The 55485-nt window shown below is 62.0% G+C and carries 59 protein-coding genes (1 of these 59 running past the window's edge); 38 read left to right on the top strand and 21 right to left on the bottom strand.

Annotation, left to right across the window (positions count from 1 at the left end; all coding sequences use genetic code 11):
- The 6 genes in view from can to asnS are tightly spaced (at most 51 nt apart) and all read right to left on the bottom strand, a layout consistent with a single transcriptional unit that may run on beyond the window.
- Positions 1-571, bottom strand: the 5' portion of a protein-coding gene (gene can, locus GSQ73_RS15735; RefSeq protein WP_158885659.1) for a carbonate dehydratase. Its footprint begins 98 nt before the window's first position; the window shows 571 of its 669 coding nt (coding positions 1-571); it begins with the start codon at positions 569-571; its stop codon lies off the left edge, out of view.
- Between the two features lie 39 nt (positions 572-610).
- A complete protein-coding gene (locus GSQ73_RS15730; protein WP_158885657.1) occupies positions 611-2077 on the bottom strand; it encodes an aldehyde dehydrogenase in 1467 nt (488 codons plus the stop codon).
- Positions 2078-2128: 51 nt separating this feature from the next.
- Positions 2129-2917 (bottom strand): SDR family oxidoreductase, encoded by a 789-nt coding sequence (locus GSQ73_RS15725; RefSeq protein WP_158885655.1) that lies wholly within the window; start codon positions 2915-2917, stop codon positions 2129-2131.
- Between the two features lie 16 nt (positions 2918-2933).
- A complete protein-coding gene (locus tag GSQ73_RS15720; RefSeq protein ID WP_158885653.1) occupies positions 2934-3248 on the bottom strand; it encodes a hypothetical protein in 315 nt (104 codons plus the stop codon).
- Entirely contained in the window at positions 3245-4072 is an 828-nt protein-coding gene (locus tag GSQ73_RS15715; protein WP_158885651.1) for a MalM family protein, read from the bottom strand. Before GSQ73_RS15715 ends, GSQ73_RS15720 begins: the two co-directional genes overlap by 4 nt.
- A 16-nt stretch (positions 4073-4088) precedes the next feature.
- Positions 4089-5504 (bottom strand): asparagine--tRNA ligase, encoded by a 1416-nt coding sequence (gene asnS / locus GSQ73_RS15710; protein ID WP_158885649.1) that lies wholly within the window; start codon positions 5502-5504, stop codon positions 4089-4091.
- Between the two features lie 184 nt (positions 5505-5688).
- Here asnS and GSQ73_RS15705 point away from each other — a divergent pair, with 184 nt between their 5' ends.
- From GSQ73_RS15705 to radA, 7 genes are all read left to right on the top strand, one after another.
- Positions 5689-6015, top strand: coding sequence for an iron-sulfur cluster assembly accessory protein (locus GSQ73_RS15705; RefSeq protein ID WP_158885647.1), 327 nt, complete (start codon positions 5689-5691; stop codon positions 6013-6015).
- Between the two features lie 201 nt (positions 6016-6216).
- Entirely contained in the window at positions 6217-6645 is a 429-nt protein-coding gene (rpsF, locus tag GSQ73_RS15700) for a 30S ribosomal protein S6 (RefSeq protein WP_158885645.1), read from the top strand.
- A gap of 14 nt (positions 6646-6659) precedes the next feature.
- The gene (rpsR, locus tag GSQ73_RS15695) at positions 6660-6890 is read left to right on the top strand and encodes a 30S ribosomal protein S18 (RefSeq protein ID WP_007081973.1); all 231 of its coding nucleotides are present in this window, start codon (positions 6660-6662) and stop codon (positions 6888-6890) included.
- A gap of 131 nt (positions 6891-7021) precedes the next feature.
- Positions 7022-7471 (top strand): 50S ribosomal protein L9, encoded by a 450-nt coding sequence (rplI, locus tag GSQ73_RS15690; RefSeq protein WP_158885643.1) that lies wholly within the window; start codon positions 7022-7024, stop codon positions 7469-7471.
- A 225-nt stretch (positions 7472-7696) separates the two neighbouring features.
- Positions 7697-9091: a replicative DNA helicase gene (locus GSQ73_RS15685; protein WP_158885642.1), complete on the top strand. Its 1395-nt coding sequence runs from the start codon at positions 7697-7699 to the stop codon at positions 9089-9091.
- 19 nt (positions 9092-9110) lie between these two features.
- Positions 9111-10199 carry an alanine racemase gene (gene alr / locus GSQ73_RS15680; RefSeq protein WP_158885640.1) on the top strand — a complete coding sequence of 363 codons (1089 nt, stop codon included), beginning with the start codon at positions 9111-9113 and terminating at the stop codon, positions 10197-10199.
- 106 nt (positions 10200-10305) lie between these two features.
- Positions 10306-11691, top strand: coding sequence for a DNA repair protein RadA (radA, locus tag GSQ73_RS15675; RefSeq protein ID WP_158885638.1), 1386 nt, complete (start codon positions 10306-10308; stop codon positions 11689-11691).
- On the opposite strand, the gene ccsA is transcribed toward radA, so the two are convergent.
- A complete protein-coding gene (gene ccsA / locus GSQ73_RS15670) occupies positions 11692-12495 on the bottom strand; it encodes a cytochrome c biogenesis protein CcsA (protein WP_158885636.1) in 804 nt (267 codons plus the stop codon).
- 95 nt (positions 12496-12590) lie between these two features.
- Between ccsA and ffh the strand changes: the two genes are divergently transcribed.
- The 5 genes from ffh to rplS all read left to right on the top strand — a co-directional run bounded on the left by ffh (position 12591) and on the right by rplS (position 16124).
- The gene (gene ffh, locus GSQ73_RS15665) at positions 12591-13970 is read left to right on the top strand and encodes a signal recognition particle protein (protein ID WP_158885634.1); all 1380 of its coding nucleotides are present in this window, start codon (positions 12591-12593) and stop codon (positions 13968-13970) included.
- Positions 13971-14099: 129 nt separating this feature from the next.
- Positions 14100-14354 carry a 30S ribosomal protein S16 gene (gene rpsP / locus GSQ73_RS15660; protein ID WP_158885632.1) on the top strand — a complete coding sequence of 85 codons (255 nt, stop codon included), beginning with the start codon at positions 14100-14102 and terminating at the stop codon, positions 14352-14354.
- A gap of 2 nt (positions 14355-14356) precedes the next feature.
- Positions 14357-14872 carry a ribosome maturation factor RimM gene (rimM, locus tag GSQ73_RS15655; RefSeq protein WP_158885630.1) on the top strand — a complete coding sequence of 172 codons (516 nt, stop codon included), beginning with the start codon at positions 14357-14359 and terminating at the stop codon, positions 14870-14872.
- Positions 14873-14904: 32 nt separating this feature from the next.
- Positions 14905-15681, top strand: a complete 777-nt coding sequence (gene trmD / locus GSQ73_RS15650) for a tRNA (guanosine(37)-N1)-methyltransferase TrmD (RefSeq protein ID WP_158885627.1) — start codon at positions 14905-14907, stop codon at positions 15679-15681.
- Between the two features lie 29 nt (positions 15682-15710).
- Positions 15711-16124 (top strand): 50S ribosomal protein L19, encoded by a 414-nt coding sequence (gene rplS / locus GSQ73_RS15645; RefSeq protein WP_158885625.1) that lies wholly within the window; start codon positions 15711-15713, stop codon positions 16122-16124.
- A gap of 93 nt (positions 16125-16217) precedes the next feature.
- On the opposite strand, the gene GSQ73_RS15640 is transcribed toward rplS, so the two are convergent.
- A complete protein-coding gene (locus GSQ73_RS15640) occupies positions 16218-18260 on the bottom strand; it encodes an EAL domain-containing protein (protein ID WP_158885623.1) in 2043 nt (680 codons plus the stop codon).
- A gap of 130 nt (positions 18261-18390) precedes the next feature.
- A complete protein-coding gene (gene epmB, locus GSQ73_RS15635; RefSeq protein ID WP_158885621.1) occupies positions 18391-19401 on the bottom strand; it encodes an EF-P beta-lysylation protein EpmB in 1011 nt (336 codons plus the stop codon).
- A gap of 88 nt (positions 19402-19489) precedes the next feature.
- On the opposite strand from epmB, the gene efp reads away from it, so the two are divergent.
- The 7 genes from efp (at position 19490) to folE2 (ending at position 25219) form a co-directional block, all read left to right on the top strand.
- On the top strand, positions 19490-20068 hold the full coding sequence (efp, locus tag GSQ73_RS15630; protein WP_158885618.1) for an elongation factor P: 579 nt from the start codon (positions 19490-19492) through the stop codon (positions 20066-20068).
- A gap of 224 nt (positions 20069-20292) precedes the next feature.
- Positions 20293-21624 (top strand): TRZ/ATZ family hydrolase, encoded by a 1332-nt coding sequence (locus GSQ73_RS15625; RefSeq protein WP_158885616.1) that lies wholly within the window; start codon positions 20293-20295, stop codon positions 21622-21624.
- Between the two features lie 21 nt (positions 21625-21645).
- The gene (locus GSQ73_RS15620) at positions 21646-21900 is read left to right on the top strand and encodes a YciI family protein (RefSeq protein ID WP_158885614.1); all 255 of its coding nucleotides are present in this window, start codon (positions 21646-21648) and stop codon (positions 21898-21900) included.
- A 30-nt stretch (positions 21901-21930) separates the two neighbouring features.
- Positions 21931-22638, top strand: coding sequence for a bifunctional 2-polyprenyl-6-hydroxyphenol methylase/3-demethylubiquinol 3-O-methyltransferase UbiG (ubiG, locus tag GSQ73_RS15615; protein ID WP_158885612.1), 708 nt, complete (start codon positions 21931-21933; stop codon positions 22636-22638).
- Positions 22635-23315 (top strand): phosphoglycolate phosphatase, encoded by a 681-nt coding sequence (gph, locus tag GSQ73_RS15610; RefSeq protein WP_158885610.1) that lies wholly within the window; start codon positions 22635-22637, stop codon positions 23313-23315. Before ubiG ends, gph begins: the two co-directional genes overlap by 4 nt.
- Positions 23312-24163: a squalene/phytoene synthase family protein gene (locus tag GSQ73_RS15605; protein WP_158885608.1), complete on the top strand. Its 852-nt coding sequence runs from the start codon at positions 23312-23314 to the stop codon at positions 24161-24163. Before gph ends, GSQ73_RS15605 begins: the two co-directional genes overlap by 4 nt.
- A gap of 108 nt (positions 24164-24271) precedes the next feature.
- Positions 24272-25219, top strand: coding sequence for a GTP cyclohydrolase FolE2 (folE2, locus tag GSQ73_RS15600; protein WP_158885606.1), 948 nt, complete (start codon positions 24272-24274; stop codon positions 25217-25219).
- 86 nt (positions 25220-25305) lie between these two features.
- Here the strand turns inward: folE2 and yidD are convergent, their stop codons facing one another.
- The gene (yidD, locus tag GSQ73_RS15595; RefSeq protein ID WP_216844792.1) at positions 25306-25557 is read right to left on the bottom strand and encodes a membrane protein insertion efficiency factor YidD; all 252 of its coding nucleotides are present in this window, start codon (positions 25555-25557) and stop codon (positions 25306-25308) included.
- A 175-nt stretch (positions 25558-25732) separates the two neighbouring features.
- Positions 25733-26182, bottom strand: a complete 450-nt coding sequence (locus tag GSQ73_RS17930; RefSeq protein WP_216844791.1) for a hypothetical protein — start codon at positions 26180-26182, stop codon at positions 25733-25735.
- A 28-nt stretch (positions 26183-26210) separates the two neighbouring features.
- Here GSQ73_RS17930 and dksA point away from each other — a divergent pair, with 28 nt between their 5' ends.
- A complete protein-coding gene (gene dksA / locus GSQ73_RS15585; protein WP_254063425.1) occupies positions 26211-26900 on the top strand; it encodes an RNA polymerase-binding protein DksA in 690 nt (229 codons plus the stop codon).
- A gap of 173 nt (positions 26901-27073) precedes the next feature.
- Here the strand turns inward: dksA and GSQ73_RS15580 are convergent, their stop codons facing one another.
- On the bottom strand, positions 27074-27517 hold the full coding sequence (locus GSQ73_RS15580) for a SufE family protein (RefSeq protein WP_158885600.1): 444 nt from the start codon (positions 27515-27517) through the stop codon (positions 27074-27076).
- A gap of 1 nt (position 27518) precedes the next feature.
- Positions 27519-28889 (bottom strand): cysteine--tRNA ligase, encoded by a 1371-nt coding sequence (gene cysS, locus GSQ73_RS15575; protein WP_158886535.1) that lies wholly within the window; start codon positions 28887-28889, stop codon positions 27519-27521.
- A 178-nt stretch (positions 28890-29067) separates the two neighbouring features.
- Between cysS and GSQ73_RS15570 the strand changes: the two genes are divergently transcribed.
- The 14 genes from GSQ73_RS15570 (at position 29068) to GSQ73_RS15500 (ending at position 42626) form a co-directional block, all read left to right on the top strand.
- The gene (locus tag GSQ73_RS15570; protein ID WP_158885598.1) at positions 29068-29610 is read left to right on the top strand and encodes a glycine zipper 2TM domain-containing protein; all 543 of its coding nucleotides are present in this window, start codon (positions 29068-29070) and stop codon (positions 29608-29610) included.
- A 314-nt stretch (positions 29611-29924) separates the two neighbouring features.
- Positions 29925-30932: an N-acetylornithine carbamoyltransferase gene (locus tag GSQ73_RS15560; RefSeq protein WP_158885594.1), complete on the top strand. Its 1008-nt coding sequence runs from the start codon at positions 29925-29927 to the stop codon at positions 30930-30932.
- A 9-nt stretch (positions 30933-30941) separates the two neighbouring features.
- Positions 30942-31565, top strand: a complete 624-nt coding sequence (locus GSQ73_RS15555) for an FMN-binding negative transcriptional regulator (protein ID WP_158885591.1) — start codon at positions 30942-30944, stop codon at positions 31563-31565.
- Positions 31562-32041, top strand: a complete 480-nt coding sequence (locus GSQ73_RS15550; RefSeq protein ID WP_216844790.1) for an OsmC family protein — start codon at positions 31562-31564, stop codon at positions 32039-32041. The genes GSQ73_RS15555 and GSQ73_RS15550 overlap by 4 nt, the downstream gene beginning before the upstream one ends.
- Before the next feature lie 28 nt (positions 32042-32069).
- Positions 32070-33275 carry an argininosuccinate synthase gene (locus GSQ73_RS15545; RefSeq protein WP_158885589.1) on the top strand — a complete coding sequence of 402 codons (1206 nt, stop codon included), beginning with the start codon at positions 32070-32072 and terminating at the stop codon, positions 33273-33275.
- A 6-nt stretch (positions 33276-33281) separates the two neighbouring features.
- Positions 33282-33722 (top strand): GNAT family N-acetyltransferase, encoded by a 441-nt coding sequence (locus GSQ73_RS15540; RefSeq protein WP_158885587.1) that lies wholly within the window; start codon positions 33282-33284, stop codon positions 33720-33722.
- Positions 33719-34819, top strand: coding sequence for an acetylornithine deacetylase (locus GSQ73_RS15535; protein ID WP_158885585.1), 1101 nt, complete (start codon positions 33719-33721; stop codon positions 34817-34819). Before GSQ73_RS15540 ends, GSQ73_RS15535 begins: the two co-directional genes overlap by 4 nt.
- Positions 34816-36132: an acetylglutamate kinase gene (locus tag GSQ73_RS15530; protein WP_158885583.1), complete on the top strand. Its 1317-nt coding sequence runs from the start codon at positions 34816-34818 to the stop codon at positions 36130-36132. Before GSQ73_RS15535 ends, GSQ73_RS15530 begins: the two co-directional genes overlap by 4 nt.
- 26 nt (positions 36133-36158) lie before the next feature.
- Entirely contained in the window at positions 36159-37130 is a 972-nt protein-coding gene (gene argC, locus GSQ73_RS15525) for an N-acetyl-gamma-glutamyl-phosphate reductase (protein ID WP_158885581.1), read from the top strand.
- A 49-nt stretch (positions 37131-37179) separates the two neighbouring features.
- On the top strand, positions 37180-38532 hold the full coding sequence (gene proS / locus GSQ73_RS15520) for a proline--tRNA ligase (protein WP_158885579.1): 1353 nt from the start codon (positions 37180-37182) through the stop codon (positions 38530-38532).
- Complete coding sequence (locus tag GSQ73_RS15515; protein ID WP_158885577.1) at positions 38525-39820, top strand: argininosuccinate lyase; 1296 nt, start codon at positions 38525-38527, stop codon at positions 39818-39820. The genes proS and GSQ73_RS15515 overlap by 8 nt, the downstream gene beginning before the upstream one ends.
- Before the next feature lie 3 nt (positions 39821-39823).
- On the top strand, positions 39824-40201 hold the full coding sequence (locus GSQ73_RS15510) for a cupin domain-containing protein (RefSeq protein WP_158885575.1): 378 nt from the start codon (positions 39824-39826) through the stop codon (positions 40199-40201).
- On the top strand, positions 40198-41367 hold the full coding sequence (gene proB / locus GSQ73_RS15505; protein ID WP_158885573.1) for a glutamate 5-kinase: 1170 nt from the start codon (positions 40198-40200) through the stop codon (positions 41365-41367). The genes GSQ73_RS15510 and proB overlap by 4 nt, the downstream gene beginning before the upstream one ends.
- Positions 41364-42626 (top strand): glutamate-5-semialdehyde dehydrogenase, encoded by a 1263-nt coding sequence (locus tag GSQ73_RS15500; protein WP_158885572.1) that lies wholly within the window; start codon positions 41364-41366, stop codon positions 42624-42626. The genes proB and GSQ73_RS15500 overlap by 4 nt, the downstream gene beginning before the upstream one ends.
- A gap of 163 nt (positions 42627-42789) precedes the next feature.
- Here the strand turns inward: GSQ73_RS15500 and GSQ73_RS15495 are convergent, their stop codons facing one another.
- Together GSQ73_RS15495 and GSQ73_RS15490 are read right to left on the bottom strand one after the other, a co-directional pair.
- Positions 42790-43176, bottom strand: coding sequence for a hypothetical protein (locus tag GSQ73_RS15495; RefSeq protein ID WP_216844789.1), 387 nt, complete (start codon positions 43174-43176; stop codon positions 42790-42792).
- Between the two features lie 5 nt (positions 43177-43181).
- Positions 43182-43781: an NUDIX domain-containing protein gene (locus tag GSQ73_RS15490; RefSeq protein ID WP_158885568.1), complete on the bottom strand. Its 600-nt coding sequence runs from the start codon at positions 43779-43781 to the stop codon at positions 43182-43184.
- A gap of 81 nt (positions 43782-43862) precedes the next feature.
- Between GSQ73_RS15490 and GSQ73_RS15485 the strand changes: the two genes are divergently transcribed.
- Both GSQ73_RS15485 and GSQ73_RS15480 read left to right on the top strand, forming a co-directional pair.
- Entirely contained in the window at positions 43863-44618 is a 756-nt protein-coding gene (locus tag GSQ73_RS15485; RefSeq protein ID WP_158885566.1) for a DeoR/GlpR family DNA-binding transcription regulator, read from the top strand.
- Between the two features lie 241 nt (positions 44619-44859).
- Entirely contained in the window at positions 44860-45237 is a 378-nt protein-coding gene (locus GSQ73_RS15480) for an HU family DNA-binding protein (RefSeq protein ID WP_158885564.1), read from the top strand.
- A 145-nt stretch (positions 45238-45382) separates the two neighbouring features.
- Here the strand turns inward: GSQ73_RS15480 and kynU are convergent, their stop codons facing one another.
- The 4 genes from kynU to GSQ73_RS15460 form a co-directional block, all read right to left on the bottom strand.
- Positions 45383-46663 (bottom strand): kynureninase, encoded by a 1281-nt coding sequence (gene kynU / locus GSQ73_RS15475; RefSeq protein WP_158885562.1) that lies wholly within the window; start codon positions 46661-46663, stop codon positions 45383-45385.
- Positions 46664-46768: 105 nt separating this feature from the next.
- Complete coding sequence (locus tag GSQ73_RS15470) at positions 46769-47290, bottom strand: hypothetical protein (RefSeq protein ID WP_158885560.1); 522 nt, start codon at positions 47288-47290, stop codon at positions 46769-46771.
- Positions 47287-48321, bottom strand: coding sequence for an amidohydrolase family protein (locus GSQ73_RS15465; RefSeq protein ID WP_158885558.1), 1035 nt, complete (start codon positions 48319-48321; stop codon positions 47287-47289). The genes GSQ73_RS15470 and GSQ73_RS15465 overlap by 4 nt, the downstream gene beginning before the upstream one ends.
- Before the next feature lie 64 nt (positions 48322-48385).
- Positions 48386-50491, bottom strand: a complete 2106-nt coding sequence (locus tag GSQ73_RS15460; RefSeq protein WP_158885556.1) for an FUSC family protein — start codon at positions 50489-50491, stop codon at positions 48386-48388.
- Between the two features lie 182 nt (positions 50492-50673).
- Between GSQ73_RS15460 and GSQ73_RS15455 the strand changes: the two genes are divergently transcribed.
- Positions 50674-53424 carry an alpha-L-rhamnosidase gene (locus GSQ73_RS15455; protein ID WP_254063463.1) on the top strand — a complete coding sequence of 917 codons (2751 nt, stop codon included), beginning with the start codon at positions 50674-50676 and terminating at the stop codon, positions 53422-53424.
- Position 53425: 1 nt separating this feature from the next.
- On the opposite strand, the gene yeiP is transcribed toward GSQ73_RS15455, so the two are convergent.
- Both yeiP and GSQ73_RS15445 read right to left on the bottom strand, forming a co-directional pair.
- On the bottom strand, positions 53426-53989 hold the full coding sequence (yeiP, locus tag GSQ73_RS15450; RefSeq protein WP_158885552.1) for an elongation factor P-like protein YeiP: 564 nt from the start codon (positions 53987-53989) through the stop codon (positions 53426-53428).
- Positions 53990-54112: 123 nt separating this feature from the next.
- On the bottom strand, positions 54113-54880 hold the full coding sequence (locus tag GSQ73_RS15445) for an SDR family NAD(P)-dependent oxidoreductase (RefSeq protein WP_158885550.1): 768 nt from the start codon (positions 54878-54880) through the stop codon (positions 54113-54115).
- 267 nt (positions 54881-55147) lie between these two features.
- Between GSQ73_RS15445 and GSQ73_RS15440 the strand changes: the two genes are divergently transcribed.
- Positions 55148-55485 (top strand): RcnB family protein (locus GSQ73_RS15440; RefSeq protein ID WP_158885548.1); only part of this gene is annotated, 338 nt, incomplete at its 3' end.

Raw genomic sequence — 55485 nt, 5'->3', positions numbered from 1 at the left:
TCATGTGCCCGTTGTCGAGGCTGTAACACCACGCGTGTACCGAAAGATTCTGTCCGCGTTCCCAGGCGTCCATCACGATGGTGGTTCGGCAGGTGTTGGTCACTTGTTCGATGGCATTGAGTTCGCACAGCCGCGCATTGCGTACCGCCATGAGGTCGAGCGAAGCGAGCATCGACGCGTGCTTTTCAGCGACATCGCCCACGTGCCGCAACCAGTTGTCGACGAGACCGAGGCGTTTTTCGTCGAGCACCGCCTGGATGCCGCCGCAGCCGTAGTGGCCGACGATGATGATGTGTTCGACCTTGAGGATATCCACGGCGAACTGCATGGTGCTCAGACAATTGAGATCGCTGTGCGCGACCACGTTGGCCACGTTGCGCTGCACGAAGATTTCGCCAGGCGGAAGGTCGACGATCTGGGTAGCGGGAACACGTGAATCGGAGCAACCGATCCACAGGTACTTCGGCGATTGTTGCTTGGCGAGTGCCTCGAAGAAATGCGGATCCTGCGCATTCATCGAGGAAGCCCAGCGTCGGTTGCCATCGATCAGGTCTTGCAGGGGACTGGTCAAGAGAACTCCCGTTTCATGCGACGACGTCGCGCGATTGATTCAGTAACGGACGCAGATATTTCTGGTCTGGGTGAAGAAGTGCATGGCCTCGATGCCGCCTTCGCGACCCATGCCGGATTGCTTGCTGCCGCCGAACGGTGTGCGCAGATCGCGCATCATCCAGCAGTTGATCCACACGATGCCGAAGTCGAGCTGTCCCGAAAGACGATGCGCGCGGGATAGATCCTGCGTCCAGACGGATGCGGCGAGACCGTAGCGGCTGTCGTTGGCGATCGCCAGCGCTTCGCTTTCGTCGTCGAACGGAATCAGGCTCACCACCGGCCCGAAAATTTCCTGTTGATTGGTCTGTGCCGCGCGGGGCAAACCCTCAACGACCGTGGGAGCGATGAACCAGCCGCTCTCGCAACGGCCGGCCACGCGAACGCTGTCACCGCCGCAGAGAATCGTGCCGCCTTCAGCACTCGCCCGTTCGATGCAACCCAGCACTTTGTTGTAGTGCGCTTCGGAAACCATCGCGCCGAGATCGCTTGTGCGTTCATTCGGGTCGCCAACGGCGAGCGCGCGAACGCGATCGAGATAACGCTCGCGAAAAGTTTCGTAGATCGAACGTTGCACCAGCAGGCGCGATCCGCACAGACAGATTTCGCCTTGATTGGCGAAGCCCGAGCGAACAATGGTGTCGAGATTCGCATCCGACAAATCGGCATCTGCGAACACGATGGCGGGATTTTTCCCGCCCATCTCCAACGACACTTTCTTGAACTGCGTGGCGGCCACTGCGGCAATGTGTGAGCCGGTCGCCGTGCTGCCGGTGAACGACACTGCCTTGATTAGCGCGTGCTCCACGATGGCTTGTCCGACCGATGGGCCACGACCTTGAACGATGTTCAGCACACCCTTCGGAAAACCTGCCTCAATGCTCAGTTCGCCAAGCAACGCCGCGGTGCATGGCGTGATTTCCGAGGGCTTGGCCACGACCGTATTGCCCGCAGCGAGTGCCGGGGCGATCTTCCAGGTAAAGAGATAGAGCGGCAGATTCCACGGGCTGATGCAGCCAACCACACCGAGCGGTTGGCGCAATGTGTAGTTGATGGCACCTGTGCCCGGAAGCCCGGTTTCCATCGTGTGCGATTCGCTGCCCATAGTCATCGCCGCGGCGGCGAAGTAACGCAGGTTGCTTATGGCGCGTGGGATGTCCACCGTGCGCGCAAGCACCAGTGGCTTACCACTGTCGCGTGATTCCAGTGCGGCGAATTCCTCAAGCCGTGACTCGATCAGCTGCGCCAGTTTTTGCAACAAACGCGCGCGCTGGTCCGCTGGCGTGCTGGCCCAACCGGGCGCGGCATGCGATGCGGCGTCGACAGCGGCGTCGACATCCGACGAAGAGGAATCGGGGCAAAGCGCGAAGACGGAACCGGCGGCGGGCTCGTGCACATCGAGCCACGCATCGTGATGCGGCGCCTGCAGGCGTCCGTCGATCAGATTGGTGAGGCGCAATGGGGACATCGGCGCAAGCTTAAAACCAGCGTGAGGCAATTGCACTGACGTTGGCGAGGCTCAACTCAATGCACGCGTGCGGCCACCGTCCACGGCGATGCTGACGCCGTTGACGTAGCCCGCCGCAGGTGAGCAGAGGAATGCGATGACTGCGGCGATTTCACTCGCTTCGCCAAAGCGGCGAGCGGGAACCGTGGCCAGCATGTCCTTGGCGATGTCGTCTTCGCTTCGGCCACTCGCCGCGGCCTGCAAAGCCAGCAAGCCATTCAGGCGATCCGTTCGCGTGTAGCCAGGCAGCACGTTGTTGACGGTGATGCCATCGGCGGCGAGTTCGCCCGACAAGGTCTTGGCCCATGCAGCGACCGCTGCACGCACGGTGTTCGACACGCCAAGCCCTGCGATGGGTTCCTTCACGGAGGTAGAAATCACGTTGATGATTCGGCCGAAACCGCTTGCGCGCATTCCCGGCAAGACTGCCTGCACGAGCGCCTGGCCTGCGAGCAGATGCTGCCTGAAGGCGATCTCGAAGGCCGTGCTCTCCGCGGTGTGCGCCAGGCCCGCTGGCGGGCCACCGGTGTTGTTGATCAGGATATGCACCGGCTGTTTCGCAGCCAGTTCTGTGACGGTCGACTGCAAACCAGCGGTGTCCAGCATGTCGACACTGCGCCAGTCGTGCTGCTGGCCGTCGCGTTGTTGCAATGCGTTTGCGACTTCCTTGAGCGCTTCGCCGGATCGGGCGAGCAAGGTGACGCTGGCGCCGAGTTCGGCCAGTTCAATGGCCGTCGCGCGACCGATGCCCTTGGATGCGCCGCAGACCAGCGCGTGGCGTCCGCTCAACTCCAGTTGCATGGCGTCTCCTTAAATATCACCGCAGCAGAAAACGCATAGCCAATGCGCCCAGAAAACACAGCCAGCCCAGTGGAGGGCTGCAGCGCCATACGGTGCGCCAGCCGTTCAACTTTTTGTCTTCCAGCGCGGGCAGGGCGGGTGAACGGACCGCGTGTTGTAGACGCACCCAAGTACGCAGCGCGTTGCTTCGGCCTTGTTCCGGCTCCGCAATGATTTTCCACTGCTGCGGATAACGCGTTCTCATGCGCCGAGCCAGCATGAAAAGCGCGATGTACGACAACACGAAAAATACGACGCCACCGGCGAGCAGCGCGATATAGAGCGTGATCATTGCGTGCTGCTGACCGGCGTGCTGCCCTTGGATTTGTCGCTGCTCCACGGAATCGGAATGGCAGTGCGGATGGTATTAAGCAGGCCATTGCCATCGGCGGCCTTCTTGCAGATCGCACTGCCGACGGCCTTGGCATAGGTCTTGTTCATCATGCCGACCCACACCGAACCGTCGGGACCGTGCGGCACGCTGAAGCTGCCGGCGGTATTCATCTGGAGCGTTGCTGCGGTGCTGGTGGGAACCGACGCGGGCGATTGCTCCCAATAGGTCTTGCCCGCCTGTTGCGCAGCCGAGCTGTAGACCAGCAGGTAGCGGGCCTTGGCGCTGTCCACGGTAAAGCTGCCGAATGCGCCGGTGGTTTCATCGCTCCAGCCCATGTGTTCGCACAGTCCGACGTCTTCGCTGTGGATCGGCTGGAATCCGTCGTCGAGCATCACGATGGTCGGAGCGAAGAGATAACTGGTATGCAGCCAGCGGCCATTCAATTCCGATTTCAATGCGACGCGGTAGGGCACCTTGGCATTTTCAGGCAGGCGAAAAGCGACGAAATAGCTGTGCGCGCCGTTGAGGTTGGCCACCATGCTGCCGACGCCCATCACGAATTTCTGTGGCTGCCAGGGCAGCATCGTCTCGTAGGAGAAGTCGGCAAAACTGCTGCAGCATGGCGATGCGTCCTGCAATTTTTTCGCCGCCTGCTTGAGGTTGTCGCCGGAGTTTTCGCTGGGCGGCCGCAGGTTGGGAGGAATCAGAATCTTCGCCGTATGACATCCGCCGAGCAGCACGGCGAAAGCAAGCAGGGCGATGGTGAGGAAACGATGTGACATTGGCAGGTTTGAATACTCAGAATTCGGCCGTGCCGGCGGCACGCGGATAGGGAATGGCATCGCGGATGTTTGCGAGACCGCAGACGTAGACCAGCAGACGCTCGAAGCCGAGTCCGAAGCCGGCGTGCGGCACCGTGCCGTAACGGCGCAAGTCGCGGTACCAGCCGTACGTTTCGACGTCCAGGCCGAACTGCGCCATGCGCCGGTCGAGGTAATCCAGCCGTTCTTCGCGCTGCGCGCCACCGATGATTTCGCCAATGCCCGGCGCAAGCACGTCCATGGCGGCGACGGTCTTTTCGTCATCGTTCAAGCGCATGTAGAACGCCTTGATTTTCTCGGGGTAATTCATTACGACCACGGGACGGCCAATATGTTTCTCGGCCAGGTAACGCTCGTGCTCGGTTTGCAGATCGATGCCCCAGGCGACCGGGTATTCGAACTTCTGCCCGGACTTCTGCAGTATCGCGATGGCATCAGTATAGTCGATCCGCTCGAACGGTTTGGCAATAAAAGCTTCTAGACGGCTGATTGCATCCGGCGTTACGCGTTCGGCGAAGAACGCCATGTCGTCGGCGCGCTCGTCCAGCACGGCTTTGAAGATTGCCTTCAGGAACGCTTCGGCGCAGTCGGCATCGGCAGCAAGATCCGCAAAGGCGATTTCCGGTTCGACCATCCAGAACTCGGCGAGGTGACGTGGCGTGTTGGAATTTTCTGCACGGAATGTCGGGCCGAACGTGTAGACCTTGCTCATCGCCAGGCAATACGCCTCGACATTGAGCTGGCCCGAAACAGTGAGGAATGCCTCACGACCGAAGAAATCCTTGCGGAAGTCGATCTTGCCTTTGTCGTCGCGCGGCAGGTTGGCCAAGTCCAGCGTGGACAGGCGAAACATGTCGCCGGCGCCTTCCGCATCGGAAGTCGTGATGATCGGCGTGTTGATCCAGAAGAAACCCTGTTCGGTGAGGTGGCGATGGATCGCCGTCATCATCGTGTGCCGCACACGCGTCACCGCGCCGAAGAGGTTGGTGCGCGGACGCAGATGAGCGACTTCGCGCAGGAACTCCATCGTGTGTGGCTTGGGCTGGATCGGGTAGGTCAGCGGATCGTCCACGAAGCCCGTGACCTCGACCGTTTCGGCCTGGATTTCGAAACGCTGCCCCTTGCCCTGCGAGGCAACCAGTGTGCCGGTGACAATCAGGCCTGCACCGGTGGTGAGGTGCTTCACCTCGCTTTCGAAGTTGGCCACCTTGTCAGTGACCACCGCCTGGATCGGATCGAAGCACGAGCCATCGGTTACGTTGACGAAGGACAGGCCGCCCTTGGAATCACGAATCGTGCGTACCCAACCGCGCACGGTGACTGCGCTGTTAGCCTCGATGGAGCCGGACAAGGCTTGTTTCACGCTGCAAATCGTCGGGCTAACCACGGCCATGGATTGAAACTCCCTGCTGGATGCCGCATATCGGCTGGGTCGCGGAGCGACCGCCTCGTATCGGCGTGTGTAATGAAGACGGGCGCACGCGGCGCGCAAGAGCACCATGATAATGTAGCTATCGCCCGGCCCGCGACTACGCAGGCAGGTATCTGCACCCAACACTTCGCAAGCACTCATCGCTATGACCATCACCATTACGCCAGCCGCCAGCGAACGCATGCGCCACTTCCTGTCCGTCACGCCGACGGCGGCGGGCGTGCGGTTTGGCGTGAAGCGCACTGGCTGCTCGGGTTTCGCTTATGTAGTGGATCTGGCTGATGCGATAGGCAAGGGCGATCAGCTTGTGGAAATTGATGGCCTGCCGCTGATCGTCAACGACAAGAGCCTGGCTCTGGTAGAGGGCACCGTGATCGATTTTCAGCGCCAGGGACTCAACGCCAGCTTTGTCTTTCATAACCCGAATGCGACCGGCGAGTGTGGCTGCGGCGAGAGTTTTACCGTCGGCTGAGTGTCATTCCGGTTTGAAATCGCCACGCTGGCGGCCCCGAAGGTTCGACGCCTTTCACATCAATAGCTTGCGCCCAGCTTGTGCCGCCGCTTACAATTCCGCTTCTGTCCGCGCCCGTTTGGGCGTCGACGGTACTTGCCTCACCGCAACGGCGGGAGGCTGCGAGGCCGCGAGGCCGCATCCACAAGGAGTTACCTAACGATGACGCTGCGTCATTACGAAGTCGTGTTTCTGGTCCACCCTGACCAGAGCGAGCAGGTTCCCGCCATGATCGAGCGCTACAAAGCGCTGATCGAGACGGATGGCGGCAAGATCCACCGTCTGGAAGACTGGGGCCGTCGTCAGCTGGCCTATCCGATCGTGAACCTGGCCAAGGCACATTACGTGCTGATCAACATCGAAGTCAGCCAGAACGCGCTGAACGAGTTGGAGTCGGGTTTCCGCTTCAACGACGCCGTGCTGCGCCACCTGGTGGTGCGTCGCGACGAAGCCGATTCCGAGCCGTCCTTCATCCTGAAGAGCAAGGAAAAGGATGATGCCAAGACCTCGCGTCGCCGCGACGACGACGATGGCGAAAGCGAAGGCCGCGGTCGTGACCGCGACGACGACAACGATCGCGACAGCGACTGATAGGAATCCAGACCATGTCCAAATTTTTCCGCCGCCGCAAGTTCTGCCGCTTCACCGCCGAAGACGTGAAAGAGATCGACTACAAGGATCTCAACACGCTGCGTCAGTACGTCACCGAGAACGGCAAGATCGTGCCGAGCCGCATCACCGGTACCAAGGCGCGCTACCAGCGTCAGCTAGCCACCGCGATCAAGCGCGCACGCTTCCTCTCGCTGCTGCCGTACACCGACAACCACGACGTCTGATCGTGGCCAGCCGCAGCCTTCGGGCAGCGGCTGGTTGTTGCGCCCGATATCGTCGGGCGCAATTCGGATAACCTTCGGACAACCGTCCTGGCTGCGTCGGGCCACACCGGCGCTAACGAAAAGGAACCATCATGGAACTCATTCTCCTGCAGAAAGTCCGCGGCCTCGGCACGCTCGGCGACAAGGTCGTCGTGAAGCCCGGCTACGGTCGTAATTTCCTCCTGCCGCAGGGCAAGGCCGTTCGCGTCAATGCCGCGAATCTGGCTGCGTTCGAACAGCGTCGCGCCGAATACGAAGCCAAGGCCAACTCCGCCCTGGCCGATGCCGAAGCACGCAAGACCAAGTTGGCCGATGCGTCGGTGACGATCTCCGCTCACGCCAGCGCCGAGGGCAAGCTGTTCGGTTCGGTTGGTCCGCGCGATATCGCCGAGGCTCTGGCGGCGGCAGGTCATACCGTCAACAAGGGTGAAGTGATTCTGGGCGAAGGCCCGCTTCGCAACACCGGCGAGTATGACGTTGCGCTGCATCTGCATGCCGACGTGCACACCACGGTGAAGGTGATCGTGGTCGGCGACAACTAAGTCGTCGCCGCAAACCAAAGTACGGAACGGGCGCCTTCGGGCGCCCGTTTTCTTTGCGAATATCCATTTCGCAAAGCGCATCTGTGCCCGTTCTGTCCACAGCAACCCACAGGTTATCCACAGAGTTATTGTCTCGGCTGATGAGATGACGCCGCGTATGATGCTTGTCGGTGTGACTGACGCCGACGCATCGGTGCGTTGCCTGTCGTCCCGTGAGGTAAATCGATGTCCTTCGTGCCAGAACGCAAATCCTCCTCGCCTGCCATCGAAGCCTTGCGCGTGCCGCCGCATTCCATCGATGGCGAACAGGCGGTGCTTGGTGGACTGATGCTCGCGCCGGACGCGCTGGATAAAGTGGCCGACAAGCTGGCCGAACAGGATTTCTACCGCAAGGATCATCGACTGATCTGGCGTGCGATCAACGAGCTGGCCAACAAGGGCATGCCGTGTGATGCGGTGACATTGGGCGACTGGTTCGAAAGCAACGGCCTGGCCGAGATGGTCGGCGGCGCGGGCTATCTCATCGAGCTTGCCAACAGCACGCCGAGTGCCGCGAACATCACGGCCTACGCGGAAATCGTTCGCGAGAAATCGGTGATGCGCCAGCTGATCGACGCTGGTACATCGATCACGGAGGACGGCTACCGTCCCGAAGGTCGCAGCGTCCAGGAAGTGCTGGAGAACGCCGAGCAACGAGTGTTTCACATCGCTGAATCCGGCGCGCGCGGCAAGAAGGATTCCGTCTCGATGCGCGAGGCAGTGAAGGATGCGTTCCGCTTGCTCACCGAACGCTACGAGAATCGCGGTCAGCTCACCGGCGTGACCACCGGCTTCAACGATCTGGACAACCTCACGTCCGGTCTGCAGCCATCGGACCTGATCATCGTCGCGGCACGCCCGTCGATGGGTAAAACCGCTTTCGCGCTGAATATTGCCGAGACCGCAGCGATCCGCGGCAAGAAAGCGGTCGTTGTGTTTTCGATGGAAATGTCTGCGTCGCAGTTGGCTTTCCGTCTGATTTCGTCGGTAGGTCGCATCCATCAGCAGCATCTGCGCAACGGCGACCTGCAAGAAGAAGACTGGCCGCGCGTCTCCAACGCCATCCAGATCCTGTCCGATGCCAAGATCTTCATCGACGACACGCCGAGTTTGTCACCGGTGGAATTGCGCTCGCGCTCGCGTCGGCTGCATCGCGAACACGGTGGACTGGGCCTGATCGTGATCGATTACCTGCAACTGATGCAGGTGCCCGGCAACAAGGAGAACCGCGCCACCGAAATTTCAGAAATTTCGCGTTCACTCAAAGGCCTTGCCAAGGAGTTGAACGTGCCGGTGATCGCTCTCTCGCAGTTGAACCGCTCGCTGGAACAACGCGCGGACAAGCGCCCGATGATGTCCGACCTGCGCGAGTCCGGCGCCATCGAGCAGGATGCCGACGTGATCATGTTCATCTACCGCGACGAGTACTACAACAAGGAGTCGCCGGACAAGGGCATGGCCGAAATCATCATCGGCAAGCAGCGAAACGGCCCGACCGACACCTGCAAGCTGACCTTCCTCGGCCACTACACCAAGTTCGAGAACTACGCGCCGGATTCGTTCGTCGGCTCGTTCGATTGATCCGGCATTTTCGCTCACGATGAGCCGCACCACCGTCGCCACCATCCATCTGGGCGCACTGCGTCACAACCTCGCACGCATCAAGGCGATGGTCGCGCCAGCGAAGGTGATGGCGGTGGTAAAGGCCGATGCGTACGGCCACGGGCTTGAGCGCGTTGCGCGTGCACTCGACGACGATGCCGATGCATTCGCCGTGGCCGCGCTCGGTGACGGATTGCGTCTGCGAGCTGCGGGACATCGCCAGCGCATCGTGGTGCTTTCCGGCCCCGATAGTGCAAACGACATCAACGAGATGCAGCGCCTGCACCTCGACGCCACCGTTCATCATGAGTCGCAGTTGCAGTGGCTCGCGCAGGCGTCGCCCGCACGCGGTCGACTGCGGGTGTGGCTGAAAATCGACAGCGGCATGCATCGACTGGGTTTCGCGCCGGAGTTTGTGGCCGATGTGCACGCGCGGTTGACCGCGATGGCCGGCATCGATCCCGACATCGGTTTGATGACACACTTCTCCGATTCCGAAGTGTTCGACGACCAACAAACGCCCGCGCAGATCGCGCGTTTTTCAGAAGCCACGCGCATGTTTACCGGGCCGCGTTCGCTGTCCAATTCCGCCGCGGTGATTGGCTGGCCGGAAGCGCGCGGTGACTGGGTACGCACGGGCGGATTGCTTTACGGGTTGTCGGTCGTCGACGGTAAGAGTGGTGCCGATTTCGGTTTTCGTCCTGCCATGACGCTTAGCACGCAACTGATCGCGATAAACCGCATACGACGCGGCGAAAGCATCGGCTACAACGGCATCTGGACCTGCCCGGAGCACATGGACGTGGGCGTCGCCGCCGTCGGTTACGGCGACGGTTATCCGCGCAGCGCAGTCGCAGGCACGCCTGTACTGGTGGGCGAACGTCGCGTGCCGTTGATCGGTCGTGTGTCGATGGACCTGATCACCGTCGACCTTCGTGGCGTACCGACGGCGAAAGTTGGTGATCGCGTCACGTTGTGGGGTGATGGATTACCGGCGGAAATCGTCGCTACACAATCAGGCACCATTTCCTACGACCTCACCTGCGGCATGACCCGACGCGTGCTGTTTGTCGAGGACGACGGGTGAAGCATCGTCGCGGGTTTCGCCGACGTCAGATGGCGATGCTCCGCGTCTCGCGATCTGCGATGTCGTCCAGCTAAGCTCGTCCACATTCGCGTCCCAGAGAACCCGCATGGCCAAAGCCAAGACCGCCTATGTCTGCACCGATTGCGGTGCCGAGCACAACAAGTGGCAGGGGCAATGCATCGAATGCGGGGTGTGGAATACGCTCAGTGCCATCGTGTTGACGGACTCGTCCGCCGCCAAATCATCGGTCGGCGCGCAGCGATCCAGCTACGCGGGCCATGCGGCGGGATCGGCTCGCATCACGCCGCTGACGGCGGTGGCACTGACTGCCGAAGCACGTACGCATACCGGTATCGGCGAACTCGATCGCGTACTCGGCGGCGGATTGGTGCAGGGTTCGGTGGTGTTGATCGGCGGCGATCCGGGCATAGGGAAATCGACGTTGCTGTTGCAGATGCTTGGCACGCTTGGAGCGCATCTGCCCAGTGTGTACGTCACCGGCGAGGAATCACTGTCGCAAGTCGCTTCGCGCGCGCAGCGCCTCGGCTTGCCGCTGGAACCCCTGCAGGCCTTGGCGGAAACCTGCATCGAACGGATTCTCGATCAGGCGATGGCAACGCGACCGCGCGTACTGGTGATCGACTCGATCCAGACGATCTGGACCGAACTGCTCACTGCGGCACCGGGTTCGGTGAGCCAGGTGCGCGAATCGGCCGCGAAGCTCACGCGGTTCGCCAAGGAAACCGGCACGTCGGTATTTCTGGTCGGGCACGTGACCAAGGAGGGCGGCATCGCCGGTCCGCGCGTGCTCGAGCACATGGTCGACGCCGTGCTTTATTTTGAAGGCGAATCGGGCAGCCGATTCCGGGTGTTGCGCGCGTTCAAGAATCGCTTCGGCGCGGTCAACGAACTGGGCGTGTTCGCGATGTCCGACAAGGGCCTGCGCGAAGTGCCGAACCCTTCGGCGATTTTCCTGTCGGCGCACACCGGGCCGACATCGGGCAGCGTGGTGATGGTGACGCGCGAGGGCACGCGCCCGTTACTCGTCGAGGTGCAGGCGCTGGTGGATCAATCGTCGCTGGGCAACCCGCGGCGGGTGACCATCGGGCTGGAGCAAAATCGTCTAGCGATGCTGCTGGCCGTGCTGCATCGGCATGGCGGTGTGGCCGCTTACGACCAAGACGTATTCGTCAACGTGGTCGGCGGCATTCGCGTGCAGGAAACCGCGGCAGATCTGCCGGTGCTGCTCGCGGTGCTGTCGAGCTTGCGCGATCGGCCGTTGGCCGAGCAGACCGTCGCGTTTGGCGAAGTGGGGTTGTCTGGCGAAATTCGCCCGGTACCGAATGGCGAGGAACGCTTGAAAGAAGCGGCGACGCATGGATTCAAGCGCGCGATCGTGCCGCGGGCGAATGCGCCGAAAAAGGGAAAAGTCGGCGACATGGAAGTGATCGGTGTGGAGCGGTTGTCCGAAGCGATAGATGCCTGTCGCTGATCAGCTGTCGATGCCGCGATGCAGGATCAGTTCGAGCACGAACTTGGAGCCGAAGAAAGCCAGCAGCAAGACAGCCATGCCGATCAGCGTGAGATTCACCGCGCGCTGACCGCGCCAGCCATGCCGCCAGCGGCCGTAAAGCAGCACACCGAAGACCAGCCACGCCACGATCGACAGAATCGTCTTGTGCGCAAGATGCTGGCTGAAAAGATCGTCGACGAACAACGCACCGGTGATCAGCGTCAACGTCAGCAGCAGGAAGCCCGCGGCGATCAGTCGAAACAACAGTGTTTCGGTAAGCGTCAATGGCGGCAGCGCGCGAAGCCAAGGCCCGAACTGTCGATGGCGCAGCGCGCGTTCCTGCACCGCCAGTAGGATAGCCAGCACGGTGGCGATCGACAGTACGCTGAAAGAGATAAGTGCCACGGTGACGTGCAGCTTGATCTGCCAGTCCATCGCGTGCGGCACCGTAGGCGGCGCCAGGAAACTGTCGACCAGAACCAGTAAGGCCGTAAGCGGAAACACGATGACACCCAACGCTGCCACTGGCCGAGAGAGATTCACTAGCAAGGTAAGCGTGGATACGACGAAGGCGACCAGCGACAGCGCGGCAAAGAAATGCAGGTCCAGCGCGCCGCGATGCGTTCCGAGCAGAATGCTCGCGTGCATCAGTACTGCCAGCCCTGCTACGCCGAGCGCCGCCTGATTCCAATGCGTGCCGCGACCCAGCATCGGGCGCGCCAGCCAGCCTGCGGCAGCGAGATAAAACAGTATGGCTAGCGCGGCGAGGACGTGGATGATCATGGCCGGGCAGTGTCGCACAGGCCTTTGAGGCATGCATGCGAGGCGCTGCGGCCTGTCCGCTATAATCGACGACTTTCCAGTATGCCGGTCACGCCATGTTCGAGTCGCTCAGCCAACGCCTTTCCGTCACCGTCAACCGTCTGCGCGGACGCGGCCGGCTGACCGAGGAAAACATCCGCGAGTCGTTGCGCGAGGTTCGCATCGCGTTGCTTGAGGCAGACGTCGCGCTGCCGGTGGTGCAGGCGCTAATCCAGCGCATCAAGGTGCGCGCTGTCGGTCAGGACGTATTAAAGAGTCTCAGCCCTGGTCAGGCGCTGGTGAAAGTCGTCAGCGACGAACTGACCACTGTGATGGGCACGGCCAATACCGAGTTGAACCTTGCGCAGCAACCGCCGGCGGTGGTTCTCATGGCAGGCCTGCAGGGCGCTGGCAAGACCACGACGGTTGCGAAACTTGCGCGGTTGTTGACCGAACGCAAAAAGAAAAAAGTGATGGTGGTGAGCTGCGACGTCTATCGTCCTGCCGCGATCGAGCAACTGCGCACGCTGGCTGAGCAGGTGGGCGTGAAATTCTTTCCGTCCGATGCAAGCCAGAGTCCCGTCGATATCGCGAAGGCCGCCATCGCGGCGGCGCGGCGCGAAGTGATCGATGTGTTGCTAATCGATACCGCCGGTCGCCTGCACGTGGACGAAACCATGATGTCGGAGATCAAGGCGCTGCACGCTGCGGTCAATCCGATCGAAACACTGTTCGTGGTGGACGCGATGACCGGCCAGGACGCCGCCAATACCGCGAAGGCTTTCAGCGAAGCGTTGCCGCTGACTGGTGTGATCCTGACCAAGACCGATGGCGATGCACGCGGTGGCGCGGCGTTGTCCGTGCGTTACGTGACGGGTCGTCCGATCAAGTTCCTCGGCGCTGGCGAGAAGACCGACGCGCTGGAGCCGTTCCATCCGGACCGCGTCGCGCAACGTATCCTCGGCATGGGCGACGTGCTGTCGCTGGTCGAGGAAGTCGAGCGCAAGGTCGATCAGGAAAAAGCGCAGAAGCTCGCCCAGAAGGTGATGAAGGGCAAGCGCTTCGACCTCAACGACATGAAGGACCAGTTGGAGCAGATGGGCAACATGGGTGGTCTTGCCGGCTTGATGGACAAGCTTCCCGGCGTCTCGAACCTGCCTGACAGCGTCAAGTCCAAGGTCAACGACGGCGAGATGAAACGGATGATCGCGATCATCAGCTCGATGACCAAGAAGGAACGTCGCCATCCGGATCTTCTGAACGGCTCGCGGCGCGCTCGCGTGGCACGCGGCTCGGGCACGCAGCCGGCAGATGTCAATCGCCTGCTCAAGCAATACATGCAGATGGAAAAGATGATGTCCAAGCTCTCCAAGGGCGGCACCAAGGGCCTGATGCGTCAGATGCGAGGTGCCATGAAGGGCATGGGCGGCATGGGTGGCTTGCCCCCCATGCGCTGAAAAGGACTCTTCTGCGCATCACCGGCGCATAAGGCCTTTCTTTTTCTCCCTTTTCCGCTAAAATGCCTCGTTTACCGCGCACGTCTTCTCGTGTGCCTGCCGACTATCCGGCATTTCTGGAGCTTTACCATGGTCAAGATTCGTCTTTCGCGCGGTGGCGCCAAGGGCCGTCCGTTCTACCACGTTGTCGTGACTGATCAGCGCAGCAAGCGCGACGGCCGCAACATCGAGAACGTTGGTTATTACAACCCGGTTGCCGCTGGCAAGGACAAGCGTCTCGAGTTGAATGTCGAGCGCGTCAAGGAGTGGGTGAGCAAGGGTGCGCAGCTGACCGACAAGGTCGCGGCACTGGTCAAGGAAGCCGGCAAGCAGCAGGCAGCCTGAGCATGGCGCAAGCCGGTCGACGCGTCCTGATCGGACGCATCGTCGGGCTTTACGGTGTGCAGGGCTGGCTCAAGATCGAATCCTGGGCCGAGCCACGCATGCGGATCTTCGATTACCAACCTTGGCTGCTTAGCGCAGCGCCGGGTAAGGAAATGGAGATCACAGGCGCCAAGGGTCGTCAGCAGGGCAAGGGCATGGTGGCTCAGTTGCCTGGAGTGGACGATCGGGAACAGGCAGCGGCATTGATCGGCAGCGACATCCATGTCGATCGCGAGCAACTGCCACCGCCCGGAAAAGATGAGTATTACTGGGTCGATCTCGAAGGCATCGAGGTTGTCACCACGGAAAACGTGGAGCTGGGGCGGGTTAGTCACCTGTTCGCCACTGGCGCCAACGATGTCGTGGTAGTGAGGGATGGCGAGCGCGAGCGGCTGATTCCTTTCATCCAGGGTTCGTACGTGCGTTCGGTGGATCTGTCCGCAAAACGCATGGTGGTGGACTGGGATCCTGAATTCTGACATCGCCGCTTCAAGGCACAGGGTTGAGGATCATGCGCATCGATGTCGTCACTTTGTTCCCGGACTTCGTGCGGCAAAGCGCGTCGGTGGGTGTCGTGGGACGCGCGCAGCAACGCGAGTTGCTGCAGGTGGAAACTTGGAACCCGCGCGACTACACCAGCGACAGGCACCGCACCGTGGACAGCAGCTCGTATGGCGGCGGTCCCGGTATGGTGATGATGATCGAACCGCTGCGCGCGACCTTGATGGCCATGCGCGGCGCCGCACCGGAACCGGTGCATCTGATTTATCTCAGCCCGCAGGGATCGCGGCTGACGCAGGGCAGGGTTGAAGCGCTGGCGAAGCTGCCGCGCATCGCCATGCTTTGCGGGCGTTACGAAGGTGTGGACGAGCGTCTTCTGGCGCACGAGGTCGACGAAGAGCTGTCTATCGGCGACTATGTGCTTTCAGGTGGCGAATTGGCCGCTGCGGTGATCATCGACGCAGTGGGCCGGTTGCAGGATGGCGCGTTGAACGACGCGCAGTCGGCCGAGCAGGATTCATTCTCGGATGGTCTGCTGGATTGTCCGCACTATACGAAACCGGTGCATGATGCACTGGGTTCGGTACCGGAGGTTCTGCTATCCGGTGACCATGCGGCGATTGCCCGCTGGCGCCTGAAGCAATCCCTCGGACGGACCTGGTTGCGACGTCCCGATTTGCTGTCGCAGCATGCGCTGGATGTTGAATCCCGTGCATTGCTGGATGAATTTCGCCGCGAACATGTTCGATCTGGACAGGCGCGGTCCAACGAAACGGTCGATGACTGACCGGCTATTGAAATTACACAGGTGTTGCCATGAACAAGATCATTGAACAGTTCGAAGCCGAGCAGATCACCCGCCAGTTGCCGGAGTTCGGCCCTGGCGACACCATCGTGGTGAACGTCAAGGTGAAGGAAGGCAATCGCGAGCGCGTGCAGGCATTCGAGGGCATCGTCATCGCCCGTCGCAGCCGCGGCCTGCATTCGGCCTTCACCGTGCGCAAGATGTCGCACGGCACCGGCGTGGAGCGTGTATTTCAGGCGCACAGCCAGGCGATCGATTCGATCACCGTGAAGCGCAAGGGCAAGGTCCGCGGTGCCAAGCTGTATTACCTGCGTGGTCTGGAAGGCAAAGCTGCACGCATCAAGGAAGACGTGGCCGCCGCCGCTGCTGCCAAGGCTGCGAACAAGGCCGCTGCTGCCGCTGCATCTGCTGCCGCCGCCGAATAATCCGGCGACCTGGTTGCACGAAAAAGCCCGCGGAATACTCCGCGGGCTTTTTCATTTCCAATCCATCCAGATTGCCGACGAGGGGACGCCCGTTTATTGCAACCGCTGCGGTTCCTGCAGGAAGTTGCCCTGCACGAAGTCGACGCCGCAGGCGAACAACAGTGACGTGCTTGTGGCGTCCTCCACCCATTCGGCGATCGTCTGGCGTTTCAGCTCGCGTGCCTGCTGACAAAGTTCGGCCACCTTTTTCTGGTTCTCCGGATGCTGTGGCAGCTCGGCCATGTAGCTGCGGTCAATCTTGAGATAGTCCGCGTCCACGTGGGTGAGCAACTGGAACGAGTTGAGGCCGGAACCGAATTGCTCCAGCGCGAACTGGCCGCCGAGCTTCTTCCAGCCGACCACGAACTCCTGCGCGGGGCGCAGCAAGGTCATCACCTTGCTCTCGGTCATTTCCAGCACGATGCGTCCCTGTTTCAGCTCGGCCTTCCTCAGTCGCGCTTCAAGCCACGACAGCAAAGTCTCGTCCTGCAATGACGCGGTGGTGAGCTTGACGAAGAAGGTGGTTTGCAACCCCTGGCGCTCGCGCGTTTCGAGCGTCTTGATGGTCTGCTCGAGCACCCAGCGATCGATCGCGGTGTTGAGGTTGTGCTTTTCGGCGATAGGCATGAAGAAGCCTGGCAACACTTCGCCCTGCGGGCCATTCATGCGCAGCAGGATTTCCGAATAGTCGCCCTCGGCATCCTGCAGGCTGACCGTATGCTGGTGGTAAAGCACCAGCCCGTCGCTCGCCAGCGCCTGTTGCAGAAGATCGAGCCAGTAACGGTCGCGCTCGTCATCGGCTTTTTCGCGTGCTGCGGGGTCATGCAGTTCGATCTGATTGCCGCCGAGGCTTTGCGCCGTGCGCAGCGCCTGGCTCGCCTGATTGAGCAGCTGTTCCGTGTTGGCGTTTTTCTCACCCAGCAAGCTGCCGCCGATACTGGCGGTGACCGCGATCGAACTTGCGCCCGCGTCGAAGATGCCGTTGTTGATGGCGTGCTGCAGTTTGCTGATCCATTCCCTGACCGCATCGTCCTGGCGCGAATCCAGTGCGACGCCCAGCGTATGTTCTGCCAGCATGCCCGCCACATCGTCGGGCCCGAGCAGCATGCGGATGCGATCGGCGAAGTTCGCCAGCAATTCGTCGGCCTTGCCCAGACCAATGCTGGTCACGATCGACGCCCAGTTGTCGGGTTCGACCAGCAACAGCGACTGGCCCTTCTTTCCGTTGGCGGCTGCGGTCACCGCATCATCGATGCTGGTCAGCATGCGGGCACGATTGAACAAGCCCGTAACCGGGTCGCGTTGCAGTTGTTCAAGCACAGCCTGATCGACCATCTGCCGGCGGAAAACGATCTGCAGGCAGCGTTCGCCTTCGAACGTGGCCGACGCGAACTCCACCGTCGCATCGAAACGGCTGTCATCGGCGCGACGCGCGCGCAACGGGAGTTGTGCGGGAGATTTACCGCCACGCGCCTGCTCGCGCAACAGCGCCTTCAATTCATCCGCATTGGCCGAATCGATCAGGTCGAGCACCGGCATGCCGAGCAGGTCATCGAAGCTCTCGTAGCCGAAGGTGTCCAGATAGGCCTGATTGGCGCGGACATGCATGCCTTCGTGCACGTAAGCGATCGCATCGGTGGATGAATCAAGCAACGCGTCGCAGCGACGTTCCGATTCGCGCAACGCCGTTTCCAGCCAGCGAACTCGGCGTCGAGTTTGCAACGCGTCGAATTCGCGTTGCAGCACGGCGACCAGTTGTTTGGGCTGGCTGCGTGCAGCCACGCCGCGCGCGCCGGCGATGAAAAGGTCTGCGATGGTCTGGTTATCCATCGTCGTGACCAGGCCCAGCAGCGCGTAGTCACGGCCATGCGCATCGAGAAGCTGCACCACGTCGGGCAAGGCGAGCGTGGTGATGGCCGGATCGAACATCACGATGTCCGGCTCCAGCTCGTTTACCGCAGTCTGCAATTGCTCGTCGTTGGTGGCGCGAGCCGGTCGCACGGCGATTCCGGTATTGCGCAACAGGCTGATGATCTGTTCGGCCTCTTCGAGCGAGCTTTCGATGAAGAGGATCTTGATGACGTAGTCATTTTTCATGGGGCGCAGAGCTGTCCAGTGTCATCAGTGGTTGCATGGTCGCGTCGTTCAACGCCGGGTTCCATCGATGTTTGTAGCGGATTCCGTCAATGGCCGCCAGCGAAAAGCCTTGCGAAGAGCGCACGATCATTCAGAGCGGCCGCTTGGACATCTCGCCGCTCACCTCGCGCACGAGCCTCGGCACAAGGTAGCCCGGCAACCGGGCGCGAAGTCCATCGACCAGCGCCATCGCGCGCGCATCGTCCACTTCGAAATGGGCCACGCCATGCACGCGATCGAGTTGATGAAGGTAATACGGCAGCACGCCGGCGGCGAACAGGCGCTCGGATAGCGCAGTCAGCGCGTCGACGCTGTCGTTGACTCTGCGCAGCAATACCGACTGGTTGAGCACGGTGCAGCCCGCCTCGCGCAACCTGGCGCAGGCCACGTCCACGCCGGCGTCCATTTCGTTGGCGTGATTGGCGTGAAGCACCACCACTTTCTGCAACGGCAGCGCGGCGAGCCATGCGATGAACGGTGTGTCGATACGCTCGGGCAGCACCACCGGCAGGCGCGTGTGGATACGCAGACGCGTCACATGCGGCACTTCGGCCAGTCCGCGCGTCAGTTCCTCGAGCTTGGGCGTGGCCAGCGCGAGCGGATCGCCGCCGGAAAGAATCAGCTCACTGATCGATGTGTCCTCACGCAAATGATCAAGCGCCCTTCGCCACTGGCCCGCTGCCGCCATCTCCTCGCCATAGGGAAAGTGCCGACGGAAACAGTAGCGGCAATTGATCGCGCAACTGCCGCTGGCAATCAGCAGCGCGCGTCCTTCGTATTTGTGCAGCAGGCCTTGGGTTTCGCGCGCGGCCATGTCGCCCACCGCGTCGACCGTAAAGCCCGCGACCCGGTCGTGCTCGGCCGTTTGCGGCAGCACCTGCAACAACAGCGGATCGGATGGATCGTTACGGCGCATCCGCGCGACGAAACCGCGAGGAACCCGCAAGGCGAAATCGGCGTCACCGCGTGGCAACAAATCGGCACGATCGCCCAGACCCACGACTTGCAGCAATTCACGCACATCCGTGATGGCGTCTCGCCAGAGTTCGCGCCAGTCCGGTGCGGACGGCAATAGGCGGGCGTGGGGGCTTGCGGTTATCATGATGGGCCTTGGAGCGGGCAGTGAGGCCCGTGACATCCACCCATTTTAGCCGCCCATCGGGCGAAATCGACTCCGGAGCAGATAGCGCATGGCCACCCTTGGTCTCAATGACGTCAAAACGGGCAAGAAGATCCTTCACAACGGCGATCCATGGATCATCACCGAAGCGGAGTTTGTCAAGCCGGGCAAGGGTCAGGCATTTACCCGCATTCGCATCCGTAATCTCAAGGACGGCCGCACGACCGAGCAGACGCTGAAGTCCAGCGATTCCTTCGAGGAAGCGGATGCTACCGACACCGACATGCAGCTCTCGTTTGTCGACGGCATCGGCAAGGATCGGGTCTGGAATTTCATGAACATGGAAAGCTTCGAGATGGTGCCGGCAACGCTGGCCGCCATGGGCGACGCCTGGAAGTGGCTCAAGGGCGAGGAAGAGTGCGTGGTCACGCTGTTCAACGGCGGCATCGTCGCCGTGCAGGCGCCGAAGTTCGTCGAGCTGAAGATCGTCGAGACCGACCCGGGCGTTCGCGGCGATACCTCCGGCGGCGGTGGCAAGCCGGCCACGCTGGAAACGGGTGCCGTGGTTCGCGTGCCGCTCTTCGTCAATCAGGACGAAATCATCAAGGTCGATACCCGCACCGGCGAATACGACAGCCGCGTCAAGTGACTTATTGGCCTGCGCGCTTGCGCGCGGCTTTGCCAATATGTCATCCCGGCGAAGGCCGGGATCCAGTGAAATACTTGTGCGAAGCACGCAAGATCATTTTTCGTGTTTTCCTGTGTCGAGCAACTGGGTCGCCCGCACCGACATGACGATCCAGCAAAGGGCGGTCACCGCAAGGTACCGCCCTTTGTCGTATTCAACTCCCATCGAACGAGTGCCCAAGTGACATGAACCCGCTGACAGCGCAGTCCGTCGACCTGATGATCGAAGCCCGCTGGGTCGTTCCGGTCGAGCCGCACGGCGTCGTGCTCGATCACCATGCGGTGGTCATCGACAAGAGCATCATCGTCGCCGTGCTGCCGATCGCCGATGCGCGCTCCGCCTATGCACCGCGCGAATTCGTCGAGCTGCGCGATCACGTGCTGATTCCCGGCCTGGTCAACAGTCACACGCACAATCCGATGACGCTGCTGCGAGGACTCGCCGACGACCTGCCGCTGATGACGTGGCTGCAGCAACACATCTGGCCGGCCGAAGCGAAGGTGATGGGGCCGGAGTTCGTGCGCGACGGTGTCGAGCTCGCGGTCGCGGAAATGCTGCGTGGCGGCACCACCTGCGCCAACGAGAACTATTTTTTCCCCGACGTGATCGGTGCGACATACCGCAAGTTGGGTTTTCGTGCCGTGGTCGGCTTGCCGATCATCCAGTTTCCGACTGCGTGGGCGAAGACGCAGGACGAATATTTCGAGCGCGCCGGCGAAGTGCACGACAGCTTTCGCGGCGACCCGCTGGTCGGCACGGCGTTCGCACCGCACGCGCCGTACACGGTTTCGGACGAGAGCTTCGAACGCATCCGCGTGCTGGCCGACCAGCTCGATATTCCCGTACACCTGCACACGCACGAGACCGCGGCCGAGGTCGAGGAAGAAAAATCCAAGAGCGGCCTGCGTCCGTTCCAGCGCCTGCAGAAACTTGGCGTGGTCAACGATCGCCTGATCGCCGTGCACATGACCCAGCTGACCGACGGTGAGATCGCCGCATGCGCGGAGGCCGGCGTCTCGGTAGTGCATTGTCCTGAATCCAATCTCAAGCTTGCGTCGGGATTCTGCCCCGCGGAAAAACTGCGCAAGGCGGGCGTCAACGTGGCACTCGGCACCGATGGTTGCGCATCGAACAACGACCTGGACATGTTCGGCGAGATGCGCACCGCCGCGATGCTGGCCAAGGCCGTCGCAGACGACGCGTCCGCATTCGACGCTGCATACACGCTGCGCGCGGCGACGCTCAACGGTGCCAGAGCGATCGGACTGGAAGGCAAAATTGGTTCGATCGAACCAGGCAAGCAGGCCGATCTCGCCGCCGTGCGATTGAGCGACCTGGAAACCCAGCCGATGTTCCATGTCATTTCACAATTGATCTACGCGGCCGGCCGTCATCAAGTCAGCGATGTGTGGATTGCTGGCCGGCGCAAGCTTGCCGATCGCGTGCTGCTCGACATCGATACAACGGCCATGCTTGCGCGCACGCATGCATGGCGCGAGCGCATCGCTGCGCATTGATCGAACTACGATGGAGCTGCCGTGAATCGCTATCTCGTTTTGTTGATGCGTCGCTCCGACTTCGATCCGGCCGTGGTGCCATTGCACCTGCAGTTTCTGAATGAGTTGCGCAGCGAAGGACGCAATGAAATGTCCGGTCCGTTCGGCGACAAATCCGGCGGCGCTTATCTTCTGCGTGCCAAGTCGCTGGAAGAGGCGCATGCCATCGTGCATCGCGACCCGGCGCATACGAGCGGTGGCTGGGATGTCACGCTGCGCGAATGGAACGCCCACTAGACTCGTTCAATGTTTTCGAGGAATCCGAGCATGCAGACCAGCGCCAACGTAAGCCCCGATGAAATCGCCATGTTCGACCTGCTCGCCGCGCGCTGGTGGGATCCCGATGGCGAGTCGCGGCCGCTGCACGATCTCAACCCCGTGCGCACCGCATACATCGCGACGCGTGTCGAACTGCGCGGCGCCAAGGTTGCCGATGTCGGATGTGGCGGCGGCCTGCTCAGCGAATCGCTGGCGCGAGCTGGCGCCAAGGTTGTCGGCATCGACCTCGGGCAGAAGGTGATCGACGTTGCCAAGCTGCATTTGTACGAATCGAATCTCAGTGTCGACTATCGCGTGCAATCGTCGGCCGATCTGGCGGTAGCGGAGCCAGCAAGTTTTGATGCCGTGTGTTGCATGGAACTGATCGAGCACGTGCCCGATCCCACCGCGCTGGTGAACGATCTTGTCGCGATGCTGAAGCCCGGCGGTCAGCTTTTCATGTCCACCCTGAATCGCACGCCGGCTGCATTCGGCGCGGCGATCCTGGGTGCGGAATACGTGATGCGCATGCTGCCACGTGGAACACACCATTACGCGCAGTTCCTGAAACCGTCCGAACTCGGTCGTCTGCTGCGTCATGCGGGCATGGAGCTGGAAGATGTTTCCGGGCTCGGTTACAACCCGCTACGGCGCAAGGCGTGGATCAGTCGTTTGACCGCGGTGAACTACCTGCTCAATGCGCGCAAACCCGCATGAAAAATCTTCCTGAAAATGTCCAGGGCGTGCTGTTCGATCTGGATGGCACCTTGCTCGACAGCGCGCCCGATCTCTACGCAGCGCTGGTCGAGCAGTGCGCCGAAGAACACGTGCCGGTTCCTGCTTATGCACGCGTCCGTGAAGTCGTCTCGCGTGGCTCGCGCGCAATCCTGCGCACCGCGTTTGCGGAGCGCGGCGAGTCGGCGATCGAGTCGCTGGCGCCGCGCTACCTCGCTCTCTATCAGCGCGTGATGGCGCGGGAAACCGGCGCGTTCGAGGGCGTGGATGATCTGCTCACGCGCATCGAGTCACACGGGATGTGCTGGGGCATCGTCACCAACAAGCCCGGCTTTCTTACGGACGAACTGGTTCAGCGCATCGGCTGGGCGAGTCGCGCCAAGGCGGTCGTTTCCGGCGACACCTTGCCGGTGAAGAAACCCGATCCGGCGCCGGTACTGCTCGCCTGCGAACAGGCCGGGATCGCGCCAGCGCGCGGCGTGTTCGTCGGCGACGACCGCCGCGACGTACAGGCCGGCGCTGCCGCAGGCATGATCACGGTCGCGGTGCGCTGGGGTTATCTCGATGGCGGCGATCCGTCTACCTGGGGCGCCGACTTCGTCATCAGTCATCCGTCCGAACTCGCCGATCTTCTGCAGCTGCAGCCCGCTACCGCATGATCGAAGTGGTCGAACAGAAAGCCGTGTTGCAGGGCTTCATCGACAAATGGCTCGCGGTGCAGCCACAGCAGCGCGTCGCGCTGGCGTTCGCCGACGGTCGCCGGTATCCCGGTCACGTGGCATTAGCTGCACTGGAGCAGGAGTGGCTGAGTGCAGCCTACGGTATTCGCGAGCCGCAGGTTGCGGCGGCGAAGTTTGGTTGGTGGGCCGAGGAAATGGCGGAAGCGCGTGACAGCGGTGGCCGTCATCCGCTGACCCAGGTGCTGTTCGACGACGAACGCGCGCATGCGATTCCCACCGAACGGTGGCTGGCGCCGATCGCTGCAGCCATGGCCCAGCTGGAGCAGGGCACCGCCACGAATTTCCAGGCGCAACTGGATGCCGCCGCGCCATTGCACGGGGCGCTTGCCGCACTGGAAACCACTTGGTGGTTTGGTGCGGAAGCATCGTGCGAGCGTGCTACGCGCGTGGCGACACTCAATCATCTGCTGCATGCGCTGTCGCGGCTGGAGCAGGACGCCGAGCGGGACAAGCTGCCGTTGCCGATGGACAAGCTGGCGCGCCATGGATTGAGCCGCACGCAACTGCGCATGGCGTCAGACGCGCGCGAACAGGCGATCAAGGCACAACTCGAGGATCTGCGTGCGAGCTGGCACGAAGCCGCATCGATGCCCGGGCCGCTCAGCGTCTTCCGCACCGTGGAATCGCAACACGGCGAGCGACTCGTGCAACGCGCAGCCCGTGAGGAAGCACTCACCGTATTGCAGGCGGACTCGTCGCGTATCTCACCGGCCATCGCGTGGCATGCGTGGCGGGCTGCACGCGCGTGGCGCCGAACGATGCCTTGAGTTCGCCGGACGCAGTGTTTCCGCAGGGCCACTGTTGCGCGACCGGACTCATGCCCCAAGATTGATGAGCCTTACGGCGGAACATCCGCCGTTGTCAGGATCCAGACGATGTCGAACCACGAAAACACCGCCCGCCTGCTGCCCGATGTCGCCGTGCATGCGCAACCCCATCTCGCTGGCGCGCTGGACTGGGTCGGCATGGCGGACATCCAGGTGCCGGTGCATTTCGATGCGGGCGATGGCGATACGCAGCGCACGAGCGCCAAGGTAGGCGCCTTCGTCAATCTCAGGCGGCCGGACAAGCGTGGCATCCACATGTCGCGGCTCTATCTGCAAGTCGAACAGACGCTGAGCTCGCAGCCGCTGACGGCGGCTCTGCTGAAAAACCTGCTGCGCGGTTTCCTCGATTCGCACGGCGATCTTTCGGATCGTGCTTGCGTGAGCATCAAGTTCGACCATCTCGTGCGCCGCCCGGCCTTGCGCAGCAACAACAGCGGCTGGCGCTCGTATCCGGTGAGTATCGAAGCCAGCCTCACCAACGATGAATTTCTGCTCGAACTGGGCACCGAGGTGGTGTATTCGTCCACGTGCCCCGCGTCGGCTGCGCTGTCGCGGCAGTTGATTCAGGATCAATTCGCGCGTGATTTCAGCGCAGATGTCTCGGTCGATCGTTCTGCCGTGCTGGCCTGGCTCGGCAGCGAGCAGGGCATGGTGGCGACGCCGCATGCGCAACGCAGTGTTGCGTGCCTGCGTGTTCGCCCTTCGCATGACAATGGTTTTCGCCTCATCGAGCTGATTGATCGCGTCGAGCAGTCATTGGGCACGCCGGTGCAAACCGCAGTGAAGCGCGAGGACGAACAGGCTTTCGCGCTCGCCAACGGCGGCAACCTGATGTTCTGTGAAGACGCGGCGCGCCGTATCCAGAATGCACTCGATGCCGACGAAGGACTTCGCGATTTCCACATTCGCGTCGAGCATCAGGAAAGCCTGCATCCTCACGACGCCGTGGCTTATGCGAGCAAGGGCGTGGCTGGAGGCTACGGCGCTGTGCCGTAAGGACACGGATCGCGCGCGTCGGTTGGCTTCATTGCAAAAACCGCGTCGGCAACTCGCCGCCATCGACCGACGTCTCAACCGGTCCTTCACGGCGCGTCGGTGGATTCGCCCGACGCTCGGCAACGCGGATAGTGAAAATGCTCGGGCACCGGATCGTCACCGCCATGGCACAGCGGCTGGCAGCGCAGCAACCGCCAACCCGCGAGCATCCCGCCACGCCATGGACCAAAGCGTGTCACGGCAATCCGTGCATAATCGGAGCAGCTGGGGTGGAAACGGCAGCGCGGGCCCAACAAGGGACTAAGCCAGCGCTTGTAGAAACGCAGCGACGACAGCATCAATCGGCTTACAACATTCACGTTGCCGGGACAGCCTGCGGCATGTAGTTGTGCAAGTATTCCAGAAGTGAGCTTGATGGTGCAGGGCTCTTGGGCTATAACACGCGGCCGCCACGGCCGAAAACTGGTGAATGGATATGGCGAAAACGACGCGTAGTTCGACCGCCGCCAAGGCTCAGAAGGGCAAGTCTTCTGCCAAGGCGAAGGATCTCAAAACCGGCAAGTCGACAGTAGCTGCCACAAAGGGGCGGACCGTGAAGAGCGCCAGCAAGACACCAGCAAAACCCGCGGCCAAATCGGCAGCAAAGAAATCACCGGCCAAGCCTGCAGCCCGCAAGGTTGCCAAGCCGGTAAAGAAAGCCGCCGCGAAAGCGCCGGCAAAAAAAGTCGCTCCGGCCAAGAAGGCTGCGGCGAAACCCGCAGTGAAGAAAGCGCCGGCCAAGAAGGTCGTTTCGAAGGCTCCCGCCAAGAAAGCCCCCGCCAAGAAAGTCCCGGTAAAAAAGGTCGCAGTGAAGAAAACCGCAATCACCAAGGCGCCAGCCAAAAAGGCGCCGCCAGTCGCACCGAAGAAAACACCCGTCGCCGCCAAGCCGGTCGTAAAACCGGTCGCCAAGGTGGCGTCCAAGCCAGCCGCTCCGGCCAAGGCTGCACCCGTGAAAGCAGCGCCGGTCAAGGCCGCGCTCTCCAAGTCGGCGCCTGCACCGGTTGAGGCCGTCAAAAGCCCGGCTCCGTCATCTTCCGCCCGGCTCTTCAAGGGCAAGGTGGCGAGCGCAACCGCCATGGTGACCCCGCGTGAAGCCCCGGCTTCCGCGCGCGCATCGTCCAACAATAATCAGAAAAATTCGTCGTCCTCCATGAATAAACTCGCTACAAAAACACTCGACAACGGCGTCACCCGCGAGGATGACCGCTACGCGCTGCCTTCCACCAGCATCATCAATCTGCCCAAGGGTTATCACCCCTCGAATAACGAGGAGTACATGAACCCGCAGCACCTGGCTTATTTCCGCAACAAGCTGCGCGATTGGCGCGACCAGTTGGTGGAAGAGTCCCGCCAGACCATGGACAACCTGCGTGAGGAAGTCCGCGACGTTGGCGACGAGGCCGAGCGCGCCACGCGCGAGACGGAAAATTCGCTCGAGCTGCGCACGCGCGATCGCTACCGCAAGTTGATCTCCAAGATCGACAAGGCTTTGCGCCGCATCGAGGAAGGCAGCTACGGATTCTGCGAAGAGACCGACGAGGAAATCGGCGTCGATCGTCTCGACGCCCGTCCCATTGCCACGCTTTCACTGGATGCGCAGGAACGCCGCGAACATCTGCAGAAGCAGATGGGCGACTGACGCCTCAGCGCCTGTCGTAGATTGCCGAAACCCCGCCGCGTGCGGGGTTTCGCTTTTTGGGGGAAGGCGAGGGACGAGCGGCAAGAGCGGGACGACGAAATCCGTCATTGGCCTGTTGGTTTCGTTCGCGGCGGCAAATGGGCCGAGACGCAGCATCGGGCTTGCCCCTTGCCTTACTCCCCTCTCGTCCCTTGCTGCAACGCCTCCGCTGCATACGCTTTCAGTTTCACCAGCGTCGCAGCCAATCCGTTCGAACGGGTGGGCGATAGGTGCTTGGCCAGCCCGATCGTGCCGATGAACCGCGGTTCGGTGTCCACGATTTCCTGCGCGGGGCGATCCGAATAGACGCGCAGTACCAGCGCGATCAATCCGGCAACGATCGCCGAGTCGCTGGTCGCATCGAAATGCATTGACGAGGCATCTCCGCTCGGCACCAGCCACACCATCGACTGGCAGCCATGCACGCGATGTTCGTCGGTCTTCCATTCGTCTGGAAACGCCGGCAATTGCCGACCGAGATCGATCAGGTATTGATAACGCTCGGTCCAGTCGCCGAAGAAGGCGAATTCATCGGCAATCGTCTGTTGCGCGTCCGCGCTGGAGAGAGATGTATTCATGTCAGGACTTCACCACGCTCCAGCGGGTTCCCTGCGCGTTGTCCTCAATCACGATGCCGAGGCGGGTCAACTCGTCGCGGATCGCATCGGCCCGGGCAAAATTACGCTCGGCGCGAGCATCGCGACGTTGCAGCAGCAGATCTTCCACATGCGCTTCGTCGATCGTGCTTTCGCCGCGCTTGAACCAGAGCTCCGGCGATTGCTGCAGAAGCCCGAGCAATGCACCACCACCGATCAATGCAGCCTTGGCGTCAGCCGTTCCGATCTGGCGTGCGTGGTCGGCCAGTTGCGACAACTCGGCCAACGCTTGCGGTGTGTTGAGGTCATCGCATAAAGCCGATTCCATCCGCGCCGGCACCGGCAACTTGCCGGACGGAAGCTCGACGTCTTCGAGATCGCGCAGCACGCGATACCAGCCGTCGAGCGTACTGATGGCCTGCGCGATCGCGTTGTCGGACCAGTCCAGCGGCTGCCGGTAATGTCCACGCAGCAGCAGCAAACGCAGCGCTTCAGGCGGATGCAGTTTGAGCAGTTCGTGCACGAGCAACACGTTGCCCAGCGACTTGGACATCTTGCGGCCGTCGAAAGTGAGCATGCCGTTGTGCATCCACCAGCGCGCGAACACCTTGCCGCCGTGCGCGCAGGTGGACTGGGCGATTTCGTTTTCGTGATGCGGAAACAGCAGATCGACGCCGCCGGCATGGATGTCGATGGTTTCGCCCAGTTGCGCGGCGCACATCGCGGAACATTCGATATGCCAGCCCGGACGGCCGCGACCCCACGGACTTTCCCAACCGGCGAGTTCGGGCGTCGATGGCTTCCACAACACGAAATCCGCGGGGTTCTTCTTGTACGGCGCAATCTCGACGCGGGCGCCAGCGATCAGCTCTTCGGTATCGCGTCCGGACAACGCGCCATAAGCCGCATAGGACTCGACATCGAACAGCACGTGGCCTTCGGCGGCGTACGCATGGCCGCTTGTGATCAGCGTCTCGATCATCGCGATGATCTCGCCGATATGCGCCGTGGCATGCGGCTCGATATCCGGTGGCGCAATGCCAAGGCCTGCCATGTCGTCACGGTAGGCTTGCGTGTATCGATCAGTGATGGTGGTGATCGGCACGCCTTCCTTGAGCGCGGCGGCGTTGATCTTGTCTTCCACGTCGGTGATGTTCCGCGCGTAAACCACATGCGGATAGTGGCGGCGCAGCAGTCGCGCCAGCACGTCAAACACCACCGGCCCGCGCGCATTGCCGATGTGCACGTAGTTGTAAACGGTCGGCCCGCACAGATACATCGTCACCCGCGCCGGATCGCTCGGCGCAAAAAGTTCGGTGTGGCGGGTCAGGCTGTTGTAGAGCGAAATCGGCATCGGGTGGAAATCCGCAGGCGAAAGAGTCGTCATGGCGGGCGCGACGAGCCCGGCATCTTAACAAGGTGTAAGCGGCGCAGTGATCTTGCGGCCATTCTAAGCGTGGATTCAGCGTGAACTTGATGCAATGTCTCTAGTTCGCGCGCGAGCGCATCGATGTACAGATTCGGAGGTCGCCATGACCAGATTATTTTTCTCCACGCTGCTGCTGAGCATCGTGGCTTTCAGTGCGAGTGCACAGGATGCGCGTCAAGGCCCGCCGGGTCCTCCCGGTAATGACGACAATGCCCACTATGGTTGGGCTGATGTGCTGCGCGCGGATCCGGTGCAGGGCGTCACGCGCAGCGAGGTTCCGCAGCAGGAATGCTACGACCAGCCGGTCGTGCAGCACGACAGTGGCAATACTGCGGCGGGCACGGTGTTGGGCGCGGTGATCGGAGGCGTGCTGGGCCATACGGTTGGCAAGGGAGACGGTCGCACTGCTGCCACCGTCGCCGGTGCGGTGGCCGGCGGAGCCGTCGGCAACCACGTGTCGGATCAGGGCGGCGATTACCAGTCCACGCAGACTCAATGTCGTGAAGTGAGGTCGGTCAGCGAGCAGCGCCGGATCGTCGGCTACGACGTCGAGTACCGCTATCGCGGCGAGGTCTACATGTCCCGCCTAAGCTATGACCCGGGCGAACGCCTGCGCGTACGGGTGAGCGTGGAACCTGCAGACTGACGTTTCCCTGGCGTCACTGTTCATCGCATCGCCGCCTAAGGGCGGCGATGTCGTTTCCGCTCCCGATACTTTTTGTTGCGCGGCAGCGCAATGTTCGCCATCATGTGCGCTCGCCGTTCGGAACTCTCATGTCAACAGCCGTCTATACCGCCATTGTTCTCACCAGCGCCCGCATGGCCGCCGGCATGACATCGCGTGCTCGCCGACCGATGAACGGACATTCGGCCGGGTAGGCTGTCGTACGCGTTTCATGTGTTTCGACGATAAACCCGGCTCGCACGCCGGGTTTTTTGTTTTTGCAGTTGGAGAAATCGATGACCATTCGCCATTTCATCACCACGCAGGATTACAGCCGCGCCGAGATCGATGCGTTGTTGTCGCAGGCTGCGCAGTTCAAGCGTTCGCCGCGCGGCCAGCAGCTTGCCGGCAAGTCGATCGCGTTGTTGTTCTTCAATCCTTCGATGCGCACGCGCACCAGCTTCGAGCTGGGCGCGTTCCATCTGGGTGCGCACGCGATCGTGCTGTCGCCCGGCAAGGATGCGTGGCCGATCGAGTTCGAAGTCGGCAGCGTGATGGATGGCGATACCGAAGAGCATATTGCGGAGGTCGCACGCGTGCTTTCCCGCTACGTCGATCTGATCGCAGTGCGCGCATTCCCGAAATTCAAGGACTGGTCGGTGGATCGCGAGGACGCCGTGATCAAGGCCTTTGCGCAATATGCCACGGTGCCGGTGATCAACATGGAAACGATCACCCATCCCTGCCAGGAACTGGCGCATGCGTTGGCGCTGAGGGAGCATCTCGGCGATCTGCAGAACAAGAAATATGTGCTGACCTGGACCTATCACCCCAAGCCGTTGAACACCGCCGTGGCGAACTCCGCGCTGCTGATCGCGACGAAGATGGGCATGGACGTGACGTTGCTTTGTCCCACGCCCGATTACGTGCTGGACGAACGTTACATGGCGTTTGGCCGCCTGAATGCCGAACAGAATGGCGGCTCGCTGAAGGTCAGCCACGATATCGAGGAGGCCTATACCGGCGCCCACGTCGTCTATGCCAAAAGCTGGGGTGCGTTGCCGTTTTTCGGTCGATGGGAGCAGGAGAAACCGATCCGCGAGGTCAACAAGCATTTCATCGTGGACGAAGCGAAGATGGCGCTCACCGACCACGGCCTGTTCAGCCATTGCCTGCCATTGCGTCGGAACATCAAGGCCACCGACGCGGTAATGGATTCGCCTGCGTGCATCGCCATCGATGAAGCCGAGAACCGCCTGCACGTGCAGAAAGCGGTGATGGCTTCGCTGATCGCGCAACGCTGAGGCTGCGGCATGTACCAGCCTAAATCCTTCGTCGAATCGCGTAACGATGTGCTGCACGAATTGATTCGTGCGTATCCGTTCGCCACGCTGATCGTGAATAACGCCAGTGGCATCGTCGCCAATCATCTGCCGTTTGAAATCGTCGGCGATGTGCTGCATGGGCATGTCGCGGGCGGCAGCGAATTGTCGAAAATGGATGACGCCGAGGGGTTGGTGATTTTTCACGGGCCGGACGGTTATATCAGCCCCAACTGGTATCCGACCAAGTACGAGACTGGTCGTGAAGTTCCCACGTGGAATTACGCCGTCGTGCACGTGCATGGTCGTATGCGCGTTGTCCGCGATGCGGTCTGGCTTCATCAATTGCTGGAAAAGTTGACCGACCATCACGAGGCCACGCAGCCGCAACCCTGGCATGTCAGCGACGCACCGGCAGACCACGTCGAAAAAATGCTGCATGCCATCGTCGGCATCGAGATCACCATCGACCGCGTCGAAGGCAAGTTCAAGCTGAGCCAGAATCATCCGACGCGCAATCGCGCCGGTGTGATCGCCGGGCTGCGCGAGCGCAACGGCGATGGCGATGCCGAGCTGGCCGACCTCATGGCCCTGCAGGAGGAAAGCAAACCATGAGCATCGGACACGAGCATCGCTATCGCGTCGACGTCGAATGGACTGGCAATCTCGGAACCGGCACACAGAGCTATCGCGGCTACGAGCGCAGCCACGACATCCGCATCGCCGGCAAGCCAACGCTGGCCGGCTCGTCCGATGCGGCCTTTCGCGGCGATGCGAGCAAACACAATCCCGAAGACATGCTCGTCGCCGCCCTGTCGACCTGCCACATGCTTTCGTATCTGCACGTGGCGGTGACCGCGGGCATCGTCGTTACGGCGTATGCCGATACCGCCGAAGGGATGATGGAACTCCACGAACATGGCGGACGCTTCGTCGAGGTCGTATTGCGGCCACGTGTCACCGTGAGCGCGGCGAGCGACCGTGACAAGGCCATCGCGCTGCATGAAGACGCGCACCACGCCTGCTTCATCGCCAACTCCGTGAATTTCCCCGTGCACTGCGAGCCGCAAGTCGTCGTTGCACCTCTTTGAACATTTTCATATCCAGGATTTGCAAGTCATGAGCAAAGATATCGTTCTCGCTTTTTCCGGCGGCCTCGACACGAGCTTCTGCGTGCCGTACCTGCAGGAACGCGGTTGGGCCGTGCACACCGTGTTCGCCGATACCGGTGGTGTCGACGCGGACGAGCGTGTGTTCATCGAAGATCGTGCGAAGGAACTCGGTGTAGCCAGCCACGTCACTGTCGATGGCGGGCCGGCGATCTGGAACGGTTTCGTCAAACCATTCGTGTGGGCAGGCGAGGGCTACCAGGGCCAGTATCCGTTGCTGGTCTCCGATCGCTATCTGATCGTCGATGCCGCGCTGAAGCGCGCCGACGAACTGGGCACCAAAGCCATCGCGCACGGCTGCACCGGCATGGGCAATGATCAGGTGCGCTTCGACCTGACCGTGAAGGCGCTGGGCGACTACGACATCGTGGCACCGATCCGCGAGATCCAGAAAGAGCACACGGCCGTGCGCGCCTACGAACAGGCTTATCTCGAAGAGCGCGGCTTCGGCGTGCGCGCCAAGCAGCAGGCGTACACCATCAATGAAAACCTGCTCGGCCTGACCATGTCCGGCGGCGAGATCGATCGTTGGCAGGCGCCGGGTGAGGGCGCCACAGGCTGGTGCAAGCCGCGTGCCGAATGGCCGTCCAAACCGTTGCGCGTGAAGGTGGGCTTCGTTCATGGCGAAGCCGTAACGCTCGACGGCGAGAAGATCGCCGGCCACACGATGCTGGCGAAGCTCAACCACTTGTTCGCCCAATACGGCGTCGGTCGCGGTCTCTATACCGGCGACACTACCATCGGACTGAAGGGCCGGATCATTTTCGAAGCGCCCGGCCTGACGGCCTTGCTCACTGCGCATCGCGCGCTGGAAGAGGCGGTGCTTTCCAAACACCAGAATCGCTTCAAACCCGATGTGGCGCGCAAGTGGGTCGAACTGGTTTACGAAGGGTTTTTCCACGATCCGTTGAAGACCGATCTCGAGGCGTTTCTCCACTCCAGCCAGTCCACCGTCAACGGCGAAGTGACGCTGGAAACCACGGGCGGCAACGTCAGCACCGTGGCCATCGAATCGAAACACATCCTCAACGCCAAGGGCGCGACCTATGCGCAGGCGGCCGACTGGGGCGTCGCCGAAGCGGAAGGTTTCATCAAGCTGTTCGGCATGAGCAGCACGCTCTGGGCCGAAGTAAATCGTGCGACGGACAAGGGCTGAAGCTGCATGAGCGCGTTGCAGATATCGACGGACAAGGATCAGCTCGACGTCGAGCTGATTCATCGTTTCCTTTCGACCGACGCGTACTGGAGTCGCGGCATTCCGCGCGCGACGGTGGAACGTGCGATCGCCGGCTCGCTGTGCTTCGGCGGTTATCTCGATGGACATCAGGTGGCCTTCGCGCGAGTGGTTACCGATGGCGCCACCTTTGGTTATCTGGCCGATGTGTTCGTGCTGCCGGAACATCGTGGGCGAGGCTATTCCAAGACATTGATGAACATCGTCATGGCACATCCGCAACTGCAGGGCCTGCGCCGTTTCAGCCTGGCTACCGGTGACGCGCACGACCTCTATGCAGCTTTCGGTTTCGCCGCGCCCACGCGGCCGCAGAACCTGATGGAAAAGTTCGATATGGATGTCTATTCAAGAGAGACGGTAAAGGCATGAGCGCGCTACTCGAATCCACGCTGTACCATCTCAAGGCGCTGGTTGCCTTCGACACGCGCAATCCGCCGCGCGCGATCGGTACCGGCGGCTTGTTCGACTACATGCGCGCGCAGCTGCCAGGCTTCAGCGTGACCGTGACCGACTACGGCGCCGGCGTGGTGACCTTGCACGCGGTGCGCGGCTCACCGAAATACCTGTTCAACGTGCACCTCGATACGGTGCCGGATTCGCCGCACTGGAGTGCCGATCCGCATGTGCTGCGTACCACGGGTGATCGCGCGATCGGACTCGGTGCCTGCGACATCAAGGGCGCGGCTGCGGCGCTGATCGCGGTGGCGAACGCCTGCGACGGCGATCTGGCACTGCTGTTCTCGACCGACGAGGAAGCCAACGACGCACGCTGCATTGCCGGTTTCCTGAGCCAGCCACAACCGTATGAAGCGATCATCGTCGCCGAGCCGACGAAGGGCGAGGCAGTGCTGGCGCATCGTGGCATCCAGTCGGTGCTGATGCGGTTTGCCGGCCAAGCCGGTCATGCATCGGGTGAACAGAAACCCAGCGACAGCGCGCTGCATCAGGCGGTGCGCTGGGGCGGCGCGGCGCTGGATGTCGTGGCTGCGCAATCGCACGAGCGCTTCGGCGGGCTCACCGGCTTGCGTTTCAACATCGGTCGCATCGAAGGCGGCATCAAGGCCAACATGATCGCGCCAACGGCCGAGGTTCGCTTTGGTTTTCGACCATTACCGACGATGGATCCCGATCGTCTGCTCGGAATTTTTCGCGCGCTGGTCGAGCCGCAACCGGTCGCATTCGGCGAAACGTTTCGCGGTGCTTCGCTGCCTGCCGGCGATACCGCACGAGCGGAAGAACGCCGGCTCGCGGCCCGCGATATCGCCGATGAACTGGCATTGCCGATCGGCAACGCGGTGGATTTCTGGACCGAAGCGGCACTGTTCTCCGCCGGCGGCTACACCTCGTTCGTCTACGGCCCTGGTGACATTGCGCAGGCACACACCGCCGACGAGTGGGTGACGCTCGATCAACTGCGGCAGTACGCCGACAACATCTACCGCATCGTCGAAAGTGGAAACGCATGAACAGTGGCTCGCACACCCGCAAAACCATCGTGCGCCTGCTTTCGAGCATGGGCAGCGCGAAGGAAATCCAGCAGTACCTGAAGCGTTTTTCTCAGCTCGACGCGAAGCGCTTCGCCGTGGTCAAAGTGGGCGGCGCGGTGTTGCGCGACGATCTGCCCGATCTCACTTCATCGCTGACTTTCCTGCAGCAAGTGGGACTCACGCCGATCGTGCTGCACGGTGCGGGTCCGCAACTGGACGAAGAGTTGTCTGCTGCAGGCATCGAGAAACAAACCGTCAATGGTTTGCGGGTGACTTCGCCGCAGGCGCTGGCGATTGTGCGTCGCGTGTTCCAGCAACAGAACCTGCGGCTGGTCGAAGCGTTGCAGTCGATGGATACGCGCGCTACGTCGGTGCCCTCCGGTGTGTTTAACGCCAGCTATCTCGATCCGGAAATCTATGGACTGGTAGGGCAGGTGCAGAGCATCAACCTGGCGCCGATCGACGCCAGCCTGCGCGCCGGTTCCATCCCGGTAATCGCCAGCCTCGGTGAAACCGAACAGGGCCAGATCCTCAACATCAATGCGGATTTCGCCGCCAACGAACTGGTGCGCGTGCTGCAGCCATACAAGATCATTTTCCTCACCGGCACCGGCGGCCTGCTCGATGGCAACGGCAAGCTGATCGACTCGATCAATCTTTCCACCGAGTACGAGCAGTTGATGCAGCAGCCGTGGCTGCACTCGGGCATGCGCGTGAAGATCGAACAGATCGCCGATCTGCTGCAGAACTTGCCGCTGACCTCGTCGGTGTCGATCACACGACCGTCCGAATTGGCCAAGGAACTTTTCACCCACAAGGGTTCCGGCACACTGGTTCGGCGCGGCGAAAAAGTGGAACGGCACGATTCGTGGAAAGGCGTCGACTTGGCGCGCATGCGCGACCTGATCGAGTCGAGCTTCGGCCGCACGCTGGTGGATGATTACTTCGAGCGCACCACATCGTTCCGTATTTATGTCAGTGAAAACTATCGTGCCGCGATGATCCTCGTCGAAGTGGATGGCCTGGTTTATCTGGACAAGTTCGCGGTGCTTGACGACGCACAGGGCGAAGGCCTGGGACGCGCGGTGTGGCTGTTGATGCGTGAGGAAAACCCGCGCTTGTTCTGGCGCTCGCGCCACGGCAATCAGGTCAATCCGTTCTACTACGCAGAGTCCGATGGCTGCTTCAAGCAGCCACGCTGGAAAGTGTTCTGGTACGGCATGGACGATTTCGAAACCATCGCCCGCTGCGTCGCCCACTGCGCCGAACGGCAACCAACGCTGGTGGATTGAACAAGAGATATTGCAGGAGTGACGTAGTGGCAAACGGCAAGAAAACCATCGGCATCGTTGGCGCGCGGGGTCATACCGGTGCGGAGCTGATCCGACTGATCGCGGCGCATCCCGGGCTCGAACTCGGCTTCGTTTCTTCGCGCGAGCTGGATGGCGAGCGAGTCGATGTGCATGTCGCGGAATACCGCGGCGATCTTCGCTACACATCGCCGACGCAGGCGGTACTTCCGAGACTCGGCGCCGACGTAGTGATCCTCGCGCTGCCCAACGGCAAGGCCGCCGAATATGTGGCGGCGTTCGATGAGGCCGGTGTGGATTCGCGGATCGTCGATCTGTCCGCCGATTTTCGTTTCGACCGAAGCTGGTACTACGGCCTGCCGGAGCTGACACGCGACAGCTGGCGCGGCCAGAAGCGCATCAGCAATCCCGGTTGCTATGCCACCGCGATGCAATTGTCGATCGTGCCGCTCAAGGATCTGCTGGCTGCGCCGCCGGTGTGCTTCGGCGTGTCCGGTTATTCCGGCGCCGGCACCACGCCGTCGGACAAAAACGATCCTGAAAAACTGCGCGACAACCTGATGCCATACGCGCTGACCGGCCACATGCACGAGAAGGAGGCGTCGTTCCAGTTGGGCGTACCGGTGGAGTTCATGCCGCACGTGGCGCCGCATTTCCGCGGGCTCTCGGTCACTACCAATCTTTATCTTTCGCGCAAGATGACGCGCGATGAAGTGATCGCGCGCTTTCGTGCCGCGTACGACAACGAGAAGCTTGTCGTCGTGGTCGACGAAGCGCCATGGGTCAGCCGCATCGCGCATCGTCATCATGCGGAGATCGGCGGTTTCGCGTTGTCTGCCGATGGCAAGCGCGTGGTGATCGTGGCGACACTGGACAACCTGCTCAAGGGTGCGGCAACGCAGGCGATGCAAAACATCAACCGCGCGATCGGATGTGATGAATTGGCGGGCATCGACGTGGAGCGCGCGGCTCGACCGTGAAGCGGCATTGCGCTGCTTCCTGTCGTTCAACCTTTCCCGGAATCCCGTCATGCGTCTGTCCCGTTACCTCCTTCCCACGTTGAAAGAAAATCCCGCCGAGGCGCAGGTCGTTTCGCATCGGCTGATGCTACGCGCCGGCATGATCCGTCAGGAGGCCGCCGGCATCTACGCCTGGTTGCCTCTGGGCCTGCGTGTGCTGCGCAAGATCGAGCGCATCGTGCGCGAGGAAATGGATCGTGCCGGTGCCATCGAGTTGTTGATGCCGACGCTGCAGCTGGCCGACCTGTGGCGCGAAAGCGGTCGTTACGACGCCTATGGTGCGGAGATGTTGCGCATCACCGACCGTCACAAGCGCGAGCTGTTGTATGGCCCGACCAACGAGGAAATGGTCACCGAGATTTTTCGCAGCTACGTCAGTTCGTGGCGCAGTCTGCCGCTGAACCTTTATCAGGTGCAGTGGAAATTTCGCGATGAACAGCGGCCGCGTTTTGGACTGATGCGCGGGCGCGAATTCCTGATGAAGGACGGCTATTCGTTCGACCTCGACGAGGCCGGCGCGCAGCGATCGTACAACCGCATGTTCGTCGCTTACCTGCGATTGTTCGCGCGGATGGGCATCAAGGCGATTCCGATGCGCGCGGAAACCGGCCCGATCGGCGGCGATCTTTCGCATGAGTTCATCGTGCTCGCGCAAACCGGTGAGTCGGCGGTGTACTGCGATGGCCGCGTACTCGAACTGCCGATTCCCGACGCCGATATCGATTATGCCGGCGACCTGCAACCGGTGATCGATGCGTGGACTGCGCCGTATGCAGCAACCGAAGACGTGCACGATACGGCGCGCTTCGAACGCGATGTGACGCCTGGGCACCGCGTTCACACACGGGGCATCGAAGTCGGCCAGATCTTCTACTTCGGCACCCGGTATTCGGTACCGATGAAGGCCAACGTGACCGGCGCCGATGGTATGAATGTGCCGATCCACGGAGGCTGCTATGGCGTGGGTGTGTCGCGCCTGCTCGGCGCGATCATCGAAGCCAGCCACGACGAACACGGCATCGTGTGGCCGGCGTCAGTGACGCCGTTCGCGCTTGGCCTGGTCAATCTGAAATCGGGCGACGTGCGCACCGATGAGGCGTGTGAAGCGCTGTATGCGCAGTTGCAGGCGGCCGGCCTCGACGTGCTGCTCGACGACACAGACGATCGCGCCGGCGCAAAGTTCGCGCGCATGGATTTGATCGGCCTGCCGTGGCAACTGATCGTCGGGCCACGCGGGCTTGATGTCGGCATGGTAGAACTCAAGCAGCGCAGCAACGGCGAGCGCCGCGAACTTTCCATTGAAGCGGCAGTGCAGGTGCTGGTCGCTTCGTATCCGAACGAGAAGGACCATCCCCATGAGTGATCTGCTGTGGCAGAAGGACGGCGTGACGACGAACGCAAAGATCATGGCGTTTCTCGCTGGCGACGACGTGTTGCTCGATCGCGAATTTTTTCTGCACGACATCGTCGCGAGCAAGGCGCATATCGAAGGCCTCGCCAATATCGACGTGGTCAGCGCCGACGAATCGCAATCGCTGAAGCGCGAACTGGACGCACTGGCGGAAGATTTTCGCAGTGGTGCATTCATACTGGATAACCGATACGAGGATGGGCATTCCGCGATCGAGGCGCGACTCACCGAACGCCTTGGCGATGCAGGACGTCGCGTGCATACCGGCCGCAGCCGCAACGATCAGATTCTCGTCGCAACGCGCCTGTGGCTGAAGGATCAGCTATCCGCGCTGCACACGCATTGCCGCGCGATTGCGCAGGTCTGCCTGGATCGTGCAGCGCAGCCGGCGTTGCCGCTACCTGGCTACACGCATTTGCAGCGCGCGGTGGTTTCGTCCACGTCGATGTGGTTTGCCGGCTTTGCCGAGGGTTTCATCGACAACGCGTGGCGCGCGAAACAGACGTCCGAATGGATCGACGCCAATCCGCTCGGCACCGCCGCCGGCTACGGCGTCAACCTGAAGCTGGATCGCGAACACACCACGCAGGCGCTCGGCTTTGCGCGCATGCAGGTGTCGCCGATCTACGCGCAAATCTCGCGCGGCAAGTTCGAGATGGCGGTGCTGGAAGCCATCGGCAGTGCGTTACTCGACCTGCGCCGACTGGCATGGGATCTGTCGCTGTTCACCACCGCCGAATTCGATTTCGTGAAGCTGCCGTCCGAATACACCACGGGCAGTTCGATCATGCCGAACAAGCGCAACCCGGACGTCGTCGAACTGCTGCGCGCGAGCTACGCCAGCATCGCGGCTGCACGCACCGAGATCGAGCAATTGCTGTCGCTGCCCTCGGGCTATCAGCGCGACCTGCAGTTTTCCAAAGGCTCGCTGTTTCATGGTTGCCGTCACGGCTTGGCCGCGCTGGAGCTCGTGCCCGATCTGCTCGCGCGCATGCGATGGAACGAATCGGCGATGCGCGCGGCGATCGAGCCGGCGATGTACGCCACCGACGTGGCGATCGAGCAGGCGGCTGCGGGCGTGCCATTTCGTGATGCCTATCGCGCAGCCGCCGAAGCGGCCAGCGATGCGGGGCAGGGACGCACGCCGGAAGCCAGTCTCGCGGCGCGCGTGTCGCCGGGTGCGGGTTATGACCTGCGGCTCGATACTTTGCGTGCGCGGCTGAACCAACTGGACGGCTGAACGATGCACGAAGAACCCACGACCGCGATCAGCAGAGACGGCGCACCGCACTATCGCTGGGGCGATGTCTGCGATGGTTGGCATTTGCTGGAGTGCGACGACCTGAGTGTGATCGAGGAGTGCATGCCGCCGGGCGCCGCCGAGCAGCGGCATCGGCATGCCAGGGCGCGGCAGTTTTTCTACGTTCTCGAAGGCGACGCCGCGCTGGAGATCGAAGGCGAAATACATCACCTCGCGCGTGGTGTCGGTGTGCACGTGCCGCCGGGCGCAGCGCATCAGATGCGCAACGAAAGTGCTGCGGACGTGCGTTTCATGGTGGTGTCGGCGCCGAAAAGCCATAGCGATCGCATGCCGGCGGAAGCGCCGGATCGACCACGATGAACATGACGCGAGAACTTTCCGCACAGGATCTTCCGCGTTGGCGTCGCGCCGTGTTGAAGGTCGGCAGCAATCTGCTTGCGGCTGATGGCGGCGGACTCACCGCGCGCTACGCCGCGGCACTGGCCGGCTTCATCGATGCAAGCCATGCCGATGGTCGCCAGGTGGTACTCGTGTCGTCAGGCGCGGTCGCCGCGGGACGCGCCGTGTTGCGCGAACGAGCGACGCTCGATGACGGACTCGTCATGCGCCAGGCGCTCGCAGCACTCGGGCAGGCGCCGATGATCGCGCTATGGCAATCGCTGTCTGATAGGCCGGTGGCGCAGGTGCTGCTCACGCACGATGATCTCGGCAATCGCCGTCGCTATCTCAACGCGCGCGCCACGTTGCGCGAGTTGCTCGCGCTCGGCGTGTTGCCGGTGGTGAACGAAAACGACACCGTCGCGGTGGATGAGCTCAAGCTCGGCGACAACGACAACCTCGCGGCCATCGTCGCCGCGTTGGTCGACGCCGATCTTCTGTTGATCGCCTCCGATGTCGACGCGCTTTACAACGCCGACCCGCGCCGCAACGCATATGCCGAACCGATCGCGCATGTGTCCGCGTTGACGCCGGCGATCATCGCCATGGCAGGCGAAAGCGGCAGCGAGGCCGGCACTGGCGGCATGCGCACCAAACTGGAAGCTGCGGGCAAGGCGGCGACGGCCGGCATCCCCACGGCGTTGTTCAGCGGTCGCGATGCGGCGACGGTACAGGCGCTTCAGCACGGGCGATTGCACGGCACCTTGATCGACGCATCGACCGGTCGCATGCAGGCGCGCAAATACTGGCTGCGCCATGCACCGACGGCAGCGGGTCGCATTCGTGTCGATGACGGCGCAGCACGCGCGCTCGCCGGCGGCCAGGTGTCGTTGCTGCCGGGTGGCGTCAGTGGTGTGGATGGTGATTTTCATCGTGGCGATCTGGTCGAAATCATCGACTCGCAATCACGCACCGTTGCGCGTGGTCTGGCGCAATACAGTTCCGTGGAAATGCGCCGATTGGCAGGGCAACACAGTCGCGAGATCGAAGGTCTGCTTGGTTACAGCTATGGCGCGGAGATGGTGCATCGGGACGATCTCGCGACCGTGATCGACAGTACGACCAGCAACAGGGAGATCGGCGCATGAGCGATATCCGCCAGCAGGCCATCGCCTGTCGCGACGCTGCACAACGCGTTGCGGCACTCGATACCGAAACCAAGCGCAAACTGCTGCACGACATGGCAGTCGTGCTCGAATCGCAATCGGCCGTCGTGCTGGCGGCGAACGCGCGCGACATGCAGCAGGCGCAGGACAAGGGCGTGCAAGGCGCCATGCTCGATCGCCTGCGGCTCGATGAAACCCGCATGGCTTCCATCGCCAACGCCTTGCGCGAAGTCGCCGCGTTGCCCGATCCCGTCGGCGTGGTGACGCGACGCGAGACGCGTCCGAACGGGCTGTCGATCGAGCGTGTTCGCGTGCCGCTCGGCGTGGTGGCGATGATCTACGAGGCGCGACCCAACGTCACCGCCGACGCTGCCGCGCTGTGCCTGTTCGCTGGCAACGGCGTCATCCTGCGCGGTGGTTCCGAAGCGCTGCATTCCAATATGGCGATCGCTGCCGCATTGCAATCCGCGCTCGTATCCAACCATGTGCCTGCGGCCGCGCTCACGCTGGTCGAGGATCTCAGCCGCGAAACGATGGTCGAGCTGTTGCAACTCATCGACATCGTCGACCTGGCCATCCCTCGTGGCGGCGAAGGTTTGATCCGATTCGTCGCCGAACACGCGCGCGTGCCGGTGATCAAGCATTACAAAGGTGTATGTCATCTGTACGTGGATCGAAGTGCTGATCCGGTGCTTGCGTTGAATTTGCTGATCGACGGCAAGACCTCGCGTCCCGGCGTATGCAACGCGCTGGAAACCTTGCTGGTGCATGTGGACATTGCCGAAAGTTTTCTGCCGCTAGCCGCTGCAGCACTGCGCGATCGCGGCGTGCAGCTGCGCGGCTGCGAGCGCAGCCAGGCGCTGGTGTCCGACATGAAGCTGGCGACCGACGATGACTACGCCGCGGAATTCCTCGATCTGATTATCGCGATACGCATCGTCGACGATCTTGGAGACGCCATCGCGCACATTCGTCGTTACGGCTCCGACCACACCGAAGTGATCGCCACCCGCGACGAATCATCAGCGCAGCAATTCGTCGCGGCATTGCGCTCGGCTGTCGTGATGGTCAACGCATCTTCTCGTTTCTCCGACGGCGGCGAACTCGGCCTTGGTGCCGAGATCGGCATCTCGACCACGCGCCTGCACGCGTACGGTCCGATGGGCGCAGAATCCCTCACCATCGAACGTTTCGTGGTGCGCGGCGAAGGACAGGTGCGGCATCCACAAAGCCGCGTGTGAAGCGCGGCAATTGTTGTGCGTTTATTTCTTGGCCTGTCACCGACGATTGGACCAGGACGATCCACCCAAAAAGGAGTCGACATGTTTCCTGCTCACAACAAGAACCTGCAACGATTGCAGCGACTGCGCTGGATCATCTATGTGGTCATGGCCGTCGTGGGCTTCACAATTCTTGGCGTGAAGACGTTATTGGCACACTGACCTCGGGCACGTCCCGCAGCGAGTGATAGGTGCGCAGGCCAAGCGCTCTTGCTCGACGTACATCGTCATCGGCGCCCTTCGAATCGCCTCCGATCCGCCAGACCGCATCGCAGTGTTGCAGCAACCGTTCCGCGACCGGATAGAGGAATTGTTCGGCAATCGCATCGTTCGGTGTAGACGATCCGGCTTCGCGCGCCAGCGGTAGCGCAGCCCATTCGCCAATCATCGGCATGTGACCGAGCCGATAAATCGCCAGCGCAGCACGCTCCAGAGCCTGCAAGTTGCGGGTGATTTTTTCAGGGTCGCCACCGGTGCCACTGCGGTAAGGGCCAGCGATCAGCACGAGCATGGATTTCATCGCGAGGAATCCTTGGCGAAAAGATGCAGCGCGGCGTACTGCAGCAGCATGATCGTCTTGGCATCGACGATGTCGCCGCGGTGAAACATCGCCATCGCTTCGTCGAACGAGAGTTCGATGACTTCGATGTCTTCACCCTCGTCTTCGAGGCCGCCTCCGTTTCCGACCTTTGACGCAGCGTCGTATTCGGCGATGAAGAAAAACAGTTTTTCAGTGACTGAACCCGGGCTCATGAATGCCTCGAAGATCTTGTGCACGTTGCCGATGCGGTAGCCGGTTTCTTCCTCGATTTCCGCACGAATGCGCTGCTCCGGCGTTGCTTCATCGAGCAGGCCTGCGGGCGCTTCGATCAACATGCCGTGGTGACCGTTGACGTACGCAGGAAAGCGGAATTGGCGGGTCAGCACGATACGCCGAGTGGCGCGCTGATACAGCAGAACGGTGGCGCCATTGCCGCGGTCGTAAGTCTCGCGCTGCTGACGCTGCCAGCGTCCATCGGCGCGACGAAAGTCGAACACGGTTTTCTTCAAAAGGTACCAGTCGTCGGACAGAACCAGGCTTTCGATCACGCGCACCCGGTCGGCGATTTCATTCATCAGTCGAGCCTTTATGGACATGCCAGACTGAAAAAGCTATCGTGCATTATCGTGCAATGTCAATTAATTTCGTGCAGGCCCATGCTGACGACCCATCGAAAGAAATCCATCCTTGCGACGTTGAAGAAAGACGGCCTCGTGATCGCCAAGGCGCTCAGCGAATCCTTCGACGTCTCCGAAGACACCATCCGTCGCGACCTGCGCGAGCTGGCTGCGGAAGGGCTGTTGCAGCGCGTGCACGGCGGCGCGCTGCCCGCCTCGGCGGCGGTCGCGGACTTCGGCCATCGACAGCAGATCAGCACCGATGGAAAGCTGGCGATCGCAAAGAAGGCAGCCGGGCTCGTGTCGCCGGGGCAGGTGGTGATTCTCGATGGTGGAACCACGTGCGTGCAGCTCGCACGTCATCTGCCGACCACGTTGCAAGCCACCGTGATTACGCACAGTCCGAGCGTGGCGGTAGAACTGGTAGACCACGCAGGCATCGAAGTCGTGTTGATCGGTGGACGGCTGTTCAAGCATTCGATGGTGGCGGTGGGTGCGGCAGCGATCGAAGCCATCGCGCACATTCGCGCCGACCTGTATTTCATGGGCGTCACCGGCGTGCATGCCAAGGCGGGCTTGAGCACCGGCGATCTCGAGGAGTCGTACGTCAAGCGCGCGCTGGCGGGCTGTGCCGCAGAAGTGGTGGTTCTCGCCTCGGCGGAAAAACTCAACACGGCGTCCGCTTATGTCATTGCGCCGGTGACGACCGCGAACATCATCGTCGTGGAACGGAAAACCTCAAGGGTCTTGAGCGCGCCGCTGGTCGCGCAGGGGATCTCGGTCGTGCGGGCGTAGATGTGTCTGCGTCGTGCCGTGGGGTTCGCCCATCAAGCGATCGAGCGTCGTCGCTAGCGCGTTCGTCGAATACAAAGCTCGAAAAAAGACTTGAAAAGAAGCCTCTTTCTGCCAGATATTGCGCAATGTCCGGCGCAATATGCAGCTTTGTGGTGCGCTGCCACTGTGACTTCGGGCAAACTTGGCTTACATTTCGTTAGCTCCGCCATTGGCGGCCTTTGAAACAACACTGGGAAAAAGCATGGCAACGACCAAAAAGAAGGCACCCGCAGCTGCAAAGACCGTTGCGAAGCCGGCAACGCACAAGCCGATCAAGGAAGCATTGAGCAAGTCCGGACTCGTCAGCCATCTGGTGGAATCCAGCGGCGTGGCAGCGAAGGACGTTCGCGCCGTGCTGTCGGCACTCGAAGGCGCCGTCGCCGGTTCCGTCCACAAGAAGGGCGCCGGTTCGTTCACCTGGCACGGCGTGCTGAAGATTTCCGCGATCAGCGTTCCGGCCAAGCCGAAGCGCAAGGGCATCAACCCGTTCACGAAGGAAGAGCAGTGGTTCGCCGCGAAGCCGGCATCCACCAAGCTCAAGGTGCGTCCGCTGAAGAAGCTCAAGGACGCCGCCGCCTGAGTTTTTCTTTCGGGTTTGGCGAATACAGGACACGCGCTTCAGTGATGGTTTGACTGGAAGCGCGCAGGGCCAAGGACGGCTCCACTCTGCAACAACAACTGCGTTACATGTACGGCCGGCGCATGCCTTCAGCGCGCGATAAACGTCAGCCTGCGCGATGCCAGTTGCGTACCGCTTCGGCAAACACCAGGCAATCCTCGAGCCGGTTGTACAACGGTGCAGGCGAGATGCGGATGACGTCGGGCTCGCGCCAGTCGCCGATGATGCCTTGGTCCATCAAATACTCGAACAATTCGCGGCCGCGTTCGCGACCGCCAGTCACGCGAATGGACAGCTGCGCGCCACGACGTTGTGGATCGGCAGGCGTTACGACCTGCAGCACTTCCGCCAGCTGAGTCTGCACCAACCACTCAAGGTAACCGGTGAGTTGCAGCGACTTCTCGCGCAGGTTCCGCATGCCGGCGCGACGAAAGATTTCCAGCGACACGCGCAAAGGCGCGAGCGCGAGGATCGGCGGATTCGACAACTGCCAGCCGTCGGCGCCCGGCGTTGGAACGAACTCGGGGCCCATCTGGAAACGTGTGGTCTTGTCGTGGCCCCACCAGCCGGCGAAACGCGGCAGCACGGCCTTGGCGTGCCGCTCGTGCACGAACGCGCCGCCGACTGCGCCGGGGCCACTGTTGAGATATTTGTAGCTGCACCAGATCGCGAAATCCGCGCCGCTGTCGTGCAGTTGCAGCGGAAGATTTCCGACGGCATGGGCAAGGTCGAAGCCGACCACGCAGCCATGCTTGTGTCCGAGTTCGGTGATCGCCTTGAGGTCGAACGCCTGGCCGTTGCGATATTGCACGCCGGGCAGCATCACCAGTGCGATGCGCGAGCCGTGTTGATCGAGCGCGCGCTCGATCGCGCCGAGCGAGATGATTCCGTTTGGTTCATCCGCCTCGAGTTCGATCAACGCGATGGCCGGATCGAAACCGTGGAAACGCACCTGCGATTCCACCGCGTAGCGATCGGTTGGAAACGCACCGGCTTCGATCAGGATCGCCGGACGCTCTCTGGTCGGGCGATAGAAGCTCACCATCATCAGATGCAGGTTCACGCCCAACGTGTTCATCGCGACCACTTCGGATGGCCGCGCGCCGATCACCGCGGCAAGGTCGTCGCGCACGAACTCGTGGTAATCCATCCACGGCAGGCGACCCTTGAAATGGCCTTCCACACCGAGCTCGCTCCAGTAGTCCAGTTCCGCATTGACCGCGTCGCGTACTGCGCGCGGCTGCAGCCCCAGCGAGTTGCCGCAGAAGTATGTGCTCGGCTTGCCGTCCGTGTGCGGCGGTATCAGGAATTCGTCGCGGAGTGCGCGCAGAGGGTCGGCGGCATCGCGGGCGCGAGCCCAGTCGAGAGTGGCCTGGTAATCGAGCATGGAAGTGTCCTGCATGGCTTTGTGTAGGAGCGCACCCCTGTGCGCGAATCCGTCGGGCCGCAAACGCATCGCGCACAGGGTGCGCTCCTACTGGGTTACGAAAATCTATTTCAGGCGCGCGGCAATCGCGGCGCAACCCTTGTCGAAATTGGATCTCCACGCTGCGCCGGCGAGGCTCTGCGTCGGGCGCACGCAGCGCAACTGGACGGCGTGGCCGTTCTTCATCCAGTAGCGCTCGACATAGGTGAACTCGACGCCGTTCTCCTGCGCGGAGTAGAGGTTGCTGTTCGGTTCGGGTTGCAAGGGCGCGATCCTGTAGCCGGGCAATGCCATGGCCTGCGCGGTGGCGTCGCCGATGTACTGCTGGAAAGCGTTCGTGTCGGCAACCTGCTTCACGGTGACGGTGACACGCGCGAGGCTGGTCTTGCCGGTGGGCGAGGTATCGGGCACCTGGAACACGCGCACTTCCGGATCGCCTTGCGTTTGCATGATTGCCAGCCAGTCATCCGGCGTGCTGAAGGTGACGCCGCCATCGGCCATGCTGACGTCGGTGGCGTACGCGATGCCGGTGATCAGCACGGAAAAAATGATGGCGAGGGCGGCGACGCTGCGCTGAAGGAAGTTCATGCGGATTCCGGAATGGGAAGGTCGGGGGCGAAGCGATGGCGGGGCAGGCCCAGCCATTCCAGCGCCGTGCCATGAAACAGCCGGGCGCGGGAGACGTCATCCAGACCCAACGCCTCGATACCGCTGCCGGGTTCCTGCTCCCCAAGCGGGAAAGGATAATCGGTACCGAGCATCACCTGCTCGACGCCCGTCACATCCAGCAGATATCGCAGCGCCTGATCGTCGTGCACGCAGGAGTCGAAATAGAAGCGCTTGAGATATTCGCGCGGGTTGCGCGGATTGTCGGTGGCTACCAGATCAGGACGCATCTTGAAGCCGTGTTCGATGCGTCCGATGGTCGCCGGAAAACTGCCGCCGCCGTGCGCCAGCATCACGCGCAGTTTCGGCAGGCGCTCCAGCACGCCGCCAAAGGCGAGGCAGCACGCAGCGCGCGTTTGTTCGGCCGGCATGCCGACCAGCCAGGGCATCCAGTATTTGGGCATGCTGGCCATGCCCATCATGTCCCACGGATGTACCAACACGGCAGCGCCGAGATCCGCCGCGGCTTCGAAGAACGGAAACAATTCCGGCGCATCGAGATTCCAGTCGCCGCAATGCGAACCGATCTGCACGCCCTGCAGGCCGAGCTCGTCGATGCATCGCTCGAGCTCGCGCACCGCTAATGCCGGCGCCTGCAGTGGCACGGTGCCGATGCCGGCGTAATGGCGTGGAAAATCGCGGCACACGCCGGCCATGTGATCGTTGAGATGGCGATGCAACTCGAGCGCCTGATGTCCCGGTGCCCAGTACGAAAACAGCACCGGCACCGTGGAGATCACCTGCACGTCGACGCCGAAGCGTGCGTAATCATCGATGCGTGTCTGCGGATCGAACGCCGAGTCCCACACCTCGCGGAAGAATTTGCTGTCCTTGTAGATGCGATGGCGACCGTCGGTATGCGTCATCGTCGGAAAGCGGTCGTCGCCGAACTTCGCCGCCAGATTCGGCCAGTCGCGAGGCAGGATGTGCGCGTGGGTATCGATCTTCAGCATCCGCGCAGTGTAAGGCTTCCCGGCGGATGCTTGCAGCCGTCATGCGATGACTCGGCAACGCCGCTCAGTCGCGCGCAAGCCTGCCTGCCGGGCGATCCGCCTGATCGACCGGTGCACGTCCAACGATGTGAGCGAGCGTATTGACGTTGTCGACCAGCCGATCGCAGATGCGGTTGATCGATGCGGCGGTTTCGCGATCGTCCTGTGTGCCCAATTGCGCGGACAGCGCCCGCTGCATCGCGCGAAGGTCGGCCAGTGGCGGGAGGTTGCGCTGTTCGCGCAGGCCGGCGGCAATTTCGTGCAGTGCCAAGCCGGTGTGTCGGACGAAATCGTTGAGCTGTTCCTGTGCAGGAAGTTGCTCGTGATCGCCACATAACGCTTCCAGCGTCATCGCGGTGCGCGCCAGTCGATTGCCATTGGCGAGCAGCGCGCTGGCAAGCTCCAGCAGATGCGCGGGTGTGGCGGGCTCGGCACGCATGCGGTCGAGCGATGCCTGTGCGTTGGTGCGTGCGGTGCGCACGGCGGTACGCGTTTCGCGATGCGTGTTGCGTTGATCGGGTGTGGCCAGCGCCGACAGATAACTTGCGTAGGCATCGAGCATGCTGGCGAGTGCGGCGCGTGCGCGGCCGCGTTCCCAGGTTGGCCACGCCACGTAAGCGAGCATCGCCATGCCGCAACCAAGTGCGGTGTTGATCACGCGATCGGACACGGCGGCCGTGGAACCCACGCCTTCGAACGAAAGCAGGATCACCACGGTGCCGGTCAGCGCCGCCACCGCGATGCCGTAATGCGCGGTGGCGAGATAACGGAACGCCATGCAGAGCAGCCCCATCAGCGCAAGATGCGCCCAGGGTTCGTTCGGCGTGATGTGCAGCAGCACCGTGGTGAGCACCAGCCCGAGCACCGTGCCAACGACCCGCAACAGGCCGAAGTTGAGCGTGGCGGAAAAGTCCGGACGCAGCACGATCGCCGCCGTCATCGGCAACCAGTAACCATGCGGAAGCTGTAATTTGCGTGACACGAACAACGCGGCGGTAAGGCATACCGCCGTGCGAATGGCGTGTCGGAAGGCGACCGATCGCGGGGTCAGGTTCGCGCGCAGAGTGGCCAGCGTCGAAGCGCTGCGCAATGTTTTCGGCAGACGCGTTTCGGCTTCGCTGGCGCGCAGCTCGCCGCGACTACCGGCCCAATCCGCGTTGCGCACCGCTGCGGCAAGCTGGCCGGACAGCGCATGGATATGTGCGGCCAGGCCGCCCGCGTCGCTGCCGTTGCCAAGCAGCGCACTTTCACTGGCCTGCAATGTCTGCAGCGCGCGTTGCGCCTGCTCCGGCGGTTCGGCCTGTTCGAGTGCGCTGGCGATGGCTTGCAGCACGCGCGCTGCGTCGTCGCGGAACATCGCGTGGATGGTCGGGTTGGCGTGCAGCTCGGCCATCGCGGTAAGTTCGAGCCGGATGCGTTCTGCCAGTTCCAGCAGTACGCCGAAGGCCTCCATCGCGCGACCGTGCGAGCGGTGCCGACCGAGCAGGGTTTGTTGCAGCGTCGTCATCGCATCGGTGAGTGCAGGCACGTCACTGTCATCGCGGATGTTCTGGCGCGCGACCACCGCGAGCCCCTGATAGACGCTGGCCAATGCGTGACGTTCCGGCAGATAGCGTTTCCATGGCCACGCCGCCAGCGAGAACAGCATCAGCAACAAACCGCCGGAAAAGATCAACCCGGCACCGATCAACGCACCGAGCAGCGACGTCGGCGATGCCGCCGTGATCACCAGCAGAATCATGCTGGTCATGCCCACGCGCGCGGTGTCGATGCCAAACACCACCAGCAGCCCGCCGAAAAATCCGAAAGCCGCCGTGGCCGCCAGTATCGGCAGCAGCTGGCCGCCGATGAGGAAACCCAGCAGCGATGCCAACCCCGCTGCGAGCGACGCCAGCAGCAATTGCCGCAGGCGCTGGCGATAAGGGCCGGGCTGATCGGAGAACATGGTGTCCAGCGCGCCGGCGGCCACACCAAGTCCGACGTGCGGATAGCCGCTGGCAAGCCCGATGGCGAGCGGCAGCACGACCGCCGCGGTATTGCGCACCACCACCTGCCACGGCACATCCGGCCGCTTCATCTGGGTCAGTGTCTGCAGCACCGAGGCGCGCAGCGAGTAGCCGTTGGCAGCCATCGAGAGTTAACGTCCTTCAACCGATTGGTCGCGATCATGCAGGGTAACCGAAGGTACGACGTCGATGCGGTGATATTCGATCCGTCGTTGCTTTCACTGCTCGTGCGACATCGTTACGATCGACTGTCGATCGTCGCTTGATTGCGGTACCGAGCGATCGCAGGAGTGATGTGTTGCGGATCATGTTTCGGCACTCGTTGTGTTTCCTCGCGCTGGTTTGCCTGATGCCATCGGCATCGGCTGGCGATGCGCCGGTGCAACTTCAGGCGTTGAATGTCGAAGCGAAACACGAGCCGCTTGCGATCGACGAAGCGCATCCACGCTTCTCGTGGATCATCGCTACCGCGAGTCGCGACACGGTGCAGAAAAGTTATCGATTGCGCGTCGCCAGCAGTGCGGAAAATCTCGCGAATGACAAGGACGATGTGTGGGACAGCGGCCGTATCGCTTCGGTGCAATCGTTTGGCATCGAATATCGCGGCCCGGCCCTGCATTCGAGCACGCGTTATTACTGGAAGCTGCAAGTCGAAACGTCGGCAGGCGCCGCAACGTCACGGTCTTTTTTCGAAACCGGTCTGCTCGATGCGCGGGCCTGGGGTGCATCAGTGTGGATCGGCAAGGGCGCGCACGCATCGCTGGAGGCACCACTGCTGCGCAGGGTTTTCCATGTCGATGCCGGCTTGCGGCAGGCGCGGCTGTACGTCGCTGCTGGCGGCTACGCCGACGTGTCGCTCAACGGCCGACCGGCCAGCAATGCCGTGTTGTCGCCCGACTTCACCAATTACGACAAGCGCGTTCTCTATACCGCCACGGATGTCACGGCGCTGCTGAAAGCGAATGCGCCGAATGCGATCGGCTTGCAACTCGGTCGCGGATTTTTCGGCCTCACCAATCCGGATGTATGGCATTGGGAGCGCGCGCCGTGGCATGCGGAGCCGCGTGTGCGTGCGGTGCTTCGGCTGAGCTACGCGGACGGTCATCACGATGACGTCGTGACCGACGGCAGCTGGAAACTCGCCGATGGCCCAACCTTGCTGGATGATCTTTACGGCGGCGAAACCTACGATGCACGCCGCGCGTCAGATGGATTCGACAGCGTCGGTTTCGACGACCGCGCGTGGCGCAACGCCAGCATCGTCACTGCACCGAAAGGACAACTCGTCGCGCAACGCGAACAGCCGATCCGCGTGATCGAAACGATGCATGCCATTGCGGTCACACAGCCGCGAGCGGGCCTATTCGTTTATGCGTTTCCGCGCGTCATCGCGGGTTGGGCAACGATCGCCGCGCAGGGCGTGGCGGGCACGACCATCGTGGCGCACTACGGCGAAAAGCTGCTGCCGGACGGCACGGTCGACGATCGCGACGAGCATCATTATTTCGAACATGGTTTCCAGACGGATCGCTTCACGCTGGCCGGAAAGGGCGTGGAACGCTGGCACGCAAGATTTTCGTACAAGGGTTTTCGCTACGTACAGATCGAGGGTTGGTCCGCCGGTGCGACGCCATGGCGCAGCGCTGTGAGCGCGCAAGTCGTGCACACCGATGCGGCGGTTATCGGACATTTTTCCAGCGCCAATCCGCTGCTCGACTGGATTCACGCCGCCACCGTCGACACCATGCTCGACAATCTTTACGGCATTCCCACCGATACGCCGATGTACGAAAAGAACGGCTGGACCGGCGACGGCATGCTCGGCGCGGACATGTTTCTGCGCAACATCGATAGCGGCGAATTGCTGGCGAAATGGGTGCAGGACATCGAGGACACGCGCACGCCCGATGGCGCGCCGCTGCTCATCGCGCCCAACCCCGGCTGGGGCACAGGCCGCGCGCCGCCATGGCATGCGGCCTATGTGCTGGTGCCGTGGTCGCTATACATGCAGCGGGGCGATCGCCGCGTACTGGCGACACACGGGGAAGGCATGACGAAGTACGTGGACATGGAGTTCGCCCGTTCGCCCGGCGGCATCGCCGATACCGACCTTGGCGACTGGGTCAGTCCCGAAACCGATCCAGGCGGCGAGAACGCGCCGGAAGATCGACGCGTCGCCGCAACGGCGTATCTCTATCGCATGGCCACGACGATGGTCGATGTCGAGCAGGCGCTCGGCAACGCATCGCAGGCTCGCCATTTTTCCGATATGTCCAAGCAGGTGCGCGAGGCATTCAATCGTGCGTTCTTCGACGCGACAGCGGGCATCTATCGCGGCGTGGGCGATCGCGGTTACCGACAGACGCACAATCTCCTCGCGCTGGCTTTCGATCTCGCGCCGCCTGCGCAACGCACGCGTATCGCGGCTGCACTGGCGGCCGACGTTCGTACGCGTGGCGATCATCTCGATACCGGCGCACTTGGCACGAAGATCGTGTTGCCCGTGCTTACTGCTACCGGCCATGAAAACATCGCATGGAAAGTGGCCACGCAACTCACGTTTCCAAGCTGGGGTTTCTGGCGTGCCAACGGTGCCACCAGTTTGTGGGAGCACTGGAAGCTGGCTGCGCGATCGCGCGGACATTATTTTCTCGGGACCATCGACGACTGGTTGTACGGCGACGTTGCCGGCTTGCGCCCGCTGGAGCCGGGCTGGCAGAAGATCGAGATACATCCGGCGATGACCGCATGGCTTGAGCATGCGGCGGCAGATACGTTGACGCCGTACGGCAGGGCGTCGGTGTCATGGACCCGTCGCGATGGAACGCTGAATATCACAGCCGAGATACCGGTCGGCGCGAGCGCCGTCGTGCACGTTCCCGCGCGTGATGTTTCTGCCATTACCGAATCGGGAGCATCGTTGTCGCGTGCCGCCGGCATTCACGGAATGCATGCGTGCGGTGGCGATGTCTGTATCGAAACGGGCTCAGGTCGCTACGCGTTTCGTGCATCGATGAATGGATCCGGGCGATCGATACGCCCGGATCCAAGAGGGTGAATCAGGCGCGTCCGGCGAACTCGCCCGTCAGCGTGCTTACCCACACCTTTTCGTCGTTGCTGATGTATTCGGGCACCTGTATCTCGATGCCGGTGTCGAGCTTGGCGGGCTTGTTGCGCTTGGTCGCGCTGGAGCCTTTCATCTCCGGTGCGGTTTCCACCACGGTGAGGATCACGCTGCTCGGCACCTGCAGGCCGACCGGCGCATCGTCGATCACCTGCACGTAGTAACCCTCGATGCCCTCGACGATGTAGCCGGCGTTGTCGCCGACCAGTTCGGGCGAGAGCATGTACTGGGTGTAATCCTCGGCGTCCATGAACACGAAGGCATCGCCATCCATGTACGAGAAATTGGCCGCGCGGCGGATCAAATCCATCTCGCGCAGTTCATCGTCCGAGCGCAGGCTCAGGTCGAACTTGCGGCCACCGGGAATCGAATAAAGCGTGAAGCGAAACGTGACGTTTCCGCCGCGCGCGCTTGGCGAGCTGCGCTCGATGTCGCGCACCTGATAAACGGTGCCATCGTGTTCGACCACGTTGCCTTTCTTGACGTCGGAAGCTTTCATTTTCTGTCCGGGAATGGGAATCAAAGGAGCGGGAACGGGGAATCGGGAACGGGAAACAAAGCTAAAGCGAAAATCGTCGTGCTGCAGTCTTCCATGTTCCCCATTTCCCGATCCCTGTTCCCCTTATTTGGGCTGCAACCGCACCGCGCCATCGAGGCGGATGGTTTCGCCATTGATGTAGCGGTTGCCGAGGATAAACGCGACGGTTGAGGCGAATTCCTCCGGCTTGCCCAGTCGCGATGGAAACGGTATCGACGCGCCAAGCGATTCCTGCACCGCAGGCGGCATGTTGTCGACCATCGGTGTCCAGAAGATGCCCGGCGCGATGGTCATCACGCGGATGCCGAAACGCGACAACTCGCGTGCCATCGGCAGCGTCATGGCGACCACGCCGCCCTTGGATGCAGAGTACGCGGCCTGGCCGATCTGGCCTTCGTAGGCGGCCACACTGGCGGTGTTGATGATCACGCCGCGTTCGCCATCTTCGCCGGCAACGTTGTTCTGCATCAGCGCCGCGCCCGCCTTGGCCACGTTGAAGCTGCCGACCAGGTTCACCATGACGGTGGTGGAGAACGTGCCAAGCGGCATCGCACCTTCCTTGCCCAGCACGCGGCCGGCGCCGAGAATGCCGGCGCAGTTCATCACCACGTTGATACCACCCATTGCCTGATGCGCGGCAGCGACATTCGTGGCAACGCCATCTTCGGAGGTGACGTCGGTGCGATAGAAACGCGCGGTGCTGCCGAGCGACTTTGCGGCCTCGTTGCCTTTCTCTTCGTTGACGTCGAACAGTGCGACGCTTGCACCGTTCGCGACGAGATGTCGGGCGACGGCATGGCCGAGGCCGGACGCGCCACCCGTGATGATTGCCTTGACCTGATCGAGCTGCATGGAAATTTTTCCGGGCCTTAAACGCGCCATGTTAGCCGAGAGGCATGGCGGTCGTGAAATGAACGAAAGCCAGCCGTCGGACGTTTGTCGGGCATCGCATTCATCTGACATTCGCACGGCAGCGGCGATGTTGTCGGCAAGGCAGCAATGCCGATGGGGAACCCGCCGCACAGGTGTATGGCACGCAATAACTTGCGCGGGTTCCCGGGTCCTTTAGTTGTTCCAGATGTATTTGTCATCACTACCATCGCCACAAAAGGAATTCGCATGAAGAAGCAATTGAGTACGTTGATGATCTGCGGCGCATTGCTGCTCTCCGCCTCTGTCGCCGTGCAGGCGCAGCCACCACAGGATCGCGACCATCACGGCCACGACAACGGGCATGATCAGCATGGCCACGGCTTCTATGATCGCGGTCGCAGCGAAGGCTGGTACAAGCGCGGCGGACACGTGCCGGCGGAATATCGCGGCGGCAATTACGTGGTGACCGACTGGCGTTCGGCGCATCTGCGTCAGCCGCCACGCGGATATCACTACGTACGCAGCGACAACGGCGATTTTCTGCTGGTGGCGATCACCACCGGCGTGATCGCGAGCATCCTCGC

Source organism: Rhodanobacter sp. L36, assembly GCF_009765755.1.
In the GTDB taxonomy this organism is placed as follows: domain Bacteria; phylum Pseudomonadota; class Gammaproteobacteria; order Xanthomonadales; family Rhodanobacteraceae; genus Rhodanobacter.
The sequence above is the reverse complement of the archived record's forward strand: the minus strand, read 5'-3'. Positions and strand labels throughout refer to the sequence as shown.

Bases quoted from the DNA above. Each gene is read 5' to 3' on its own strand.
- GSQ73_RS15730 (WP_158885657.1), bottom strand. From the start codon at position 2,077: ATGTCCCCATTGCGCCTCACCAATCTGATCGACGGACGCCTGCAGGCG.
- GSQ73_RS15725 (WP_158885655.1), bottom strand. From the start codon at position 2,917: ATGCAACTGGAGTTGAGCGGACGCCACGCGCTGGTCTGCGGCGCATCC.
- GSQ73_RS15720 (WP_158885653.1), bottom strand. From the start codon at position 3,248: ATGATCACGCTCTATATCGCGCTGCTCGCCGGTGGCGTCGTATTTTTC.
- GSQ73_RS15715 (WP_158885651.1), bottom strand. From the start codon at position 4,072: ATGTCACATCGTTTCCTCACCATCGCCCTGCTTGCTTTCGCCGTGCTG.
- asnS (WP_158885649.1), bottom strand. From the start codon at position 5,504: ATGGCCGTGGTTAGCCCGACGATTTGCAGCGTGAAACAAGCCTTGTCC.
- GSQ73_RS15705 (WP_158885647.1), top strand. From the start codon at position 5,689: ATGACCATCACCATTACGCCAGCCGCCAGCGAACGCATGCGCCACTTC.
- rpsF (WP_158885645.1), top strand. From the start codon at position 6,217: ATGACGCTGCGTCATTACGAAGTCGTGTTTCTGGTCCACCCTGACCAG.
- rpsR (WP_007081973.1), top strand. From the start codon at position 6,660: ATGTCCAAATTTTTCCGCCGCCGCAAGTTCTGCCGCTTCACCGCCGAA.
- rplI (WP_158885643.1), top strand. From the start codon at position 7,022: ATGGAACTCATTCTCCTGCAGAAAGTCCGCGGCCTCGGCACGCTCGGC.
- GSQ73_RS15685 (WP_158885642.1), top strand. From the start codon at position 7,697: ATGTCCTTCGTGCCAGAACGCAAATCCTCCTCGCCTGCCATCGAAGCC.
- alr (WP_158885640.1), top strand. From the start codon at position 9,111: ATGAGCCGCACCACCGTCGCCACCATCCATCTGGGCGCACTGCGTCAC.
- radA (WP_158885638.1), top strand. From the start codon at position 10,306: ATGGCCAAAGCCAAGACCGCCTATGTCTGCACCGATTGCGGTGCCGAG.
- ccsA (WP_158885636.1), bottom strand. From the start codon at position 12,495: ATGATCATCCACGTCCTCGCCGCGCTAGCCATACTGTTTTATCTCGCT.
- ffh (WP_158885634.1), top strand. From the start codon at position 12,591: ATGTTCGAGTCGCTCAGCCAACGCCTTTCCGTCACCGTCAACCGTCTG.
- rpsP (WP_158885632.1), top strand. From the start codon at position 14,100: ATGGTCAAGATTCGTCTTTCGCGCGGTGGCGCCAAGGGCCGTCCGTTC.
- rimM (WP_158885630.1), top strand. From the start codon at position 14,357: ATGGCGCAAGCCGGTCGACGCGTCCTGATCGGACGCATCGTCGGGCTT.
- trmD (WP_158885627.1), top strand. From the start codon at position 14,905: ATGCGCATCGATGTCGTCACTTTGTTCCCGGACTTCGTGCGGCAAAGC.
- rplS (WP_158885625.1), top strand. From the start codon at position 15,711: ATGAACAAGATCATTGAACAGTTCGAAGCCGAGCAGATCACCCGCCAG.
- GSQ73_RS15640 (WP_158885623.1), bottom strand. From the start codon at position 18,260: ATGAAAAATGACTACGTCATCAAGATCCTCTTCATCGAAAGCTCGCTC.
- epmB (WP_158885621.1), bottom strand. From the start codon at position 19,401: ATGATAACCGCAAGCCCCCACGCCCGCCTATTGCCGTCCGCACCGGAC.
- efp (WP_158885618.1), top strand. From the start codon at position 19,490: ATGGCCACCCTTGGTCTCAATGACGTCAAAACGGGCAAGAAGATCCTT.
- GSQ73_RS15625 (WP_158885616.1), top strand. From the start codon at position 20,293: ATGAACCCGCTGACAGCGCAGTCCGTCGACCTGATGATCGAAGCCCGC.
- ubiG (WP_158885612.1), top strand. From the start codon at position 21,931: ATGCAGACCAGCGCCAACGTAAGCCCCGATGAAATCGCCATGTTCGAC.
- gph (WP_158885610.1), top strand. From the start codon at position 22,635: ATGAAAAATCTTCCTGAAAATGTCCAGGGCGTGCTGTTCGATCTGGAT.
- GSQ73_RS15605 (WP_158885608.1), top strand. From the start codon at position 23,312: ATGATCGAAGTGGTCGAACAGAAAGCCGTGTTGCAGGGCTTCATCGAC.
- folE2 (WP_158885606.1), top strand. From the start codon at position 24,272: ATGTCGAACCACGAAAACACCGCCCGCCTGCTGCCCGATGTCGCCGTG.
- yidD (WP_216844792.1), bottom strand. From the start codon at position 25,557: ATGCTGTCGTCGCTGCGTTTCTACAAGCGCTGGCTTAGTCCCTTGTTG.
- GSQ73_RS15580 (WP_158885600.1), bottom strand. From the start codon at position 27,517: ATGAATACATCTCTCTCCAGCGCGGACGCGCAACAGACGATTGCCGAT.
- cysS (WP_158886535.1), bottom strand. From the start codon at position 28,889: ATGCCGATTTCGCTCTACAACAGCCTGACCCGCCACACCGAACTTTTT.
- GSQ73_RS15570 (WP_158885598.1), top strand. From the start codon at position 29,068: ATGACCAGATTATTTTTCTCCACGCTGCTGCTGAGCATCGTGGCTTTC.
- GSQ73_RS15560 (WP_158885594.1), top strand. From the start codon at position 29,925: ATGACCATTCGCCATTTCATCACCACGCAGGATTACAGCCGCGCCGAG.
- GSQ73_RS15555 (WP_158885591.1), top strand. From the start codon at position 30,942: ATGTACCAGCCTAAATCCTTCGTCGAATCGCGTAACGATGTGCTGCAC.
- GSQ73_RS15550 (WP_216844790.1), top strand. From the start codon at position 31,562: ATGAGCATCGGACACGAGCATCGCTATCGCGTCGACGTCGAATGGACT.
- GSQ73_RS15545 (WP_158885589.1), top strand. From the start codon at position 32,070: ATGAGCAAAGATATCGTTCTCGCTTTTTCCGGCGGCCTCGACACGAGC.
- GSQ73_RS15540 (WP_158885587.1), top strand. From the start codon at position 33,282: ATGAGCGCGTTGCAGATATCGACGGACAAGGATCAGCTCGACGTCGAG.
- GSQ73_RS15535 (WP_158885585.1), top strand. From the start codon at position 33,719: ATGAGCGCGCTACTCGAATCCACGCTGTACCATCTCAAGGCGCTGGTT.
- GSQ73_RS15530 (WP_158885583.1), top strand. From the start codon at position 34,816: ATGAACAGTGGCTCGCACACCCGCAAAACCATCGTGCGCCTGCTTTCG.
- proS (WP_158885579.1), top strand. From the start codon at position 37,180: ATGCGTCTGTCCCGTTACCTCCTTCCCACGTTGAAAGAAAATCCCGCC.
- GSQ73_RS15515 (WP_158885577.1), top strand. From the start codon at position 38,525: ATGAGTGATCTGCTGTGGCAGAAGGACGGCGTGACGACGAACGCAAAG.
- GSQ73_RS15510 (WP_158885575.1), top strand. From the start codon at position 39,824: ATGCACGAAGAACCCACGACCGCGATCAGCAGAGACGGCGCACCGCAC.
- proB (WP_158885573.1), top strand. From the start codon at position 40,198: ATGAACATGACGCGAGAACTTTCCGCACAGGATCTTCCGCGTTGGCGT.
- GSQ73_RS15500 (WP_158885572.1), top strand. From the start codon at position 41,364: ATGAGCGATATCCGCCAGCAGGCCATCGCCTGTCGCGACGCTGCACAA.
- GSQ73_RS15495 (WP_216844789.1), bottom strand. From the start codon at position 43,176: ATGCTCGTGCTGATCGCTGGCCCTTACCGCAGTGGCACCGGTGGCGAC.
- GSQ73_RS15490 (WP_158885568.1), bottom strand. From the start codon at position 43,781: ATGAATGAAATCGCCGACCGGGTGCGCGTGATCGAAAGCCTGGTTCTG.
- GSQ73_RS15485 (WP_158885566.1), top strand. From the start codon at position 43,863: ATGCTGACGACCCATCGAAAGAAATCCATCCTTGCGACGTTGAAGAAA.
- GSQ73_RS15480 (WP_158885564.1), top strand. From the start codon at position 44,860: ATGGCAACGACCAAAAAGAAGGCACCCGCAGCTGCAAAGACCGTTGCG.
- kynU (WP_158885562.1), bottom strand. From the start codon at position 46,663: ATGCTCGATTACCAGGCCACTCTCGACTGGGCTCGCGCCCGCGATGCC.
- GSQ73_RS15470 (WP_158885560.1), bottom strand. From the start codon at position 47,290: ATGAACTTCCTTCAGCGCAGCGTCGCCGCCCTCGCCATCATTTTTTCC.
- GSQ73_RS15465 (WP_158885558.1), bottom strand. From the start codon at position 48,321: ATGCTGAAGATCGATACCCACGCGCACATCCTGCCTCGCGACTGGCCG.
- GSQ73_RS15460 (WP_158885556.1), bottom strand. From the start codon at position 50,491: ATGGCTGCCAACGGCTACTCGCTGCGCGCCTCGGTGCTGCAGACACTG.
- GSQ73_RS15455 (WP_254063463.1), top strand. From the start codon at position 50,674: ATGTTTCGGCACTCGTTGTGTTTCCTCGCGCTGGTTTGCCTGATGCCA.
- yeiP (WP_158885552.1), bottom strand. From the start codon at position 53,989: ATGAAAGCTTCCGACGTCAAGAAAGGCAACGTGGTCGAACACGATGGC.
- GSQ73_RS15445 (WP_158885550.1), bottom strand. From the start codon at position 54,880: ATGCAGCTCGATCAGGTCAAGGCAATCATCACGGGTGGCGCGTCCGGC.